Annotated in this window: 58 protein-coding genes and 1 tRNA gene (2 of these 59 running past the window's edge); 23 read left to right on the top strand and 36 right to left on the bottom strand. The window is 72.1% G+C overall.

Annotated elements, in window-relative coordinates:
- A protein-coding gene (locus tag HBH26_RS04055) for a phytoene/squalene synthase family protein (protein WP_168133315.1) crosses the window boundary here: on the top strand, positions 1–184 show its final stretch. It extends 749 nt beyond the left edge of the window; 184 of the gene's 933 nt are visible here — the last part of the coding sequence; its start codon lies off the left edge, out of view; it ends in the stop codon at positions 182–184.
- A 3-nt stretch (positions 185–187) separates the two neighbouring features.
- Here the strand turns inward: HBH26_RS04055 and HBH26_RS04060 are convergent, their stop codons facing one another.
- Positions 188–976, bottom strand: a complete 789-nt coding sequence (locus HBH26_RS04060) for a hypothetical protein (protein WP_168133316.1) — start codon at positions 974–976, stop codon at positions 188–190.
- A 171-nt stretch (positions 977–1,147) separates the two neighbouring features.
- Between HBH26_RS04060 and HBH26_RS04065 the strand changes: the two genes are divergently transcribed.
- Both HBH26_RS04065 and HBH26_RS04070 read left to right on the top strand, forming a co-directional pair.
- Positions 1,148–1,618 (top strand): RidA family protein, encoded by a 471-nt coding sequence (locus tag HBH26_RS04065; protein WP_168133317.1) that lies wholly within the window; start codon positions 1,148–1,150, stop codon positions 1,616–1,618.
- Between the two features lie 99 nt (positions 1,619–1,717).
- Complete coding sequence (locus HBH26_RS04070; RefSeq protein ID WP_168133318.1) at positions 1,718–3,325, top strand: cisplatin damage response ATP-dependent DNA ligase; 1,608 nt, start codon at positions 1,718–1,720, stop codon at positions 3,323–3,325.
- 9 nt (positions 3,326–3,334) lie between these two features.
- Here the strand turns inward: HBH26_RS04070 and HBH26_RS04075 are convergent, their stop codons facing one another.
- Complete coding sequence (locus HBH26_RS04075) at positions 3,335–4,639, bottom strand: S41 family peptidase (protein WP_168133319.1); 1,305 nt, start codon at positions 4,637–4,639, stop codon at positions 3,335–3,337.
- Positions 4,640–4,747: 108 nt separating this feature from the next.
- On the opposite strand from HBH26_RS04075, the gene HBH26_RS04080 reads away from it, so the two are divergent.
- Together HBH26_RS04080 and HBH26_RS04085 are read left to right on the top strand one after the other, a co-directional pair.
- A complete protein-coding gene (locus HBH26_RS04080; protein ID WP_168133320.1) occupies positions 4,748–5,215 on the top strand; it encodes an Lrp/AsnC family transcriptional regulator in 468 nt (155 codons plus the stop codon).
- Positions 5,212–6,057 (top strand): EamA family transporter, encoded by an 846-nt coding sequence (locus HBH26_RS04085; protein WP_338057230.1) that lies wholly within the window; start codon positions 5,212–5,214, stop codon positions 6,055–6,057. Before HBH26_RS04080 ends, HBH26_RS04085 begins: the two co-directional genes overlap by 4 nt.
- A gap of 8 nt (positions 6,058–6,065) precedes the next feature.
- Here the strand turns inward: HBH26_RS04085 and HBH26_RS04090 are convergent, their stop codons facing one another.
- The 7 genes from HBH26_RS04090 to argH form a co-directional block, all read right to left on the bottom strand.
- The gene (locus HBH26_RS04090; RefSeq protein ID WP_168133321.1) at positions 6,066–6,455 is read right to left on the bottom strand and encodes a hypothetical protein; all 390 of its coding nucleotides are present in this window, start codon (positions 6,453–6,455) and stop codon (positions 6,066–6,068) included.
- Positions 6,452–6,886: a protein tyrosine phosphatase family protein gene (locus tag HBH26_RS04095; protein ID WP_168133501.1), complete on the bottom strand. Its 435-nt coding sequence runs from the start codon at positions 6,884–6,886 to the stop codon at positions 6,452–6,454. Before HBH26_RS04095 ends, HBH26_RS04090 begins: the two co-directional genes overlap by 4 nt.
- A gap of 56 nt (positions 6,887–6,942) precedes the next feature.
- The gene (locus tag HBH26_RS04100; RefSeq protein WP_168133322.1) at positions 6,943–7,896 is read right to left on the bottom strand and encodes a CorA family divalent cation transporter; all 954 of its coding nucleotides are present in this window, start codon (positions 7,894–7,896) and stop codon (positions 6,943–6,945) included.
- Positions 7,893–8,702 carry a precorrin-2 dehydrogenase/sirohydrochlorin ferrochelatase family protein gene (locus tag HBH26_RS04105; protein ID WP_168133323.1) on the bottom strand — a complete coding sequence of 270 codons (810 nt, stop codon included), beginning with the start codon at positions 8,700–8,702 and terminating at the stop codon, positions 7,893–7,895. Before HBH26_RS04105 ends, HBH26_RS04100 begins: the two co-directional genes overlap by 4 nt.
- A gap of 100 nt (positions 8,703–8,802) precedes the next feature.
- Positions 8,803–10,062, bottom strand: a complete 1,260-nt coding sequence (gene lysA, locus HBH26_RS04110) for a diaminopimelate decarboxylase (protein ID WP_168133324.1) — start codon at positions 10,060–10,062, stop codon at positions 8,803–8,805.
- Positions 10,063–10,070: 8 nt separating this feature from the next.
- The gene (locus HBH26_RS04115) at positions 10,071–10,301 is read right to left on the bottom strand and encodes a hypothetical protein (RefSeq protein ID WP_168133325.1); all 231 of its coding nucleotides are present in this window, start codon (positions 10,299–10,301) and stop codon (positions 10,071–10,073) included.
- Complete coding sequence (gene argH / locus HBH26_RS04120; protein WP_168133326.1) at positions 10,298–11,665, bottom strand: argininosuccinate lyase; 1,368 nt, start codon at positions 11,663–11,665, stop codon at positions 10,298–10,300. The genes HBH26_RS04115 and argH overlap by 4 nt, the downstream gene beginning before the upstream one ends.
- Before the next feature lie 94 nt (positions 11,666–11,759).
- Between argH and HBH26_RS04125 the strand changes: the two genes are divergently transcribed.
- The 3 genes from HBH26_RS04125 to HBH26_RS04135 all read left to right on the top strand — a co-directional run bounded on the left by HBH26_RS04125 (position 11,760) and on the right by HBH26_RS04135 (position 13,732).
- Complete coding sequence (locus HBH26_RS04125) at positions 11,760–12,272, top strand: TlpA family protein disulfide reductase (RefSeq protein ID WP_338057231.1); 513 nt, start codon at positions 11,760–11,762, stop codon at positions 12,270–12,272.
- Positions 12,273–12,329: 57 nt separating this feature from the next.
- Entirely contained in the window at positions 12,330–13,178 is an 849-nt protein-coding gene (locus HBH26_RS04130) for a S1/P1 nuclease (protein ID WP_168133327.1), read from the top strand.
- Positions 13,179–13,300: 122 nt separating this feature from the next.
- Complete coding sequence (locus HBH26_RS04135; protein ID WP_338057232.1) at positions 13,301–13,732, top strand: MarR family winged helix-turn-helix transcriptional regulator; 432 nt, start codon at positions 13,301–13,303, stop codon at positions 13,730–13,732.
- 74 nt (positions 13,733–13,806) lie between these two features.
- Here HBH26_RS04135 and HBH26_RS20375 read toward each other — a convergent pair whose 3' ends face one another.
- A complete protein-coding gene (locus HBH26_RS20375) occupies positions 13,807–14,466 on the bottom strand; it encodes a PEPxxWA-CTERM sorting domain-containing protein (RefSeq protein ID WP_209308309.1) in 660 nt (219 codons plus the stop codon).
- 212 nt (positions 14,467–14,678) lie between these two features.
- Positions 14,679–14,752: transfer RNA gene (locus HBH26_RS04145), tRNA-Gln, on the bottom strand.
- A 149-nt stretch (positions 14,753–14,901) separates the two neighbouring features.
- On the opposite strand from HBH26_RS04145, the gene HBH26_RS04150 reads away from it, so the two are divergent.
- The 3 genes from HBH26_RS04150 (at position 14,902) to HBH26_RS04160 (ending at position 18,371) form a co-directional block, all read left to right on the top strand.
- On the top strand, positions 14,902–15,957 hold the full coding sequence (locus HBH26_RS04150; protein ID WP_168133329.1) for a Ppx/GppA phosphatase family protein: 1,056 nt from the start codon (positions 14,902–14,904) through the stop codon (positions 15,955–15,957).
- The gene (locus HBH26_RS04155) at positions 15,957–16,670 is read left to right on the top strand and encodes an RlmE family RNA methyltransferase (RefSeq protein ID WP_168133504.1); all 714 of its coding nucleotides are present in this window, start codon (positions 15,957–15,959) and stop codon (positions 16,668–16,670) included. The genes HBH26_RS04150 and HBH26_RS04155 overlap by 1 nt, the downstream gene beginning before the upstream one ends.
- 177 nt (positions 16,671–16,847) lie before the next feature.
- A complete protein-coding gene (locus HBH26_RS04160; RefSeq protein WP_168133330.1) occupies positions 16,848–18,371 on the top strand; it encodes a peptide chain release factor 3 in 1,524 nt (507 codons plus the stop codon).
- A gap of 142 nt (positions 18,372–18,513) precedes the next feature.
- Here the strand turns inward: HBH26_RS04160 and HBH26_RS04165 are convergent, their stop codons facing one another.
- Genes HBH26_RS04165 through HBH26_RS04180 form a run of 4 tightly spaced genes read right to left on the bottom strand, consistent with a single transcriptional unit; the run spans position 18,514 to position 20,364 of the window.
- Complete coding sequence (locus tag HBH26_RS04165; RefSeq protein WP_338057233.1) at positions 18,514–18,789, bottom strand: GNAT family N-acetyltransferase; 276 nt, start codon at positions 18,787–18,789, stop codon at positions 18,514–18,516.
- Positions 18,780–19,244 carry a hypothetical protein gene (locus tag HBH26_RS04170; RefSeq protein ID WP_168133331.1) on the bottom strand — a complete coding sequence of 155 codons (465 nt, stop codon included), beginning with the start codon at positions 19,242–19,244 and terminating at the stop codon, positions 18,780–18,782. The genes HBH26_RS04165 and HBH26_RS04170 overlap by 10 nt, the downstream gene beginning before the upstream one ends.
- Positions 19,241–19,822, bottom strand: a complete 582-nt coding sequence (locus HBH26_RS04175; RefSeq protein ID WP_168133332.1) for an OmpA family protein — start codon at positions 19,820–19,822, stop codon at positions 19,241–19,243. Before HBH26_RS04175 ends, HBH26_RS04170 begins: the two co-directional genes overlap by 4 nt.
- Positions 19,819–20,364, bottom strand: coding sequence for a hypothetical protein (locus HBH26_RS04180; RefSeq protein WP_168133333.1), 546 nt, complete (start codon positions 20,362–20,364; stop codon positions 19,819–19,821). The genes HBH26_RS04175 and HBH26_RS04180 overlap by 4 nt, the downstream gene beginning before the upstream one ends.
- A 90-nt stretch (positions 20,365–20,454) precedes the next feature.
- Here HBH26_RS04180 and recQ point away from each other — a divergent pair, with 90 nt between their 5' ends.
- On the top strand, positions 20,455–22,218 hold the full coding sequence (recQ, locus tag HBH26_RS04185; protein WP_168133334.1) for a DNA helicase RecQ: 1,764 nt from the start codon (positions 20,455–20,457) through the stop codon (positions 22,216–22,218).
- Between the two features lie 70 nt (positions 22,219–22,288).
- The gene (locus HBH26_RS04190) at positions 22,289–25,102 is read left to right on the top strand and encodes a TonB-dependent receptor (protein WP_168133335.1); all 2,814 of its coding nucleotides are present in this window, start codon (positions 22,289–22,291) and stop codon (positions 25,100–25,102) included.
- A gap of 60 nt (positions 25,103–25,162) precedes the next feature.
- Here the strand turns inward: HBH26_RS04190 and HBH26_RS04195 are convergent, their stop codons facing one another.
- Complete coding sequence (locus tag HBH26_RS04195) at positions 25,163–26,602, bottom strand: ABC transporter permease/substrate-binding protein (RefSeq protein WP_168133506.1); 1,440 nt, start codon at positions 26,600–26,602, stop codon at positions 25,163–25,165.
- Between the two features lie 53 nt (positions 26,603–26,655).
- The gene (locus HBH26_RS04200; protein ID WP_168133336.1) at positions 26,656–27,423 is read right to left on the bottom strand and encodes an ATP-binding cassette domain-containing protein; all 768 of its coding nucleotides are present in this window, start codon (positions 27,421–27,423) and stop codon (positions 26,656–26,658) included.
- A 52-nt stretch (positions 27,424–27,475) separates the two neighbouring features.
- On the opposite strand from HBH26_RS04200, the gene HBH26_RS04205 reads away from it, so the two are divergent.
- Positions 27,476–28,261, top strand: a complete 786-nt coding sequence (locus tag HBH26_RS04205) for an SDR family oxidoreductase (protein ID WP_168133337.1) — start codon at positions 27,476–27,478, stop codon at positions 28,259–28,261.
- Positions 28,262–28,276: 15 nt separating this feature from the next.
- Here HBH26_RS04205 and HBH26_RS04210 read toward each other — a convergent pair whose 3' ends face one another.
- A complete protein-coding gene (locus HBH26_RS04210) occupies positions 28,277–28,570 on the bottom strand; it encodes a 4a-hydroxytetrahydrobiopterin dehydratase (RefSeq protein ID WP_168133338.1) in 294 nt (97 codons plus the stop codon).
- A 46-nt stretch (positions 28,571–28,616) separates the two neighbouring features.
- Here HBH26_RS04210 and HBH26_RS04215 point away from each other — a divergent pair, with 46 nt between their 5' ends.
- From HBH26_RS04215 to HBH26_RS04225, 3 genes are all read left to right on the top strand, one after another.
- Positions 28,617–29,027, top strand: coding sequence for a metallopeptidase family protein (locus HBH26_RS04215; RefSeq protein WP_420824974.1), 411 nt, complete (start codon positions 28,617–28,619; stop codon positions 29,025–29,027).
- Positions 29,024–29,578 carry a heme ABC exporter ATP-binding protein CcmA gene (gene ccmA, locus HBH26_RS04220; RefSeq protein WP_168133081.1) on the top strand — a complete coding sequence of 185 codons (555 nt, stop codon included), beginning with the start codon at positions 29,024–29,026 and terminating at the stop codon, positions 29,576–29,578. Before HBH26_RS04215 ends, ccmA begins: the two co-directional genes overlap by 4 nt.
- 121 nt (positions 29,579–29,699) lie before the next feature.
- Positions 29,700–30,335 (top strand): heme exporter protein CcmB, encoded by a 636-nt coding sequence (locus HBH26_RS04225; RefSeq protein WP_168133340.1) that lies wholly within the window; start codon positions 29,700–29,702, stop codon positions 30,333–30,335.
- A gap of 103 nt (positions 30,336–30,438) precedes the next feature.
- On the opposite strand, the gene HBH26_RS04230 is transcribed toward HBH26_RS04225, so the two are convergent.
- The 10 genes from HBH26_RS04230 to HBH26_RS04270 all read right to left on the bottom strand — a co-directional run bounded on the left by HBH26_RS04230 (position 30,439) and on the right by HBH26_RS04270 (position 37,944).
- The gene (locus HBH26_RS04230; RefSeq protein WP_168133341.1) at positions 30,439–31,308 is read right to left on the bottom strand and encodes a class I SAM-dependent methyltransferase; all 870 of its coding nucleotides are present in this window, start codon (positions 31,306–31,308) and stop codon (positions 30,439–30,441) included.
- 4 nt (positions 31,309–31,312) lie between these two features.
- Entirely contained in the window at positions 31,313–32,710 is a 1,398-nt protein-coding gene (gene thrC / locus HBH26_RS04235; RefSeq protein WP_168133342.1) for a threonine synthase, read from the bottom strand.
- A gap of 74 nt (positions 32,711–32,784) precedes the next feature.
- The gene (locus HBH26_RS04240) at positions 32,785–33,360 is read right to left on the bottom strand and encodes an SURF1 family cytochrome oxidase biogenesis protein (protein WP_338057234.1); all 576 of its coding nucleotides are present in this window, start codon (positions 33,358–33,360) and stop codon (positions 32,785–32,787) included.
- Entirely contained in the window at positions 33,357–33,734 is a 378-nt protein-coding gene (locus HBH26_RS04245; protein ID WP_168133343.1) for a DUF983 domain-containing protein, read from the bottom strand. Before HBH26_RS04245 ends, HBH26_RS04240 begins: the two co-directional genes overlap by 4 nt.
- A gap of 13 nt (positions 33,735–33,747) precedes the next feature.
- The gene (locus HBH26_RS04250; protein WP_168133344.1) at positions 33,748–34,659 is read right to left on the bottom strand and encodes a cytochrome c oxidase subunit 3; all 912 of its coding nucleotides are present in this window, start codon (positions 34,657–34,659) and stop codon (positions 33,748–33,750) included.
- Positions 34,660–34,691: 32 nt separating this feature from the next.
- Complete coding sequence (locus HBH26_RS04255) at positions 34,692–35,225, bottom strand: cytochrome c oxidase assembly protein (RefSeq protein ID WP_338057235.1); 534 nt, start codon at positions 35,223–35,225, stop codon at positions 34,692–34,694.
- Positions 35,222–35,356 (bottom strand): hypothetical protein, encoded by a 135-nt coding sequence (locus HBH26_RS21005; RefSeq protein ID WP_275402934.1) that lies wholly within the window; start codon positions 35,354–35,356, stop codon positions 35,222–35,224. The genes HBH26_RS04255 and HBH26_RS21005 overlap by 4 nt, the downstream gene beginning before the upstream one ends.
- Positions 35,353–36,246: a heme o synthase gene (locus HBH26_RS04260; RefSeq protein ID WP_168133345.1), complete on the bottom strand. Its 894-nt coding sequence runs from the start codon at positions 36,244–36,246 to the stop codon at positions 35,353–35,355. The genes HBH26_RS21005 and HBH26_RS04260 overlap by 4 nt, the downstream gene beginning before the upstream one ends.
- A 158-nt stretch (positions 36,247–36,404) precedes the next feature.
- Positions 36,405–37,379, bottom strand: coding sequence for an alpha/beta fold hydrolase (locus tag HBH26_RS04265; protein WP_168133346.1), 975 nt, complete (start codon positions 37,377–37,379; stop codon positions 36,405–36,407).
- 46 nt (positions 37,380–37,425) lie between these two features.
- Positions 37,426–37,944, bottom strand: a complete 519-nt coding sequence (locus HBH26_RS04270) for a L,D-transpeptidase family protein (RefSeq protein WP_168133347.1) — start codon at positions 37,942–37,944, stop codon at positions 37,426–37,428.
- Between the two features lie 217 nt (positions 37,945–38,161).
- Between HBH26_RS04270 and paoA the strand changes: the two genes are divergently transcribed.
- Genes paoA through paoC form a run of 3 tightly spaced genes read left to right on the top strand, consistent with a single transcriptional unit; the run spans position 38,162 to position 41,957 of the window.
- A complete protein-coding gene (gene paoA / locus HBH26_RS04275) occupies positions 38,162–38,797 on the top strand; it encodes an aldehyde dehydrogenase iron-sulfur subunit PaoA (RefSeq protein ID WP_168133509.1) in 636 nt (211 codons plus the stop codon).
- A complete protein-coding gene (locus tag HBH26_RS04280) occupies positions 38,794–39,747 on the top strand; it encodes an FAD binding domain-containing protein (protein ID WP_168133348.1) in 954 nt (317 codons plus the stop codon). The genes paoA and HBH26_RS04280 overlap by 4 nt, the downstream gene beginning before the upstream one ends.
- Entirely contained in the window at positions 39,744–41,957 is a 2,214-nt protein-coding gene (gene paoC / locus HBH26_RS04285; protein ID WP_168133349.1) for an aldehyde oxidoreductase molybdenum-binding subunit PaoC, read from the top strand. Before HBH26_RS04280 ends, paoC begins: the two co-directional genes overlap by 4 nt.
- A 133-nt stretch (positions 41,958–42,090) precedes the next feature.
- On the opposite strand, the gene HBH26_RS04290 is transcribed toward paoC, so the two are convergent.
- The gene (locus HBH26_RS04290) at positions 42,091–43,710 is read right to left on the bottom strand and encodes an acyl-CoA dehydrogenase family protein (RefSeq protein ID WP_168133350.1); all 1,620 of its coding nucleotides are present in this window, start codon (positions 43,708–43,710) and stop codon (positions 42,091–42,093) included.
- A gap of 37 nt (positions 43,711–43,747) precedes the next feature.
- Here HBH26_RS04290 and HBH26_RS04295 point away from each other — a divergent pair, with 37 nt between their 5' ends.
- Entirely contained in the window at positions 43,748–44,674 is a 927-nt protein-coding gene (locus HBH26_RS04295) for an L-threonylcarbamoyladenylate synthase (RefSeq protein ID WP_168133351.1), read from the top strand.
- A gap of 37 nt (positions 44,675–44,711) precedes the next feature.
- Here the strand turns inward: HBH26_RS04295 and HBH26_RS04300 are convergent, their stop codons facing one another.
- A complete protein-coding gene (locus HBH26_RS04300) occupies positions 44,712–46,826 on the bottom strand; it encodes a RelA/SpoT family protein (protein ID WP_168133352.1) in 2,115 nt (704 codons plus the stop codon).
- Between the two features lie 141 nt (positions 46,827–46,967).
- Positions 46,968–47,303, bottom strand: coding sequence for a CC_3452 family protein (locus HBH26_RS04305; protein ID WP_168133353.1), 336 nt, complete (start codon positions 47,301–47,303; stop codon positions 46,968–46,970).
- A gap of 220 nt (positions 47,304–47,523) precedes the next feature.
- On the opposite strand from HBH26_RS04305, the gene HBH26_RS04310 reads away from it, so the two are divergent.
- Both HBH26_RS04310 and HBH26_RS04315 read left to right on the top strand, forming a co-directional pair.
- On the top strand, positions 47,524–47,961 hold the full coding sequence (locus HBH26_RS04310; protein WP_168133510.1) for a winged helix-turn-helix transcriptional regulator: 438 nt from the start codon (positions 47,524–47,526) through the stop codon (positions 47,959–47,961).
- Positions 47,962–48,018: 57 nt separating this feature from the next.
- On the top strand, positions 48,019–49,083 hold the full coding sequence (locus HBH26_RS04315; protein WP_168133354.1) for a mechanosensitive ion channel family protein: 1,065 nt from the start codon (positions 48,019–48,021) through the stop codon (positions 49,081–49,083).
- A 99-nt stretch (positions 49,084–49,182) separates the two neighbouring features.
- Here HBH26_RS04315 and HBH26_RS04320 read toward each other — a convergent pair whose 3' ends face one another.
- From HBH26_RS04320 to xrtV, 5 genes are all read right to left on the bottom strand, one after another.
- Complete coding sequence (locus HBH26_RS04320) at positions 49,183–50,574, bottom strand: alpha,alpha-trehalose-phosphate synthase (UDP-forming) (RefSeq protein WP_168133355.1); 1,392 nt, start codon at positions 50,572–50,574, stop codon at positions 49,183–49,185.
- The gene (locus tag HBH26_RS04325; protein ID WP_168133356.1) at positions 50,571–52,349 is read right to left on the bottom strand and encodes a glycoside hydrolase family 15 protein; all 1,779 of its coding nucleotides are present in this window, start codon (positions 52,347–52,349) and stop codon (positions 50,571–50,573) included. Before HBH26_RS04325 ends, HBH26_RS04320 begins: the two co-directional genes overlap by 4 nt.
- Positions 52,346–53,119, bottom strand: coding sequence for a trehalose-phosphatase (gene otsB / locus HBH26_RS04330; protein ID WP_168133357.1), 774 nt, complete (start codon positions 53,117–53,119; stop codon positions 52,346–52,348). The genes HBH26_RS04325 and otsB overlap by 4 nt, the downstream gene beginning before the upstream one ends.
- A gap of 82 nt (positions 53,120–53,201) precedes the next feature.
- A complete protein-coding gene (epsI, locus tag HBH26_RS04335; RefSeq protein ID WP_168133358.1) occupies positions 53,202–53,909 on the bottom strand; it encodes an exosortase-associated protein EpsI, V-type in 708 nt (235 codons plus the stop codon).
- Positions 53,906–54,035, bottom strand: partial view of an exosortase V gene (xrtV, locus tag HBH26_RS04340; protein WP_168133359.1) — the 3' end only. It continues 797 nt past the right edge of the window; the window shows 130 of its 927 coding nt (coding positions 798–927); its start codon lies off the right edge, out of view; the stop codon is at positions 53,906–53,908. Before xrtV ends, epsI begins: the two co-directional genes overlap by 4 nt.

Genomic DNA, 54,035 nt, shown 5'->3' on the forward strand with positions numbered 1-54,035 from the left:
CATCTACGGCGACATCGCGCGCCAGGTGGCGGCGCGGGGCGCCCACGCCTGGGACCACCGCGTCACCACGTCGAAGGCGGCGAAGCTCGCCTGGATCGCGCGCGCGGCGACGCAGGCGGCGCGGCGCGGCGCCATCGCCGAGACGCCGCGCGATCCCGCCTTGTGGACGCGACCGCGCGGCTGAGGCTCAGCGCACGCTGGCGACCTGCACCGCCGCGGGCGTTGCCGGAACGGTGACGGGCGCGAGCGTCACGCCCGGCACGTCGCCGGCGCGGATCGCCTCCAGCGCGGCGGCGGTCAGCACCACCGTCACCGCCTGCGTCGGCTCCGCCGGCGCGACCGGTACCGCCGCCGCGGTCGCGAGAACCGGAGCGGCATGGCGCGCCTGCCATCCCGCCAGCTGGTCGCGATACCGGTCCCATGCCGCGAAGAAGGCGAGGAACGGCGCCTCCAGCCGCGGCAGCGCGGTGATGGCATAGTCGCCGAGCGCGGCGGGCTCCAGCATCGCGGTTTCCGCCAGCACCGCCTTGGCCGTGGTGCAGAAGCCGGCGTGGCCGGTGGGCTGCGCGAAGAAATTGTAGAGCCGCGTCATCGCGTCGTCCTGCCGCGCCTGTGCCGCGGTGCCGTGGCGCTGGCGATAGACGATCGCCATCCCGCCCTGCGCCGTCGCCAGCGCGTCGCGCCCGCGCGCCAGCAATGCGTTGTACGACGCGACCGTGGCGGACTCGTCCGCATCGCGGCAGCCCAGCGCGGCGACGTTCAGCGCCACGCGCAGGTGCCACAGCGCCTCGGGCGCGGACAGGTCGCGGTTGGGCGTGGCATAGCGGCCCGCGGCGTCGCGCGCGGGCGTGGCGAAGGTGGCGGCGGCACCCTCCGGTGCCAGCGGCATCGCGTCGCCGTCCGCGGAAAGGGCCTCCTGCGCCGCGGCAGGCGTGGCGAGGAGGGCGACGGGCAGCAGGAAACGCGCGTAGGACATGGACACCCCCTGGCCGGCGCGTGGGGGAACCCCGCCCCTTGGCGCCGCGATCGATTGCAGGTGCCAGCATCGCGCCGTCCGCTGACCCCGCGCTTTCGCGACGTGACGAAGCGCGCGTTAAGCACGACGCCCGCGCTTGACCGCGCGCGCCGGGCTGCGCAGGACGGGCGCATGACCGACCGTATCGATCGCGCGCTCGCCGACCTAGGCCTCGCCCTGCCGCAGGCCGCCGCCCCCGTCGCCTCCTACGTCCCCGTGGTGGAAGCGGGCGGGCTGCTCCACATCTCCGGCCAGCTGCCGTTCCGGGACGGGAAGGTCGTCACCGGCCGGCTCGGCGACGGCTTCTCGATCGACGAGGGGCAGGATGCGGCGCAGCGCTGCGCGCTGATGCTGGTGGCGCAGATCAAGGCGCACCTCGGCAACCTTCAGCGCGTGTCGCGCGTCGTGAAGTTGGGCGTGTTCGTCAATTCCGCCGCCGACTTCACCGACCAGCCCAAGGTGGCGAACGGCGCGTCGGACCTGATGGTCGCACTGTTCGGCGATGCGGGGAAGCACGCCCGCGCCGCAGTGGGCGTCGCCGCGCTGCCGCTGGGCGCGGCGGTGGAGGTGGACGCCATCGTCGAGGTCGCGCCGGCGCTGTAGTCATTCCCGCCCGTTCGCTCGGCTCGAACGGGTGCCGGAGCGTGTGGCGGATCAACACGGCGCGGCACCCACCGCGCCCCTCGCGCGTTGGCCCGTGCCATGCACGCCTTCGCCGCGCTTCTCGACTCGCTCATCTACACCCGGTCGCGCAATGCGAAGCTGAAGCTGATCGGCGACTACCTGCGCGCCACGCCCGATCCCGATCGCGGCTGGGCGATGGCGGCGCTGACCGGCGACCTTGACCTGCCCGCGATCAAGCCCGCGCTGATCCGCGCGCTGATCGAGGAGCGGGTCGACCCCGTCCTGTTCCGGATGAGCCGCGACTATGTCGGCGACACGGCGGAGACGGTGTCGCTGCTGTGGCCCGAACCGGACCCGCCCGTCGCGCAGCCGCCGCTGACCGTGGCGGAGGCGATCGACCGGCTGATGCACCTTTCCCGATCCGACGCGCCCGCCGCGCTGGCCGCGATGCTGGACCGGCTGGACGCGGAGGAGCGGTTCGCGCTGCTCAAGATGGCGACGGGCGCGCTTCGCGTCGGCGTCAGCGCGCGGCTGGCCAAGCAGGCGCTGGCCGACGCCTTCGCGCTGGACGTGGAGGCGGTGGAGGAGGTGTGGCACGGGCTGGAGCCGCCCTATCCCACGCTGTTCGCCTGGGCGGAGGGGATGGGAGCGCAGCCTACCGCGGCCGACGTGCCGGTGTTCCGCCCGTTCATGCTCGCGCACCCGCTGGAGGAGCTGCGCGTCGACCTCGCCGACTATGCCGCGGAGTGGAAGTGGGACGGCATCCGCGTCCAGATCGTCCACGTGGTCAATGCGCAGGGAGTGGGCGAGACGCGGCTCTACAGCCGTACCGGCGACGACGTCACCCGCGCTTTCCCCGACGTCGCCTCGGCCTTCGCGACGCCCGGCGTCCTCGACGGCGAGCTGATGGTCCGCGGCGACTTCCAGGGCGGCGCGCTGGAAGAGGGGGGCGGGGCGGCCAGCTTCAACGCCTTGCAGCAGCGGCTCGGCCGCAAGGTCGTTTCGGCGAAGATGCTGGCCGAGGCGCCCGCCTTCGTCCGCCTCTACGACATCCTGTTCGACGGCACGGAGGATCTTCGCGCTTTGCCGTGGACGGAGCGGCGGCGGCGGCTGGAGGCGCTCGTGCCGCGGCTCGATCCCTCGCGCTTCGACCTGTCGCAGCTGGTCGAGGCGGCGGACTTCACCGCGCTGGAGGGCGTCCGCGCCGGCGCCCGCGACGCCGCGATCGAGGGGATGATGCTGAAGCGGCGCGACAGCCCCTATGTCGCCGGTCGCCGCACCGGCCTGTGGTACAAGTGGAAGCGCGACCCGCTGACCGCGGATTGCGTCATGATGTACGCGCAGCGCGGCAACGGTCGCCGGTCGAGCTGGTACAGCGACTATACCTTCGGCTGCTGGACCGAAGAGGGCGAGCTGCTGCCGGTCGGCAAGGCGTACCAGGGCATCACCGACCAGGAGATCGCGCAGCTCGATCGCTTCGTGCGGCAGCACACGCTCGCCCGCTTCGGCCCGGTGCGCGAGGTGGAGAAGACGCTGGTGCTGGAGATCGCGTTCGATTCGATCCACGAATCGAAGCGGCACAAGTCCGGCCTCGCGATGCGCTTCCCGCGGATCGTGCGCATCCGCACCGACAAGCCCGCGGCGGAGGCGGACACGCTGGCGGGGTTGCGGAAGCTGGTGACCTGATGCGCGCGGTCAGTCGGTGCGCGCGGCGCGGCTGACCGATCCGTCGCGCTGCATCACCTCCGCCGCCGTCACCCGGCCGCCTTCGGCGACGAAGCGCACCTGCACGGCCGGGTCGCCGTCATAGGCGAAGGTGTCCGCCGCGACCGGGACCAGCCGGCTGGCGGGCCGCCCGGTGCGCCGGATCGTCAGCGCGTCGCCCGCGGCCGTCACCGTGCGCTCGCCGTATCGCCCGGCATAGGCCGCGATCGCGCGTGCGGGCGCGACCGGGGTGGCGAGCGCGCGGTAATAGGCCAGCAGGCGCGCCGCCTCCGCCTTCTCTTCCGCCGGGGCTGCGGCGGCGACGGCGGCCATCGCCTCCGCCTTCGCGCGCGGCAGGGCGGCGGCGGCGCCGGTCGCGATCGTCGGCGCGACGCCGACGCGCTCCCAATCCCTGCCCGTCTTCAGGCTGACCGCGCGGCCGGTCGACACGCTCAGCACGTAGCCGCCGGGCAGCGGCACGAGATCGTTGCGGAACCCCGCGCCCGCGGTCGTCTCGCCCACCAGCGTGCCGAAGCCATAGGCCTTCACGTGGGTCGCGAACTCCTCCGCGGCGGACGCGCTGGCGCCGCCGGTCAGCACGAACAGCGGCTTGCCCGCCAGGCTGAACGGCGCCGCGGGGGATCGCGTCGCCTCGCCCGCGCGCCCACGCATCTCGAAGCGCATCAGCGGCGTGCCGGCGGGCAGGAAGTAGCTCGCCATCGCCGCCACCGCGCCGGGGGAACCGCCGCCGTTGCGGCTGATATCGATGATGTAGGCGTCGCCGCCCTTCAGGAACTGCATCGCGGTGCGCAGTCCCGCCTCCGCCTCCGGCGTGCCCCAGGCGAAACCGTCGTAGGCAAGGTAGCGGATGTTGCCCGGCAGCACCTCCATCGCGCGGGCGCCGCCGTTCATCCGCGTGAACATCCGTGCCAGCGCCGGCGGGATCGCCTCGTCCTCGGCGCCGTCTCCTGCCCCGTCGCTCAGGCCGCGCTCGCCCAGCATCGCCGCGCCGCGCGGGTCGTAGCTCACGCCCAGATGCTTGTCCTGCGTCACCGCGGCCATGTCCGCATTCACCCGCGCCGCCAGCGCCTCGCCCGTCAGCCCGGCGTAGCGGCGCTGCTTCAGCCCCGCCGCCAGTGCCGCGTCCAGCTTCGCCGCCACGTCCGGAAGGACGTAGCGCGCGACGATCGCCGCCCGCGCCGCGGTGACCGTGGCGGTGCCGTCCGCCGGCTGCGCCTGCGCCGCGCCCGCCGTCATCGCCAGCACCGCCGCACCCCACGCCCCCATCGCGCGCATCGTTGTTCTCCTTCCCGCATCATGGCCCGCTTATCGCTTGGCCGACCCGCCGATTGGAGGCAAAGATCGCGCCGGCGGCGCCTCCTGCGGGCGCGGGGCAGGGGACGGATGCCGGAAAAGCGCGAACTCGACGGCCACGACCGCGCGCTGCTGCGGCTGTTGCAGGTCGATGCCGCGCGCACCGCCGACGACCTGGCGCAGGAGGTGCCGCTGTCGCCCAGTGCGATCACGCGCCGCGTGCGCCGCCTGCACGAGGACGGCACGATCGTCGCCGACGTCGCCATCGTGTCCGACCGGGTGGCGCCGTTCCTGTCCGCGCTGGTCGACGTGCAGCTCGACCGCCACGCGCTGGCAGAGGTGGACGCCGTGCTCCGCCGGCTTTGCGCCGCGCCGGAGGTGCAGGCGCTGATGGAGGTGACCGGTCCGTCCGACCTGGCGCTGCTGGTCGTCGTCGCCGACATGCACGCCTTCAACGCCTTCGCCGACGCCATGCTGGGCAGCGATCCCGTCGTGCGCCGCTACGAGACGCGCTTCGTGAAGAAGCGGCGCAAGTTCACCACCGCGCTGCCGCTGTGAGCGCCCCGGCCGGCGACTGGACGCTCGCCGCCGCGCTGATGGTCGCGTCGGGTTCGTTCCACGCCGTCGTCAACGCCATCGTGAAGGCGGGCCGCAGCAAGATGGCGGCGCGCGCCGCGACCGACGGGACCAGCGCGATCCTTCTGCTGCCCGCGACGCTGCTGGTGCCCGCGCCCGCGGGCGCATGGCCCTATCTGGCGGCCAGCGCGGCGATCCACGGCGTCTACCTCGTCGCGCTGGTCCGCGCCTACGAGCGCGCGGACTTCTCCGCCGCCTATCCGGTCCTGCGCGGGGTCGCGCCGCTCATCACCGCGCTGGTGACGCTCGGATGGCTGGGCGAGCACGCGACGCCGGTGCAGGTGGCGGGGATCGCGCTGCTCGGCGGCGGGATCGTCGGCCTCGCGATCGGCCGCCACCTCGATCCCGCGGCGCTCGGCTGGGCGCTGCTCAGCGGCACGTGCACCGCCTGCTACACCGTGGTCGACGCGATGGGCGTGCGTGCGGCGCCGTCCGCCGCCAGCTACATCGTCTATGACTTCGCGCTGATGGGAACGCTGGTGGTGGCGCTGTTCGCGCTTCTCTCCCGCGGGCAGGTCTTCGCCGACATGCGCGCGCAGTGGCGGCCGAGCGCGATCGCCGGCGCGCTGTCGATCGTCACCTACGGGGCCGCGCTCTACGCCTTCTCGCTCGGCCCCACCGCGCCGCTGGCGGCGCTGCGCGAGACGGGGATGGTGACGGCGCTGCTGATCGGCTTCCTGTTCCTGGGCGAGCGGGTGACGCCACGCCGGGCCGCCGCCGTCTGCGCGATCCTTGGCGGGGCGGCGCTGATCCTGTGGCGCTAGACCCTGGTTCAGCCCTCGACCGCCGGGTTGCCGAGTCGGCGGACGTCCAGCGCGTGGATGCCCTTCAGCATCACCTCGCCCAGCCGCCGCGTCCCCGTTTCCACCACCACGCCGTCGTACGTCTGGCGCAGCGCGGCCCAGGGAACGGCGCCCGCACGGCCCCCGGCGGTCACGACGACGACGCGGCCGTCGTCGCCCAGCACCAGTCCCGCGCGCCCGTCGTCGCCCACCACCGCGTCACGCGCGGCGAGGCCGGGGATCGCGGCTTCCGCCGCCTGCGCCGCTTCCTCGGGCGTGCGCAGCATCCGCGCCGCGCCGCGCAGCCGCACGATCGCGACCAGCGCGGCGGCCAGCGCCGCCGTCACCGCACACAGCGCCGCGATCAGCCCGGCCGTCACGCGCCCGGCTTCACCGCGTCCATCAGCGGACGCAGGTTGGTGAGGTCGTATCCCGCCGCCGCCGCGTGGGCGGTCAGCGCGTCGGCGTCCGCGCCCGCCTTCGCCGCGGCCAGCGCGTAGAGGTTGCACGAGCGGGTACCCGAGCGGCAAAAGGCCAGCACGGGCCCTCCGGCGTCGCGCAGCGCCTGCGCCATCGCGTCCACCTGCGGGTGGGAGAAGCCGGCCTGCGTCACCGGAATCGCGACGTAGGACAGGCCCGCGGCCTCCGCCGCGGCGCGGATGTCCTCGCCCGCGGGCTGGCCCGCCTCTTCCGCATCGGGACGGTTGTTGACGATGGCGACGAAGCCCGCTTCGCGGATCGCGGGCAGGTCCCTCGCCGCGATCTGCGGCGCGACGGAGACGTTGTCGTCGATGCGGCGGATATCGGCCATGCTGTCCTCCTGGAGCCGCGCCTCCTCTACCGCGCGCCGCAGGCTTGTCCACTCGGTCAGCCGCGCCACCAGTGCCGGCGCGCGAAGAACAGCACCGTCCCCGCCGCGATGACCGCGCACAGGACGACGATGGCATCGAACGCCCAGGGCTCCTTGGCGAACCACAGCCCCTCCACGTTCATGCCGTAGAGTCCGGTGATGAAGGTGAGCGGCAGGAACACCATCGCCGCGATCGCGATCAGCAGGCTGCGCTGGTCCAGCTGCTCGGCACGCAGGTCGGACAGCTCCTCGTGCATCAGCCCGGCGCGCTCGCGGATCGCCTCCACCTCCTCCGCCATGCGCGCGGCGCGATCGGCGGCGGCGGCCAGGTGCGCGCGGTCGTCGTCGGCCAGCCAGTCGCCCGGCAGCGCGGCCAGCCGCTCCAGCGCGGCGCGCTGCGGGCTGAGGAAGCGGCGGTAGTTGATCGCCTCCGCGCGCACCCGCGTGACGCCGCGGCGCAGCGCGAAAATGCGCTCCACGTCCAGCTTCTGCTCGCAATCGTCCAGCCAGTCGCCGAGGTCCGCGACGACGGGATCGAGATCCTCGGTGATCGCGGCGGCGAAGGCCGCGATCAGGTCGCCGGGGTCGCGCACGGCGCCGCGCTCCACGTCCTGCGTCACGGTCTTCAGCGCGACCAGCTGCTTGCGCGTGACCGACACCACCTTGCCCCGCGTCGCCCAGATGCGGATCGAGACCAGCATGTCGGAGCTGTCCAGCTCCTCCTCGGTCCGGCCGCGCAGGTTGACGAAGGCGCCGTCCGCCATCCGCTCGCAGCGCGGGCGCGTCTCTGCCGCCGTCAGCGCGTCGATGACGATGGACGTGACCCTGGCCTCGTCGCGCAGCCACGCCTGCGCGTGCTCCGCCGTGGTGCTGAGGTGCACCCAGACGAAGTCCGCGCCGCACGACAGCGCCCCCTTCACCGGCACCTGCGTCGCGCCGCTGCCGTCGATGCGCCAGGCGAAGCCGCTCATGGGAACGCGACGTCCACGGTCAGGCCGTCGGCACCGGCGAGGGGCGGGGCGTCGGTCGCGCGGCGGGCGGCGTCGGCGCGGGCGCGATCGAGGATGGCGGCGGGCACGTCGGCACGATGCGTCACCAGGTCGGCGGACGCCAGCCATCGCGCCTCGCGCAAGGTGAGGTCGTCGGGATCGGCGGAGCGCAGCCGGACGTGGACGAGGCGGGTGTCCTGCGCCGCGCCGATCGCTGCCGGGTCGGGTGCGTCGTGCGAGGCGAGGGGATCGAGCGTGCCGCCCGGCGCCAGCGCCGCCGCGATCGCGCGCCGCCGCTCGCCTCCGTCGGGAAAGCGGGCGCGCAGTGCGGCGCGCGCGGCGTGCAGCGCCTCGGCCAGCCGGCCCAGCCCGGCGGGCAGCACAGCCTCCAGCCGCTGCCGCAGCGCCGCCGCCAGCCCGGCGGAGACGCCGCCCGTGCCGATCGCGACCAGCACCGGCGCGCGATCGACGATGGCGGGCAGGGTGAAGTCGCACAATTCGGGCCGGTCGACCGCGTTCACCAGCACGCCGCGCGCCTTCAAGCGCGCCACCGCATCGTCGTCGTCGACGACGATGGCCAGCCGCGCGTCTCTCCCTCTACCACCGGGAGAGGGGAGGGGCCCGTCCGGCGCAGCCGGATGGCAAGGGTGAGGGTGATCTTCTTCCACCACGACCGCTCCGGCCCGCTCCAGCAGTCGCCGCTTGGCCTCCGCGCTCTCGCCGCTGCCGACGAGAATGACCGGGCGGCCTTCCAAGCGGACGAAGATCGGAAGGCTGTGCAGCGTCATGGTTCGCGCGAAGCCGCGAAGCCGCGAAGGGAAGATAGGCTCGCGCGAACACCATGTTCCGCGCCTTCGCGGCTCCGCGTGAACGCCGAAGCGACGCGGCTCAGGCCAGCCATTCCGGCACCCGCTCCGCCGCCAGGATCGTCTCCGCGGAGATGCGGTCGGCCACCACGGCGTAGCGGTCGCCGTCCACCAGCACCTCGGGCACCAGCGCGCGGCTGTTGTACGTGGAGGCCATCGTCGCGCCATAGGCGCCCGCGGTGCGGAACACGGCCAGGTCGCCACCCTTCACCGCATCCACCTCCCGCGCCATGGCGAAGGTGTCGCCCGTCTCGCAGACCGGGCCGGCGATGTTGGCGGTCATCCGGTCGCCCGTCGGCACGACGGCGTCGAAATCGTGCCACGCATCGTACAGCGCGGGCCGCGCCAGGTCGTTCATCGCGGCGTCGACGATGATGTAGGGATGCACGACGCCCGGCTTCACCCAGATGACGCGGGTCAGCAGCACGCCGGCATTGCCCGCGATCACGCGACCCGGCTCGAACATCAGCGTCGCGTCCCAGCCGCGCGTCGCCCGCGCCACCATCGCGCCGTAATCGGCCGGCTCGGTCGGCACGTCGCCCGCCTTGTAGCGCACGCCCAGTCCGCCACCCAGGTCGACGTGGGTGATGCGGTGCCCGGCCGCGCGCAGATCGTCGACCAGTCGCTTGACGCGGGCATACGCCGCCTCCAGCGGCGCGATGTCGAACAGCTGGCTGCCGATGTGGATCGCCACGCCGCGCAGGTCGAGGCCGGGCAGCGCCGCCAGCCGCGCGAACATCGCCGGCGCCTGGTCGATCGGCACGCCGAACTTGTTCTCCCGCTTGCCGGTGGAGATCTTCGCGTGGGTGCCCGCGTCCACGTCGGGATTGACGCGCAGCACCGCGCGCGCGGTCACGCCCTTCTCGCGCGCCAGCCGGGCGAGGACGACGCCCTCCTCCTCCAGCTCCAGGTTGAACTGGCCGATCCCGGCGTCCAGCCCGCGCGCCAGCTCCGCCTCGGTCTTGCCCACGCCGGAGAAGACGATGCCGGCGGCCGGGATGCCCGCCGCCAGCGCTCGCGCCATCTCGCCGCCCGACACCACGTCGGCGCCATAGCCCTCCGCCGCCAGCAGCCGCAGCACGGCGAGGTTCGGATTGGCCTTGATGGCATAGGCCAGGTGCACGTCCCCGGCCGGCTCCAGCGCCTCGCGGAACACGCGGGCGTGACGGCGGAAGGCGCCTGCCGAATAGACGTAGACGGGCGTGCCCACCTCTTCGGCGATACGCGCCAGCGGCACGTCCTCGCACCACAGGGCGCCGTCGCGATAGTGGAAGTGATCCATGGAAACCGTCAGTTGGGGGGAAGGTCGAAGTCGTCGCTGCGCCGCTCTTCCGACCGCCGCAGCGTCGAATCGCCGCGGCCGGGGCGCGCCTGCACGCCGGGGGTCAGCAGCTCGCCGGTGGTGGCGGGCGCGGTGGCGCCCTGCGCCACGGGGATCGGCGGGCGGCCGGCGGGCGGTTCCAGCGGCTTGGTGGAGCCGCAGCCGGCGAGTGCCAGCGCGAGGAGGAGGACGCTCCTCACGCCCGCGCCTCGCGCGCGGCGCGGATCGCGGCGCGCACGTTGTCGGGGGCGGTACCGCCGAAGCTCCTGCGGCTCGCCACCGAGGCGTCGACGGAGAGCACGTCGTACACCCGCGCGTCGATGCGCGGGTCGATCGCGGTCAGCTCCACGATCGGCAGCGCGTCCAGCGCGACGCCCAGCGCCTCCGCCCGCGCCACCGCGCGGCCGGTGATGTGGTGCGCCTCTCGGAACGGCACGTTCGCCTCGCGCACCAGCCAGTCGGCGAGATCGGTGGCGGTGGCGAAGCCGCTCTCCGCCAGGGCGCGCATCCGGTCGGTGCGGAACGTCGCACTCTCCACCATCCCCGTCATCGCCGCGATCGACAGCGCCAGCAGGTCGTGCGCCTCGAACACCGGCGGCTTGTCGTCCTGCATGTCCTTGGAATAGGCGAGCGGCAGCCCCTTCATCGTCACCATCAGCGAGACGAGGCACCCGGTGATCCGCCCGGCGTGCCCGCGCACCAGCTCCGCCGCGTCCGGATTGCGCTTCTGCGGCATGATGCTGCTGCCGGTCGACCATTGATCGGACAGGCTGACGAAGCCGAACGGCTGCGACGCCCACAGCACGAACTCCTCCGCCAGCCGGCTGAGGTGCAGCGCGCATTGCGCCGCGGCCATCAGGTAATCGAGCGCGAAGTCGCGGTCGCTGACCGAATCGAGGCTGTTGCGCGTCGGCCCGTCGAAGCCCAGCGCCGCGGCGGTCGCCTCGCGATCGATCGGAAAGCCCGTGCCGGCGAGCGCCGCCGCGCCGAGCGGGCACAGGTTCGCGCGCGCGCGATTGTCGCGGAAGCGCGAGACGTCGCGCGCCACCATCTCGTGATAGGCCATCAGGTGATGTCCCAGCGTCACCGGCTGCGCCGATTGCAGGTGGGTGAAGCCCGGCATCACGCTGGCGGCATGTTCCTCCGCCCGCGCCAGCAGCGAGTCGTCCAGCGCGAGCAGCGCGGCCAGGACCTGGTCGGTCGCGTCGCGCGTCCACAGGCGGAAGTCGGTCGCGACTTGGTCGTTGCGGCTGCGCGCGGTGTGGAGCCGCCCCGCCGCCGGGCCGATCGCGTCGGCCAGCCGCGCCTCCGTCAGCATGTGGATGTCTTCCATGGCGAGATCGTCGGGCACGCCGTCCACCGCGTAGCCGGCGGCCACCCGCTCCAGCCCGGCGTCGATCGCCCTGACGTCGTCGGCCGCGACGATGCCCTGCGCGCCCAGCATCGCCACGTGCGCGCGGCTGCCCGCCACGTCCTGTTTCCACATCCGCTTGTCGAACGGGATGGAGGCGTTAATCTCGCGCATCACCGCGGCGGGGCCGGCAGCGAAGCGCCCCCCCCACATCTGGTTGGAGAGGTCCTTGCTTCCGTCACTGTCGGCACGATGGGCGATCGTCGGTCTCCTGGCCACCGCGGCTTGCGATAGGGCGTCGCCGCCAGTGGAGCAAGCCGAGGGCAACGCCGCCGCGGCGTCGCCGGACGAGGCCGCGCCGGCCGCTGCCGGCGTGCCGAAGGCGGACGCGGTGGATCGCGCGCACGCGGGCGAGAAGGCCCCCGACCTGGCGGTCACCGATGCGGCCGGCAAGGAGGTGCGGCTGCGTTCGCTCGCCGGCCGGCCGCTGCTGGTGAACCTGTGGGCGACGTGGTGCGCGCCGTGCGTGAAGGAGCTGCCGACGCTGGACGCCGCGGCGAAGGCGGGCGCGGCCCGCTTCCGCACCGTCGCGATCAGCCAGGACATGGATCCGGCGAAGGCGCGCGCCTTCCTGAAGGAGAAGCCGCTCGCCGCGGCGGAGCCGCTGTTCGATCCCAAGCTGTCGCTCGGCCTCTCCTACCAGGCGAACCTGCCGACGACGATCCTCTACGACGCGAGCGGTGCCGAGCTGTGGCGCGTCACCGGCGAGCTCGACTGGACCGGCGAGGCGGCACGCGCGCTGCTGGCCGAGGCGAAGTAGCGTTCGCCGCGACGGTTTGACAAGAAACTGCCACGATGGGCGGGCAAGTGCCCGCGAATGCGCCTCTTTCTGCTGACCATCGCGGCGGCCGCCGTGCTTTCTCCCAACCCCGCCCTCGCCTGGGGCAAGACCGGCCACCGCGTCGTGGCTGCCATCGCGCAGGAGCATCTCTCGTGGCGCGCCCGCGCGGGCGTACGTCGCATCTTCGGCGTCGAGACGCTGGCGGAAGCGGCGAACTGGCCCGACACGATGAAGTCGGATCCCTCGCCCTTCTGGCAGAAGACGTCGGGTCCGTGGCATTACGTCACCGTGCCGGAAGGCCGGACCTATGCCGAGGTGGGCGCGCCGGCCGAGGGCGACGCCGCCACCGCGCTCGCCCGCTACGCCGCGGTGATCCGCGACGGGGCGGCGTCCTGCGCTGACCGGCAGACCGCGCTGCGGTTCATCGTCCACCTGGTCGGCGACCTGCACCAGCCGCTCCATGCCGGCAACGCCACCGATCGCGGCGGCAACGACGTGAAGGTGACGTGGTTCGGCCGCGCCACTAACCTCCACTCGGTGTGGGATTCGGCACTGGTGGACGAGCAGCAATTGTCTTTTTCCGAAATGGCCGCGTCGCTGGACGCGCACGTCACCAGGACCCAGGCGCGCGACTGGCGGCAGGTCGATCCCGCGGTGTGGATCGCGGAGAGCACGCGACTGCGCGACCTGATCTACCCCGCCGATCCGGCGCTCTCCTATCGCTATGTCTATGACAACACGCCGCGAATGGAGCGGCGACTGCAGATGGGCGGGATCCGCCTCGCCGCCTATCTCGACGATCTGTTCGCCCGCGGCGGCAATCCGCGGCGCTGCGCGACCGCGCGGTCGTGGGTCGACGCGGAGGTGTGGGCGACGCGCCACTAGGGCGGCGAAACCGCCGCGCCCGCTTGCGCTTCGTTTCGGCGTCGGCTTTGCTGGGGCGGATGAACGAACCGGTCAGGCCCGCCCCCGCGCAATATCTTCGCGAAGATTCGATCCGCGGCGGGATGGACCTCCTGCTCTTCGCCCACAAATCGCACCTGCGGAAGGCGGACGACGAACTCGCCAAGCTGAAGCTCGGCCGCGCGCACCACCGCGTGCTCTACTTCGTGGCGCGCCGCCCGGGGCTGACCGTCGCCAACCTGCTCGACCTGCTGGGCATCACCAAGCAGTCGCTGAACCGGATACAGAAGGACCTGCTCGCCCGCGGGCTGATGGTGCAGGAGGTAGGCAAGCAGGACCGCCGCCAGCGCCTGCTGCGGCTCACCACGGAGGGGCAGGCGCTGGAGCAGCGGCTGTTCGACGACCTGCACGACAACATGCTGCGCGCCTATTCCGAGGCGGGGGAGGCCGCGGTGAACGGCTATTGGCTGCTGATGCAGGCGCTGATGTCGCCCGAGGCGAGAAAGCAGTTCGCGAGCTTCCACCGCAAGGCGTGAGGCGATACGAGAAACGCCGCCAGCGCTCGGGCTGGCGGCGTCTCGTGGCTGCCGACGAAGAGCGGCAGGCAGGCTCAGGCGAAGCGGACCTTGGCCGCAACCGCCTGGCGGCGGCGCATCGCTCCACCCACGGCGCCGAAGCCGAGGATCATCAGCGCCCAGGTCGCGGGCTCGGGCACGCCGGCGGCGATGTTGTCGAACTCGAACGAGTTCTGGCCGGACGAGAAGGTCACGCGGCTGATGAGCGGGCCGGTGCTCCGGTAGCTGACGAAGCCGTTGGTCTCGCCGACGATCTGGTTGCCGCTCGGGAACGACAGGTCGTTGATGATCTGGCCGCCGAAGTAATCCTGGAACGTGCCGTCGGTGAACTCGAGACGCAGCGCGTTGTAGGTGTCGAGCGAGCCGAGCACGAAGCCGAAGGAGCGCACGCCGCCGGCCGGATTGTACTCGAACCCGTAGAAGGTCGCCGCGCCGCCGCCAAGCACCGCGCCGAACTTGCCGGTGCTGCCGAACGCCGGCCGCGCCGCGACGTTGCTCACCGAGTCGGAGAAGACGCGGGCCTCGCCGGTGCCGTTGCTGATGGAGAGGCCGTCGGGATAGCTCTCGAAATCGTCGACGACGGTATAACCCGCCGCCACGCCGGCGGCCGGAGCGAAGGAGACCACGACGGCGGCGGAAGCCGGCAGCGCCGCGGTGGAAGCGAGTGCGGTCAGGCCAAGCGCAAGAAACTTCATCGGACATCCCCTGATTACACCGACTTAGGTGCCGGCTGGGGAAACCTTTCCGCCCGATGAACGCCAACCACAATGGTTCGATTCTTACACCCGAGGGCGCCTGTCCCGAGTTGGGCCACCGCCGCTCGCCGTCACCCCGCCGGCCGACCCATAACGGCAGCCGCACGCCGCGCCGGCGTGGGCGGTCGCTTCAGTTCGGCCGAGGTGGAAGGTGGATGCCCGACAAGGATTCGAACCTTGATTGACGGAGTCAGAGTCCGCTCTCTTACCATTAGAGGATCGGGCAACGAGGGGGCGCCTCTAGAAAAGTCGGCCCGTGCTGTCAACGCCCGCATCGACCGCCGGTTGCGGGGATAACGCCAAGCGTGTAGCGCTGAAGGCCAAGCACCGGGTCCGGCATCGCGCGGACCGCGGCAGAGACAGAAAGTGACGGCAATGGGGGAGTTTCCCGCCGGATTGCCGCACCGGCGGGGTGGGGATCGACGCCCGCCCGCCCGGACGGCATCCGTTCCGCCGCGCTCGCGCGGCACGCCGCGGCATTATGCCGCGCTCGACCTTGGCACCAACAACTGCCGGCTGCTGATCGCGCGGCCGCAGGGCGACGGGTTCGCCGTCGTCGATGCCTTCTCGCGCATCGTGCGGCTGGGCGAGGGGCTGGCCACCACCGGGCGCCTCTCCGACGCCGCGATCGAGCGGACCATCGCCGCGCTGCGCGTCTGCGCGGAGAAGCTGAAGCGCCGCAACGTCACGCTCGCGCGGTCGGTCGCGACGGAGGCGTGCCGCCGTGCCAGCAACGGCCAGGCGTTCATGGAACGGGTGCTGGCCGAAACCGGCATCCACCTCGACATCATCTCCGCGGAGGAGGAGGCGCGACTGGCGGTGCTGGGCTGCCACGTGCTGCTGGAGCCGGGCGACGGCCCCGCGCTGGTGTTCGACATCGGCGGCGGATCGACCGAGCTGGTGCTGATCGACACGGCCACGCCGGTACCCACGGTGCGCGACTGGCATTCGGCGCCGTGGGGCGTCGTGTCGCTGACCGAATCGGTCGGCGGCGTGGTCGGCGACGACGCGGCGCGCGCGGCCATCTATGGGCGGATGCGCGCGCTGGTGGCGGACAGCTTCGCGCCGTTCGCCGCGCGGCTTCCCCGCTTTCCGGCCAGGCCGGACACGCCGCCGCGGCTGCTCGGCACGTCGGGCACGGTGACGACGCTGGCCAGCGTGCACCTGGGGCTGGAGCGATACGACCGCGCGCAGGTGGACGGGCTGATCGCGCCGGCGGCGGCGATGCGGCGGATCAGCCAGGATCTCGCCGGCCTGTCGCTGCCCGACCGCGCGGCGCTGCCCTGCATCGGTCGCGAGCGGGCCGACCTGGTGGTGGCGGGCTGCGCGATTCTGGAAGGGATATTGGACCTGTGGCCCGCCGAGCGGCTGGGCGTCGCCGACCGCGGGATCAGAGAGGGCATCCTGCGCCGCCTGATGGAGACCGCGTGATGAAGCCGGGCGGCGGGAGCGGGGGCGGGCGCCCGGTGCAGGGGCGCCAGCGCGTGAAGACCGCGCGCAACCGCAGCGCGCAATCGACCCGCTGGCTGGAGCGGCAGCTGAACGACCCGTATGTCCGCCGCGCCAAGGCGGAGGGCTATCGCAGTCGCGCGGCGTACAAGCTGCTGGAACTGGACGAGCGTTTCGGCTTCCTCAAGGGAGCCAGGCGCGTCGTGGACCTCGGCATCGCGCCCGGCGGCTGGACGCAGGTGGTGCGCCGCCGCGTGCCCGGCGCCGCGGTGGTGGGGATCGACCTGCTGCCGGTGGACCCGATCGACGGCGCGACCATCTTCGAGATGGACTTCATGAGCGACGAGGCGCCCGCGCGACTGATGGAGGCGCTGGGCGGCGCGCCCGACCTGGTGCTGTCCGACATGGCGGCGAACACCGTCGGCCACCCGCAGACCGACGCGCTGCGCACGATGGGGCTGGTGGAGGCCGCGCATGCCTTCGCGATCGAGGTGCTGCGCCCCGGCGGCGCCTTCGTCGCGAAGGTCTTCGCCGGCGGCGCGGACGCCGCCTTCGTGGCCGAGATGAAGCGCAACTTCGCCACGGTGAAACATGCCAAGCCGCCCGCGAGCCGCAAGGGATCGGTCGAATGGTTCGTCGTGGCGCAGGGGTTCAAGGGGCGGCCGTCGGCGGGCGAGCCCGCGGCCGAAGGGTAGCTGGCGACCCTTTGCCCGCCGTCATCGCTCGGCCCAGGGCGGCTTCGCCTTTCCCTGTCCTACCTTCCTGCACCCTGCTAACCGCGCGTGGAACGCCGGCGCACCCGTTCGGCGGAAACCCGTTCTCGCCTCAACAGTCTCAACATTCGCGCGCCTGCGCCTGATTGTGGAACCAGCATGACCTCCCCCCGCCGCACCTTCGCGATCATCTCCCACCCCGACGCAGGCAAGACGACGCTGACGGAGAAGCTGCTGTACGTCGGCGGCGCGATCCATCTCGCCGGAGAAGTGAAGGCGCGCGGGGCGAACCGGCGCGCGCGGTCGGACTGGATGAAGATCGAGCAGCAGCGCGGCATCTCCGTCACGTCCAGCGTGATGACGTTCGAGCGCGACGGGATCACCTTCAACCTGCTCGACACGCCGGGCCACGAGGATTTCAGCGAGGACACCTATCGCACGCTCACCGCAGTCGATTCGGCGGTAATGGTGATTGACGCGGCCAAGGGCATCGAGCCGCAGACGCGCAAGCTGTTCGAGGTGTGCCGGCTGCGCTCCGTTCCGATCATCACCTTCGTCAACAAGGTGGATCGCGAGGGTCGCCCGCCGTTCGAGCTGCTGGACGAGATCGCCGACGTGCTGGCGCTGGACGTGTCGCCGATGAATTGGCCGATCGGCATGGGTGGCGAGTTCGAGGGGGTGATGGACCTCGCCACGCGCCGCATCAGCCGGCCGGAAGGCGACAGCCGCACGTTCCAGGGAACGGTCGACGAGGCGCCGCTGTCCGATCGCTTCGCCGAGGAGGTGGAGCTGGCGGAGGCGGGATACGCCCCTTTCGACGGCGACGCCTACCGCCACGGCGACCTGACGCCGGTCTATTTCGGCTCCGCGCTGAAGGATTTCGGACCGGCGGAGCTGATCTCGGCGCTCGCCGCGCACGCGCCCCCGCCGCGCCCGCAGCCGGCGGAGCCCGCGCCCGTCTCGCCCGACGACGGCGAGGTGACCGGCTTCGTCTTCAAGGTGCAGGCGAACATGGACCCGCAGCATCGCGACCGCATCGCCTTCATGCGGCTGTGTTCGGGCACGTTCAAGCGCGGGATGAAGCTGACGCCGACGGGCCACGGCAAGCCGATCGCGGTCCACTCGCCCATCCTCTTCTTCGCGCAGGACCGCGAGATCGCGGACGAGGCGTTCCCCGGCGACATCATCGGCATCCCCAACCACGGCACGCTGCGCGTCGGCGACACGCTGTCGGAGCGCGCCGACGTGCGCTTCACCGGCCTGCCCAATTTCGCGCCGGAGATCCTGCGCCGCGTCGCGCTGAAGGATCCGACGAAGACCAAGCAGCTGCGCAAGGCGCTGGACGACATGGCGGAGGAGGGCGTGACGCAGGTCTTCTATCCGGAGATCGGATCGAACTGGATCATCGGCGTCGTCGGCCAGCTGCAGCTCGACGTGCTGATCTCGCGGCTGGAGACGGAGTACAAGGTCGCCGCCGCGCTGGAGCCCGCGCCGTTCGACACCGCGCGCTGGGTGTCCGCGGCGAACCCGGCGGACCTGAAGGCGTTCACCGACCTGAACCGCGCCGCCATGGCCAAGGACCGCGACGGCAACCCGGTGTTCCTGGCGAAGAGCGCGTGGGAAGTGGGCTACGTCGCCGATCGCTACCCCGCCGTCACCTTCGCCGCGACGCGGGAAAGGTAGGCCGTACGACCGCCGACTTTCTAGGCAACATCCTCCGTTCGTGCTGAACGAAGTCGAAGCACAGCCATGGTCGCGCATGGCCTTCGACTACGCTCAGGCCGAACGGAGTAACGGTGGGTTCACCCTTCTTGCCCTCCCACGCTCACGCCAGCAGGTCGCGCGTTTCCGGATGCTTGTCCATATAGGCGCGCACGAACGGGCATTGCGGCACCACCTTCAGCCCGCGGTCGCGCACCAGGTCCAGCGCGCCGCGGATCAGGCGGCTGCCGACCCCGCGCCCCTCGATCGCGCCGGGGACGATGGTGTGCGTGAACACGATCGTGTCGCCTTCCAGCTGATAGGCGGCGACGGCCTGGTGGCCCTCCACCGTCAGCTCGAACTCCGCCTCGGCGCGATTGTCGATGACCTTCACAAACACCCTTCCACGTATCGGATCGCCGCCTCGCCCACGCGGATGGAGGCGATGCGGCCGTTCTCGCCGACCTCGTAGTGGATGCCGCGGCGCTTGTCCCTCCACCAGGTCAAGTCCGCGGCGGGCGGATCGGCGTAGGTGTGCGCGGCGCGGCGCAGCCCGCGCGGGTAGGCGCGGCGAACGCGCGCCGCGGGATCGCCCACCGCCACGCCCGCCGCGGTGGCCAGCCCCGGCCGCGTCGCCGCGATCCGCGTCAGCCGGCCGTCCTCGATCATCACGATCAGCCCGGCGGGCGCGCGGCGCGGGTGGAACTCCTCGCATCGCGCCGGCTCCGGGCCGGTGACACCGCCGCCGTGCGGGGCGCCGAGCGCGCGAACCACCGCGCGGCGCGTCATGCCGATGCGCAGCGTGCCCCAGCCGTCCGGGGTCAGCACGGCCGCCGCGAGCGCGAAGAGGATCATCGCGGTATGTCGATCGTGACGCGCCGGTTGCGCGCGCGACCGGCAGGATCGTCGCTGCCGTCGGCGGCTTCGTTGGGCGCCACGGGATCATTCTCGCCGAGCCCCACCGCCTGATAGTCGCGCCCGCCGAGCCCCGGCTGCGCGCGCAGCCACGCCGCCACCGCCTCGGCGCGCCGCTTCGACAGGTCCAGGTTGTAGACGTCCTCGCCCTTCGCGTCGGTGTAGCCGTTGATCGTCACCGTCCCCGCGCCCCCGCCGCGCACCGCATCGGCGGCGCGGCGAAGGTTCTCCTCCGCCGCGGGAGTCAGGGTCGCCTTGTCGAAGTCGAACAGCGTGTCCGCCGCCAGCGCCACGCGCGTGCCGAAGTCGGTCTTCTCCACGGCGAAGCCGCTGATCGTGCCCGTCAGCGCGCTGGTCTGTCCCGTCAGCCCGCTGACCGTGCCGATCCCGCGGGTGGCGGCGGGCGCCGGCGCGGACGTCGCCGATGCCGTGGGCGCGGGGGTGGGCGGCGAGCTGCCGCCGCCGCCGCAGCCGGCCAGCATTGCCGCGCCCGCCGCCGTGACGAACGCGATCCTCATCGCGTCACGGGAACGGCGTCGAAGGGGGCGACGCCGGGGACGGTGATCGACACCGTCTTCGACGTGGCGGGCGGCGCCGGGAACTTGAACCAGATGACCGAGGGCTTGCTGAAGCTGTCGGGCCCGACCGACTTGCCGCTCGTTTCCAGCGGCGCGGCGATCCACTTGCCGCTGTTGTCCTTCAACACGCTGATCCGCTGCGAGGTGGCGTCGTCGATCACGCTCACCTCGTCCAGCGGCAGGTGGACGCAGCAGCTGCCGCCGGAGAAGGTCATCGACACGGTCAGGATGTCGCCCGTCACCGCCACCTTGTTCAGCGCCACGGTGTTGCCCTCCGGCCCCGGCTGGGTTTGTATCGCCGGCGCGACGGCGGTGACGGCGGGGGAGGGCGTCGGCGCGGGCACCGCCTCCCGTGCGACGCCGGTGTCGCCGGGCGCGTCGGTGGCGGTGTCGGCGGCCGGCTGGCTGGCATTCTCCTGCCGCACCGAGCAGGCGGCGAGCGTCGCGGCGGCCATTGCGGCGATCAATATCCGGTAGGGCATCGGTTCCTCTCCCGTAACGATGCCGGTCAATGTTCCGCGCCATGGCGGGGTTCCCCGCGGCGGTCCCCGGCCCTAGATGCCGTCGCGACGATGGCTCTCGACCCGCTTCCCACCCTCCACCGCATCTTCGGCTTTCCCGACTTCCGCGGCGTCCAGCGGCAGGTGGTGGACCGCGTGCTGGCGGGCGAGCGGACGCTGGCGGTCATGCCGACGGGGGCGGGCAAGTCGCTGACGTACCAGCTGCCCTCCGCCATGCTGGACGGGACCTGCGTCGTCGTCAGCCCGCTGATCGCGCTGATGCACGACCAGCTGCGCGCGGCGGAGGCGGTGGGCCTTCGCGCCGCGACGCTGACCAGCGTGGACGAGAACCGGGCGGAGACGCGCGGGCGCTTCCTCGACGGTCAGCTCGACCTCCTCTACATCGCGCCCGAGCGCGCGTCTGGCGGCGATTTCCGCGACCTGCTGCAGCGCGGGCGCGTGGCGATGTTCGCGATCGACGAGGCGCATTGCGTCAGCGAATGGGGGCACGATTTCCGGCCCGACTATCGCCTGCTGCGCCCGCTGCTGGACCTGTTTCCCGACGTGCCGCGCCTAGCACTGACCGCCACCGCCGACGCGCACACGCGCGACGACATCCTCGACCAGCTCGGCATCCCGCGCGAGGGGATGATCGTCGCCGGGTTCGACCGGCCCAACATCCGCTACACGATCGGCGCGCGCGACAACACGACCCGCCAGCTGGTGGACCTGATCCGCGCCACGCCCGGCCCCGGCATCGTCTACGCGCAGACCCGCGCCGCCACGGAGAAGCTGGCCGCCGCGCTGGCGGTGACGGGGCGGCCGACGCGCGCCTATCACGCGGGGCTCGACCCGGCGGTGCGCGCGAGGAACCAGGCCGATTTCGTCCGGTCGGAGGACATGGTGATCGCCGCCACGGTCGCCTTCGGCATGGGCATCGACAAGCCCGACGTCCGGTTCGTGGCGCACGCCGGCCTGCCCAAGTCGATCGAGGCCTATTATCAGGAGACCGGCCGCGCCGGGCGCGACGGCGACCCGGCGGTCGCGCACCTGTTCTGGGGCGCCGAGGATTTCGCCCGCGCGCGCCAGCGCATCGGCGAGGTGGAAGCGGCGCGCCAGCCGGGCGAGCGCGCCCGGCTGCAATCGCTGGCCGCGCTGGTCGAGACCGCGGGGTGCCGCCGTGCGATCCTGCTGCGCCACTTCGGCGAGCATCCGCCCGAGCGATGCGGCAATTGCGACAATTGCCTGAACCCGCCCAAGGCGATGGACGCGACGCAGGTGGCGCGCAAATACCTGTCCGCCGTCTTCCGCACCGGGCAGATGTTCGGCGCGACCTATGTCGAGCAGGTGCTCACGGGGAAATCGTCAGAACGCTCGCTGATGAACGGGCACGAGGCGCTGTCCGTGTGGAACATCGTCGGCGAGGAGGAACTGGCGCTTCTGAAGCCGGTCGGCCGCGCGCTGCTGCTGCGCGACGCGCTGCGCACGAACGCGCACGGCGGGCTGGAGTTCGGCCCCGGTGCCCGCGCCATCCTGAAGGGCGAGGCGGAGGTCGCGCTGCTGGAGCCGCCGCCGCGCGCACGCCGTTCGCGGTCGAAGGCCGGGGAGGCGAACCCCGTCGACGACCCGCTGTTCGAGGCGCTGCGCGCCGCGCGCCGCGACCTGGCCAAGGAGGCGGGGGTGCCGCCCTACGTGATCTTCCACGATTCGGTCCTGCGCGAGATCGCGGCACGGCGCCCCGCCACGCTGTCGGACCTCGGCCATGTCGCGGGCGTGGGCCAGCGCAAGCTCGACGCCTATGGCGAGGCGTTCCTGAAGGTGGTGCGGGACAATTAGTCCGACCGGCACCGGCATAATCCTGCGACATTTGGACCCTAGCGCCGCGCTTCGACAGGGAGAATGACGAATGCGCGCGTTGGGTTTGCTGCTTCTGACCGGCACGGCGGCGTCGCCCGCGCTCGCGCAACAGGCCGAGCCGGCGGCGGCGCAGGCGCCCGCCGCCGCCGCCGGGGCGCAGCAGGAGCCGGAACCCGACGAGGCGGAAGGCGGCGGCAGCGGCGGTGCGGCGGAGAACGCGGCGGCGGAGGACGAGGCCGCGGAGCTGGTCGTCACCGGCGCGCGGCTGCCCGGCAGCGTGCCGGGCGACATCACGCCCGAGCAGCAATTGTCCCCCGCGGACATCCGCAGCTACGGCGTCAACTCGGTCTCCGAGCTGCTGACCGAGCTGGCGCCGCAGACCCGCTCCGGCCGCGGCGCGGGCGGGCCGCCGGTCGTGCTGGTGAACGGCCGCCGCATCTCCGGCTTCCAGGAGATCCGCGATCTGCCGACCGAGGCGATCCAGCGCGTCGACATCCTGCCCGAGGAAGTGGCGCTGAAGTTCGGCTACCGTGCCGACCAGCGCGTCGTGAACTTCGTGCTGCGCCGCCGCTTCCGCGCCGCCACGGTGGAACTCGACCACCGCGTCGCCACCGACGGCGGGCGGCAGCAGCCCGAGGCCGAGGTCGACCTGCTGCGTATCCAGGGCGCGAGCCGTACCAACCTGCACGTCGAATACACGCAGGCGGGGCGGCTGACCGAGGCGGAGCGGGGCGTGCGCCAGCAGGCGACCGACTTCTCCGTGCCCGGCAACGTGGTCGGCGCCGACGGGGCGGAGGTGGCGCCGGGACTGGGCAGCGTCGTCGGCGTGCCTGCCGCGGCGGCGACGCGCCCGCCGGTGCTGGCGGATTTCACGCCGGGCGCGTCGGTGACGGACCAGTCGCGCTTTCGCACGTTGCTGCCCGAGACGAGGACCTTCGCCGCCAACGGCACCTACGCGACCAGCGTCTTCGGCAACGTCGCCTTCAGCGTCAACGCGACCGTCGACCACAACCGGACCGAGGCGGACCGCGGCCTCGCCACCACGTCGCTCGCGCTGCCCACGGGCAACCCCTACTCGCCCTTCGCCGGGCCGGTGACGGTGGCGCGCGCGTTCGACGGCCCCGGCGCGCTGGTGCAGCGCGGCGAGAGCACCGACCTGCACCTGGGCAGCACGCTGAACGGCGATGCCGGACGCTGGCGCTGGACGGTGACGGGCACCGCCGACCGGTCGAGCAGCGACACGGTGACGCAGACCGGGCTGGACGCCACCCCCTTCCAGGCGCGGCTCGTCGCAGGCGACGCGGCCGCCAATCCGTTCGGCCCGCTGGACCTCGCGCGGCTGCCCGACAATATCGGCCGCTCGCGCAGTACCAACCTGTCGCTCAACTCGCTGGCCAGCGGCCCGCTGTTCGCGCTGCCGGCGGGCGATGCCAACGCGTCGATCCGCATCGGCGCGTCGACCAGCGACTTCTCCAGCTTCTCCTCGCGCGCCAGCGGGGAGCAATCGGCGTCGATCGCGCGCGACATCGCCGGCACGCGCATCAACCTGGACCTGCCGATCGCGCGCCGCAACGTCGCGCTGTCCGCGATCGGCAATTTCTCGCTGAACGGCAACATCGAGATCGAGCGGCTGTCCGACTTCGGCACGCTGGTGACGCTGGGCTATGGCGCCAACTGGTCGCCGCTGGTCGGCGTGCGCTTCCTCGCGTCCGTCACCGACGAGGAGAATGCGCCGGGCGCGTCGCAGCTCGGCAATCCCGTGGTGCTGACGCCGGGGGTGCGCGTGTTCGACTATGTCACCGGCACGACCGCGACGGTGACCACGGTGAGCGGCGGCAACCCGGGGCTGGAGGCGGAGGAGCGCCATGTCACCAAGCTGGGGCTGGACCTGAAGCCCTGGTCGTCGCGCGAGATCAACCTGATCGCCAATTACGTCACCAGCCGCACCGACGGCGCGATCGCGGGCTTCCCCACCGCCAGCGCGGCGATCGAGACCGCCTTTCCCGACCGCTTCGAGCGCGTGAACGGCACGCTCGTGCGGCTCGATTCGCGGCCGATCAACTATGCGCGGACGGAGCGGTCGGAGCTGCGCTACGGCATCAACCTGTCCTTTCCGTTGAAGTCGGCGATCCAGAAGCAGCTGGAGGCGTTTCGCGCCGGCACCGGGCCCAACCCCTTCGCCGGCCTGCGCCCCCCGGGCGGACGCCAGCGGCCGGCGACGCAGCCCGACGGCAGCGCCGCCCCCGGCGCGCCGCCGCCCCCCGGCGATGTGCCGCCCCCGTCGTCGGGCGAGGAGCCGCGCCGGTCCGGCGGGCCGGGTGGTAGCGGGCCGGGGGGCGGACGCGGCTTCGGCGGCGGTGGCCGAGGCGGCGGCGGGGGCCGCGTGCAGTTCGCGCTCTACCACACCTGGCACCTCAGCGATCGCGTGCTGATCGCCGACGGCGGGCCGCTGCTCGACCTGCTCGACGGCGACGCGGTGGGCAGCAACGGCGGCCAGCCGCGGCACGAGCTGGAGGGGCAGGCGGGCTATGCCAACAACGGCCTGGGCGCGCGGCTGTCGGTGAATTTCCGCAGTGCGACGCGGGTGAACGGCGGCACGGTGGACGCGCCGGAGACGCTGAGCTTCGGCAGCCTCGCCACCGCGGACCTGCGGCTGTTCGCCGACCTTGGCCAGCGGCTCGACTGGGTGCGCGCACATCCCTGGCTGCGCGGCACGCGCGTGTCGGTGGGGGTCACGAACCTGTTCAACCAGCGCCAGCGCGTCACCGACCGGACCGGCGAGGTGCCGATCGGCTTCCAGCCCGCCTACCTCGATGCGTTGGGCCGCACGGTGCGCGTGTCGGTGCGCAAGATCTTCTTCTGACGGAGGATTTCACGCGCAGCCGCGAAGAAGCCTTCTTCTCCACGTGAAAGCGATTTGCCCTCAAAGCCCGGTGCGAGTCGCCAGCCAGCGCGCGGCGGCCTCGGGCGACACCTTGCCCGCATCGCGGTCGACCATGTAATTGGCCTCGCGCATCGCCTCCACGGAGATGCGGCCGGCCAGCGGGCGCAGCGCTGCCACCAGCCGCGGGTCCGTCGCGGCGGTGGGCGAGAGCAGCAGGATCGCGTCGTAGCCCGGCATGGCGCGCTTCGGATCGGTCAGCACCGTCAGCCGCTCCGCCGCGATGCGCCCGTCGGAGGAGAAGGCGCTGATGACGTCGGCGCGCCCGCTCTCCAGCGCGCGGTACATGAACGTGGGGCTGTAGGGCGTCGCGCCGGCGAAGCGCAGGCCGTAGGCGCGGCGCACCGCCGCCCATTCCGGGCGGTCGAGGAATTCCAGATCCGCGCCCAGCCGCAGACGCGGTGCCGCGCGGGCCAGGTCGTCCAGCGTGCGCACCGCACCGCCGGGCCGCATCGCGAAGGCATAGGCATTCTCGAAGCCGAGCGCGCCCAGCAGCGTCACGCCGCGAGTCCGCTTCGCCCAATCGGCGATGGCGCGCACCTGCTCGGCGCGCGGCGGGACGTCGGTACGCTTCATCTCGCCCGACCAGATCGTGCCCGCATAGTCGACATAGGCGTCGATCTCGCCCCCCGCCACGGCACCGAACGCCACGGCGGAGCCGAGCCCGTCGCGATAGTCGACCCGGTAACCCGCCCGCACCAGCCGGTCGCCGATCAGCCGCGCCAGGATATATTGCTCGGAGAAGTTCTTGGCGCCGATCACCACGCGCCTCTCGGACGAGGACCACAGGGGTGCGCTGGCCGCCAGCGTGGCGAGCGCGAGCAGCCCCAGCGCCGCGCCCGTCCACGTTGGCCGCCGCCGTGCCGCGCCCGCTTCCGCCACGGCGAGCAGCGCGTCGACGCCCAGCGCCAGCCCCGCCGCGCCCAGGCAACCGGCCAGCACCAGCGCCCACGCCTGCGTCTGCAACCCGGCGAAGATCAGGTCGCCCAGGCTCGGCTGCCCGACCGTGGTCGACAGCGTGGCGGCGCCGATCGTCCACACCGCGGCGGTGCGCACGCCGGCCATCGCCACCGGCAGCACCAGCGGCGCCTCCACCCACCGCAGCTTCTGCCCCGCGGTCATGCCGATCCCGTCCGCCGCCTCGCGCACCGCGGGGTCCAGCCCCGTCAGCCCGGTCGCCACGTTGCGGACGATCGGCAGCAGCGCGTAGAGCGTCAGCGCCAGCAGCGCGGGCAGGAAGCCCAGCGCGGGCACCCCGCCGATCCAGAGGAGGATCGGATAGAACAGCGCCAGCAGCGCGAGGCTGGGCACCGTCTGCACCAGGCTGGCGATGCCGAGCACCACGCGACCCACCGCCGGCCGCCGCGCCGCGACGACGCCGAGCGGCAGCGCGAGCGCGACGGCGAGCGCCAGCGCCGCCATCGCCAGCAGCAGGTGCTGCGCGGCGAGCGCGGGGACGCGGGCCAGCGCCTCGCTCACGCGCCCGCCATCGCCGCCAGCCGCTCCGCCTGCGCGCGCGGCACGGCCACCAGCGCCTGCGCGGCCGCGCCGCCCGCCCCGGCGAGCAGCGCCGCGGGCGTTTCGTCGGCGATCGCGCGCCCGGACTGCATCACCAGTACGCGGGTGGCGTGGAGCAGCGCCTCCGCCATGTCGTGCGTCACCATCACGGTGGTGAGGCCGAGCCGGTCGTGGAGCGAACGCACCGCGCTCGCCAGCGTCTCGCGCGTGACGGGATCGAGCGCGCCGAACGGCTCGTCCATCAGCAGCAGCCCCGGCTCGCTCGCCAGCGCGCGGGCCACGCCGACCCGCTGGCGCTGCCCGCCCGACAGCTCGGCCGGCATCCGCGTCGCGAGGGCGCGCGGCAGCTCGACCAGGTCCAGCATCGCCGCCACCCGGTCGCCGGCCGGCACGCCGGCGAGCCGCAGCGGCATCGCGACATTCTCCGCCACGGTCAGGTGGGGAAACAGGCCGACGTTCTGGAAGACGTAGCCGATGCGCCGCCGCAGTCGCCACGCCGGCCCTTCCGCCACATCGGCGCCGTCCAGCAGCACGCGACCCGCGTCGGGCACGACCAGGCGGTTGGCGGTCTTCAGCAGCGTCGACTTGCCGGATCCCGACGCGCCGACCAGCGCCACGAACTCGCCCGGCGCGATCCGCACCGCCACGTCGTCCACCGCCGCTGCGCCGCCATAGCGCTTTGTCACGCCCTCGAAGGCGAGCGCGGGTCCGGTACGGGCTGGCATCGCGCGCGAGGATGGGGGATGAGGCCGCATCGGTAAAGGGGAGACGGCGGGCATGAAGGCGATCCTGGTGACGGGCGGCGGTTCGGGCATCGGCCGCGCGGTGGCGCAGCGTTTCGCGCGCGAGGGCTGGCGCGTCGGCCTCGCCGACATCGACGCCAAGGGACTGGCGGAGAGCGCGGCGCTGCTGCCGGCGGAGCGGGTGTCGACGCACCAGATGGACGTGCGCGACGCGACGGAATGGGAGCACGTGCTGGCGGAGTTCGCCGCGCTGTCGGGCGGGCGGCTGGACGTGCTGTTCAACAACGCCGGGATCGCCGCGGGCGGGCCGTTCGGCGACATCCCGCTCGACGCGCTCGACCGCGTCATCGACATCAACTTCCGCGGCGTCGCCTACGGCGCGCGGCTGTCGCACCCCTATCTGAAGGCGACGCCCGGCGCCTGCCTGCTCAACACCGCATCGGCCAGCGCGATCTACGGCTCCGCGGGGCTCTCCGCCTATTCCGCCACCAAGTTCGCGGTGCGCGGCCTGACCGAGGCGCTGGACGCGGAATGGGCGGCGGACGGCATCCGCGTGCGCAGCCTGATGCCCGGCTTCATCGACACCGCCTTGCTGGCCGTGCCGATGGCGGGCAGCAACCGCACCGCGCGCGAGGCGGTGGTGGGATCGGGCCTCGAGTTCACGCCGGTCGAGACGGTCGCCGACCTCGCCTGGGCGGCCGTGCACGGCGACCGGGTCCACACCCTGGTCGGCCCCACCGCGCGCCGCCTCGCCTTCGCCGCGCGCTGGATGCCGGGACGGTTGCGCCGGATGATGCGGCGCCGCGCGCTGGAGGGGTGAGGCCGCGGCGGCGGATCACCCGCCCAGGATGCCGTCGATCGCGCCCGCCAGTTGCACGTCGCGCTCCGACAGGCCGCCGGCGTCGTGCGTGGTCAGAAGGATGTCCACCCGGTTGTAGACGTTCGACCATTCGGGATGGTGGTCCATCCGCTCCGCCAGGATCGCGACCTGCGCCATGAAGCCGAACGCCTCGGCGAAGTCGGTGAAGACGATCGTGCGCGTGATCGCGTCGCGCGCCTCGTCGAAGTCCCATTCCGGCAGGCCGTCCAGCGCATCGGCGCGCTCCGCCTCGCTCAACTGCTCGACCATGCCCGTTCCTTGCGATGTTGGGGAGACGAGGGGTATGGCCGCGGGCGTGAACGCGCAAGATGCCCTGGGCGAGGCCCCCTCCGCCGCCGCGATCGAGGCGCACGCCCGCGCGACGATCGCGCGCCTGCCCGACGCCTTTCGCGTGCATCTGGGCGACGTCGTCCTGCTGGTGGAGGAGGAGGCGGACGAGGAGACGCTCGCCGCGCTCGACATCGACCACCCGCTCGACCTGACCGGCGTCTACGTCGGACGACCGGTGGGCGAGAAGTCCGCGTTCGACACCGGTGCGCTGCCCGACCGCATCCACCTCTATCGCCAGGCGATCCTGGCGGAATGGTGCGAGACGGGCGTGCGGCTGGACGATCTGGTCGCGCACGTCACCATTCACGAGATCGGACATCACTTCGGCCTCAGCGACGCGGACATGCACGCGCTGGAAGAGGCGGTGGCGGATTGACGCTGCGCGTCAGCGACCTCGCCGTCGTCCGCGGCGGGCGCGTGCTGGCGGAGCGGCTGTCCTTCGCGCTCGCGCCGGGCGAGGCGCTGCTGGTGACGGGGCCGAACGGCGCGGGCAAGTCGAGCCTGCTGCGCGTGCTCGCCGGGCTGGGGCGGAAGGACGGGGCGGTGGAGCGGCCGGCACGCGTCGCGCTGATGGCGGAGGCGGCGGCACTGGACGTGGAGCGGACGCTGGCCGATGCGCTGTCCTTCTACGCGCGACTGGACGGCGGCGACGTGGGTGCGGCGCTGGTGGACGTGGGCCTCGCCGACCTCGCGGACGTGCCGGTGCGATGGCTCTCCACCGGGCAGCGTCGCCGCGCCGCGCTGGCGCGCGTGCTGGCATCGAACGCGGAACTGTGGCTGCTCGACGAGCCCGCGACGGGGATGGATGCCGCCGCCGTGGCGATGCTGGAGGCGCTGGTCGCGCGCCACCGCGCGAAGGGGGGCATGGCGGTGATCGCGACGCACCAGCCGCTGGCGGTGCCGGGCGCGGCGGAGTTGCGGTTGTGAGAGGCGCGCGTGCTATCCCGCTCCTCGCCGGCGCCGTCACCCCGGAGCGGTGCCGGGGGCCAGGGTGCTGCGTCCCGGCGCCGCGACGAGGCCGGCCGGACGATACGGGAGGAGGCACCGCGTGACGGCGCTGATCCTGCGCGACCTGCGGCGGTTCTACACCGGCGGCGGGGCGGCACTGACGGTGGCGTTCTTCCTGCTCGTCGCGATCCTCTTCCCCTTCGCGATCGGGCCGGACGCGCGGCTGCTGGCGCGGGTGGGCGGCGGCGTGCTGTTCGCCGCGGCGCTGCTCGCCGCGCTGATGCCCGTCGAGCGGCTGGTGCAGCCGGACCTCGACGCGGGGGTGATCGATCAGCTGGCGGTGCGTGGCCTGTCGCCGACCGTGGCGGCAGCGGCGAAGGTGGTCGCGCACTGGCTCGGCTTCGCGCCGCCGCTGATGCTGGCGAGCGTGGTCGCCGCGGCGCTGCTCGGCCTGCCCGCCGACCGCCTGCTGATGGTGGAGGCGGGACTGCTGCTCGCCACCCCCGGCCTCGCCGCGCTGGCCGTCGCCACCGCGGCGCTGGTGGCGGGGCTGCGCGGGGCGGGGGCGGTGGCGGGGCTCGTCATGCTGCCGCTGGCGGTGCCGCTGCTGATCTTCGGCGCGGGGGCGATCGACGGCGGCGCGGGGGGGCTGAAGCTGCTGGCGGCGGTCAGCCTCCTGCTGGTGGCCGGCGCGCCGTTCGTCGCCGGGGCGGCGATGCGGGTGGGGATGGAATAGGAACACGCCCGTGCGCCTGAGCGAAGGCGAAGGGCAAGCGCCTGGCCGGGGCTTCGACTTCGCTCAGCCCGAACGGAGGTCGGCGCTAAGTGAGGGTGTACACCTACCGGCTCCACCGCGCGAAGATGGCGGTCGGCAGCGCAAGCCCGCGCGCTTCCTCGCGCACCGCCAGCTCGCCCGCCTCCACCGTGCCGGGCAGGTCGGCGAACGCCTGGCGCAGCATCTCGCCGATCGCCAGCGCGGACATGCGCACCGCGTAGACGGTGAGGAACAGGAAGCGCGACTCGGCGTCGAGCAGCCGCCGGCAGTCGGCGATCAGCGCCGGCAGATGCTCCTCCAGCCGCCACACCTCGCCGGTCGGCCCGCGGCCATACTTGGGCGGGTCGAGCAGGATGCCGTCGTAGCGCCTTCCGCGCCGCACCTCCCGCCCGGCGAACTTGGCGGCATCCTCGACGAGCCAGCGCACCGGCGCCTCGGCAAGTCCGGAGAGCCGCGCGTTGGCGCGCGCCCCCTCGACCGACTTCTTCGAGGCGTCGACGTGCACCATCCGCGCGCCGTGGCTGGCCAGCGCCAGCGTGCCGACGCCGGTGTAGCCGAACAGGTTCAGGCACTCGGGCGCCGTCGCATCCGACAGCTGCCCCTGCATCCACGCCCACACCGGCGCCATGTCGGGAAAGAAGCCCAGGTGCCGGAATGGCGTGGTCTGCGCGATGAAGCGCACGTCCTGCCAGCCGAGCTCCCACCCGTCGCGCGGCACGGAGCGCGCGAACTTCCACTGGCCGCCGCCCTCCTCGTCGCTGCCGGGCACGAACTCCGCATCCGCCTGCCAGTCGTCGGAGGCGGGCGACCACAGCGCCTGCCCCTCCGGCCGGACGAAGCGATGGCGACCATAGCGCTCCAGCTTGCGCCCGTGACCCGAATCGAGCAGCGCGTAGTCGCGCCACGGCTCGCCGATCAGCGTCGTCAGCTGCACCGCGTCAGTCCCGCGCCGCCGCGCGCGCGGCGATATAGCCGCTGACCGCGTCGAACGTGCCGTCGAGCGTCACGTAGCGCTCCTCACGCTCGAACAGGTCGCCGACGCGCGTGGGCAGCGGCGGGCGCGATCCGGTGGCGCGCTCCACCGCGTCGCGGAACTTGGCGGGGTGCGCGGTGGCGAGCGTCACCATCGGTACGCCGACCTGCGCCTGCCGCCGCGCCGCCGCCAGCGCGATGGCGGTGTGCGGGTCGATCGTCTCGCCCGCATCGTCGCACGCGCGGCGCATCGCCCGCGCCATGTCGTCCACGTCGACGCGCTCGGGCGCGAACAGCGCGGCGGAGCCGTCGCGCTGCGCGTTGGAAAGGCGCATCGCGCGCGACGCCTCGAACCCCTGCATCTGCGCCGCCAGCGCCGCGCCGTCGCGGTCGCCCAGATCGAAGAGCAGGCGCTCGAAATTGCTGGAGACCTGGATGTCCATCGATGGGGTCGGCGTCGCCACCACCTGCCGGCTGGAATAATCCCCATCCGCGAGCGCGCGGGCGAGGATGTCGTTGACGTTGGTGGCGACCACCAGCTTCGCCACCGGCAGCCCCATGCGGGACCCGACGTAGCCGGCGAAGACGTCGCCGAAATTGCCCGTCGGCACGCTGAATGCGACCGGGCGCCCGGGCGCGCCCAGCCGCACCGCGGCGTAGAAGTAATAGACCACCTGCGCCATCAGCCGTGCCCAGTTGATCGAATTGACCGCGCTCAGCCGGAACCGCCGGGAGAAGGCGCGGTCGTTGAACATCGCCTTCACCAGCGCCTGCGCGGTGTCGAAGTCGCCAGTGATCGCGATGTTGTGGACATTGGGCGCGCCCACCGTGGTCATCTGCCGCCGCTGCACGTCGCTGACGCGGCCCTCGGGATGCAGCATGAAGATGTCGACGCCGCTGCGCCCCGCCACCGCGTCGATCGCGGCGGAGCCGGTGTCGCCGCTGGTCGCGCCCACGATGGTCAGATGCTCGGTCGAGCCGGTCAGGAACCGTTCGAAGAGGAGGCCGAGCAGCTGAAGCGCCACGTCCTTGAACGCCAGCGTGGGGCCGTGGAACAGCTCCAGCAGCCAATGGTCGTGATCCAGCTGCACCAGCGGTGTCACCGCGGCGTGGGCGAAGCGGCCGTAGGCGGCGGCGCACAGCTCGCGCAGCTCGTCCTCGCTCAGCACACCGGCGGTGAAGGGCGCCATCACGCGCGCGGCGGTGTCGACGTAGGAGAGGCCGGCGAGGCCCGCGATCTGCTCGTGCGTGAAGCGCGGCCACGCCTCCGGCACGTAGAGGCCGCCGTCCGAAGCGAGGCCGGCGAGCGTCACGTCGCGGAAGTCGAGCGCAGGGGCGGTGCCGCGGGTGCTGATGTAGCGCATCGCCCCGCGCTATCGCCGCGGCGGCGCGACGGCAATGCCGCTTGGCCTTGCGCGTGCCCTGCCGGAGCTTTCGCCTAACGTCGTCGCCGCGCCGCCAGCACGTAGATGATCGCCGCGATGCCGGCGAACAGGAACCATTGCACCGCGTAGGCGAGGTGGTTGTTGGGCACGAGCCCGATATCCGGCCGCGTGTTCGGCGCCAGCCCGGCGACCGGCCGGTCGGCGACCAGCAGCATCGCCTGGGGCGCGGGCGCGGCGACGAGGCGCGCGATCAGCGGCGTCGCGTCGGGCGCATGGCTGACCCAGCCGGTGACCCGTCCGCCCTCCCACGCCACCATGCCGAGCGGATCGCGCGTGGTGCCCAGCTGGACGCGGATGCCGTCGGCGCAGGTGGCGATCAGCCGGAACCCCGCCTTGCCCGCCCCGGCGCGAGCCACGGCCACCGGGGGGCGGCAATCGGCGTAGGTGCGGCGGAACAGCAGCCGGTCGTCGGGTGCGCGCGGGAAGGCCACCGCCGGACGCGCCGGATTGGCGGCAAGCTGCGCGAGATACGCCTCCTTCGCCGGCAGCCGGTCGAGCAGCTGCCACAGCCCGAGCGCGACCATGGCCGCCACCGCGACGGCCACAATGATCGTCGGAAGCGACCTCACGATTCCACCCGCCCCTCGCGCGCGGCGTTGCGATACTCCAGCGCCAGCAGCCACCCCTTCGCGACGCGAAGCGCGGCTATCACGCCGGCCAGCGCCAGCGGCGGCCACAGCAGCGCATGGACCCACCACGCCGGCTCCGCCGACAGTTCCAGCGTGATCGCCAGCACGGTGACGATCGCGCCGATGCCGAGCGTCAGGAACGCCGCCGGCCCGTCGCCCACGTTGAAGTCGGCGAAGCGCAGGCCGCACGCGGGGCAGCGATCCGCGAAGGCGATGGCGGAACGGAAAAGGGTGCGCGCCCCGCAGCGGGGACACGCACCCTTCAATCCGCTGTCCACCGGGCGCGGCGCCGGCGCGGGCGCCCGGTCGGTCATCGTGCCGGCCGTCTCAGCCGCCGTGGACGGGCGCGCCCCAGCCGCCCCACACATAGACGGTGACGAACAGGAACAGCCACACCACGTCGACGAAATGCCAGTACCAGGCCGCCGCCTCGAACCCGAAATGCTGCCGCGGCGTGAAGTCGCCCTTGTAGGCGCGGATCAGGCAGACGATCAGGAAGATCGTGCCGACCAGCACGTGAAAGCCGTGGAAGCCGGTCGCCATGAAGAAGGCGGCGCCGTAGTTGATGCCCTTGAACGGGAAGGGCGCGTGCATGTACTCATACGCCTGGATCGACGTGAACAGCACGCCCAGCGCCACCGTCAGCCACAGCCCCTTCAGCACGCCGTCGCGGTCGCCGACGCCCAGAAGGCCCCAGAACCCGCGCTTCTCGCCGCCGCGCTGGTCGTGGATCAGCGCGTGGTGCGCCCAGGTGACCGTGGTGCCGCTGGTGAGCAGGATCAGCGTGTTGAGCAGCGGCAGTTCGAAGGCGTTGATGACCTCCAGCCCCTTGGGCGGCCACTGCGCCGCGATCGCCGCGCCGCCTTCCACCGCGCGCTCCACCTGGCCGTCGACGAACGACATGGCGGTGGGGAACAGCGCGAAGTCGAAGAACGCCCAGAACCAGCCGACGAAGAACATGACCTCGGAGGCGATGAACAGGATCATGCCGTAGCGGAAGTGCAGCTGGACCACCGGCGTGTGGTCGCCCGCGTGCGCCTCGCGGATCACCTGGTGCCACCACCCCCACATGGTGAACAGCACCGCGGCCAGGCCGATCAGGAACACCCAGCCGCCGTGCGCGGCCTCGTGCATGTACATGATGCCGCCGACCGCCATCACCAGCGCCGCCATCGATCCGATCAGCGGCCAGGGGCTGGGTGGCAGGATGTGGTAGTCGTGGTTCTTGGCGCCGGCCATGTGGCTTCCCCGTTGGTGCTTTGCGGACCCGCTTAGCTTGTCGTTTTCGATGAATCCACCGGGTAAAACGTGTAGCTGAGGGTGATGGTCTCCACGTCCTTCGTGTCGGGATCCGTCAGGATCTTCGGATCGACGTAGTAGATGACGGGCATGCGCTGCGTCTCGCCCGGCTTCAGCGTCTGCTGCGTGAAGCAGAAGCACTGGATCTTCGTGAAATACTTGCCGGCGACCGCGGGGGTGACGTTGTACGTCGCCGTACCCGTCACCGGCGTCGCCCCGCGGTTGGTGGCGGAGAAGAAGGCCATGTCGCGCGCGCCGATGTCGACCGTCTCGCTCTCCGCCTCCGGCACGAAGCGCCACGGCAGCCGGGGGCTGGTGTTCGCGTCGAAGGCGATGCGGATCGACCGGTGCACGCCGCCCGGCGCCGTCGTGCCGCGGCCGGTGGTGCCGTTGAGGCCGGTGACCTCGCAGAACATGCGGTACAGCGGCACGCTGGCGAAGGCGAGGCCGGTCATGAAGCAGATGCCGAGCACCGCGAGCAGCGCGGTCCGCGTCGCCCGGTTCACGCGCCCATCCCCTGCCGGATCTTCGCGATGGTGATGAAGAAGATCAGCACCACGAACGCCGCCAGCAGCAGTGCCAGCACGGTGGCGCGCGCGCGCTGGCGCTTGCGGATCAGGTCGTCGTCGGGATTCATGCCCACCACCGGTCGGCGACCAGCGCGCCGAAGATCACGAAGAGATAGAGGATGGAATAGGAGAAGAGCTGCTTTTCCCGCGCCATGGTCGGCGTCGTCCGCCCCGCCGCGACCAGCGCTGCCAGGATGGCGAAGACCGCGGTCGTGGCCAGCGCCGTCACGCCGTAGATCGCCCCGGTCAGGCCGAGCGGCCAGGGCGCGACCGCGACGATCGCCATCGGCACGGTGTAGAGGCCGATCTGCCGCCGCGTCGCCTTCTCGCCCGCCACCACGGGCAGCATCGGCACGCCGGCATTGGCGTAATCGGTCTTCACGAACAGCGCGAGCGCCCAGAAATGCGGCGGCGTCCACAGGAAGACCAGGCTGAACAGCAGCACCGGCAGCAGCGCCACCTCCCCCGTCGCCGCGGCCCATCCGATCAGCGGCGGGAAGGCGCCGGCCGCACCGCCGATGACGATGTTCTGCGGCGTCCGCCGCTTCAACCACACGGTGTAGACGAGGACGTAGAACAGGATCGAGACGGTGAGGATCGCCGCCGCGGCGAGGTTCACCGCCAGCCCCATCAGGATGACGGAGAAGGCGGAGAGGCCGACGCCGAAGTGCAGCGCCGATTGCCGGTCCATCCGCCCCGCGGGTAGCGGCCGTCCGGCGGTGCGCTTCATCACCGCGTCGATATCCGCCTCGTACCATTGGTTCAGCGCCCCGGCCGCGCCCGCGCCCAGCGCGATGCACAGGATGGCGGTGAAGCCCAGCACGGGCGCGATCTGCACCGGCGCCGCCAGCATCCCGCACAGCCCGGTGAAGACGACGAGGGTCATCACCCGCGGCTTCGTGAGCGCGAGGAAATCCCGCCAGTCGGCAGGGGGCAGCAGGGGCGTGGCGGTGGTCATCGGCTGCGCGCGCCATACGCGGTTGGGGGGAAGGGGGGAAGGGGCGGTGCGAGCTGCGGACGTCGCCGCCGTCACCCCGGGCTTGTCCCGGGGTCCAGAGCCAGGGCCGTTACCGTTCGTGGCCCTGGATGCCGGGACGAGCCCGGCATGACGAGGGTCTAACGGGCCGCCCGCACCCGCCCCAGCCAGTCGAGCAGCAGGCGGTTCACCTCGGCCGGCCGCTCCTGCTGCGTCCAGTGGCCGCAGCCGTCCAGCATGTGCCCTTCCAGCCGCGGCACCATCGGCGCCATCGCCGCCACCGGATCGGCCACCGCACCGAACAGGGTGGAGGCGGGATCCTTCGTACCGCCGACGAACAGCGCCGGTTGCTCGATGCGGCGGTCGGCGAAGCGCCGCGCCCATTCGAAGTCGCGCTCGTGATTGCGATAGCGGTTCAGGGGGCCGGCAAGGCCCGACGCCTCGAACTCCGCCACGTAATAGTCGAGGTCCGCCTCCGTCAGCCACGCCGGGAAGGGATCGGGATCGGCCAGCCCGTCCAGCAGCCGCGAATCGACCGGCTTCTCCGGCCACGACCCCGCGGGCGCGTCGCCGCTGATCGAATAGATGAAGCGGCGCAGGAAGCCGCGCACGTCGGCCTGCAGTTCGCCCTCCGCCTTGCCGGGCTGCTGGAAATATTCCTGGTAGAAGAAGCGGCCCTTGGCGGTGAAGGCCTGGCGGAACACTTCGGTGAAGGGCCGCTTGGGCACGCCGAGGAACGGTACGGACAGCGCGGCCACCGCCGCGAAGCGGTCGGGCCGTGCCAGCGCGCTGTTCCAGACGATCGGCGCGCCCCAGTCATGGCCGAGAAGGATCGCCGGTGCGCCGGGTTGCAGCGCATCCGCCACGCCGACCAGGTCGCCGACCAGCGCCTCCATGTCGTAGGCGGCCACGTCCTGCGGCTTGTCCGACCCGCCATAGCCGCGCACGTCGATCGCGCAGGCGGTGAAGCCGGCGGCGGCCACCGGGCCGATCTGGTGCCGCCAGGAATACCAGCTCTCCGGAAAGCCGTGGACCATCACGACCAGCGGCCCGGCCCCCTCCACCACGGCCCGCAGCCGCACCGCGCCGGCATCGATCGTCCGGAATTCGGTCATCGCGCTCTCCTCTCGCCCGCGCATCCTAGGCGCGGCGGCGAAAGGATCAATCATAGGCGGCGGGCAGCCAGTTTCGGGTCACGATCACCTCGTCCCCCTTGCGCACGTTGGCGTAGAGGATGCGCGCGAAGGCGGTGGGCACGCCGATGCAGCCGTGCGTCACCCAATCCTCCTCCACCGGGCTGCCGTGGATGGCGACTCCGCCCCAGGTCAGCCGCAGCATGTAGGGCATCGGCGCATTGTCGTAGGTGCTGGAATAATGGTCGGCGTGCTTCTGCAGGATGGGGAAGCGGCCGATCGGCGTCGGCTGTTCGGGCGGACCGACGACGACGTAGCTGCGGCCAATCTCCACCCCCGCACGATAGACGTACAGGCGGCGCTTCGTCACGTCGACGACCACCCGCGCGGCGCCCGCGGGCACGTCGTCGTCCTCCCAGACATAGTCGCCGGGGCCGAGGGGGCGACCGACGTCGAGGATGGTGTGCACCGCGGGCACCCCGCCCGCCCGGGCATGGGCAGTCGCCGGCAGGAGCAGCAGGAGAAGGGCGAGCGCGAGTCGGGCCATGCCCGCGATGTTGCGCGGCGGCGGGTCTCGCGCCAGTCCCGTGTCGGGACGTGCCGGTGCGGGACGCCCCGCCCGCCGCGCCCGCCCCGCAACGCGACGCAACGCGACGCAACGCAACGTTGCACCAAGGTTCGGCACCTGCTCGACTATCGTGCGTTAGGAGGATTACGCTTTCCCGCCGGTGACATGCCGGTAGGGCGCTGGGAGCATGATCGACATGGAAGACGACGCCGGCCTCGCGATCTCGCGCCGGGGCATGATGGCGGGGAGCGCGGCGTCGATGGCGCTCGCCGGCACCGCGACCGCGATATCGGCGGAGGCGCAGCCCGCCGCGCCCGCACCGACGATGCCCGTATCGCTGACGGTGAACGGCCGGCGCCGCGACCTGTCGCTCGACACGCGCACCACGCTGCTCGACGCCCTGCGCGAGCATCTGAAGCTGACCGGCACGAAGAAGGGCTGCGACCACGGCCAGTGCGGCGCGTGCACCGTGCTGGTGAACGGGCAGCGGATCAATTCCTGCCTCAGCCTCGCCGTGCAGCACCAGGGCGACGAGGTGACGACGATCGAGGGGCTGGGCACGCCCGAGAAGCTGCATCCGATGCAGGCCGCCTTCGTCCGCCACGACGGGTATCAGTGCGGTTATTGCACGCCGGGGCAGATCTGCTCCGCCGTCGCCGTGATCGACGAGATCAAGGCCGGCGTACCCGGCCATGCGACGCAGGACATCACTCGCCGCGCGCCGCTGACGCGCGAGGAGATGCGCGAGCGGATGAGCGGCAACATCTGCCGCTGCGGCGCCTATTCGAACATCGCCGACGCGATGGCGGAAGTGGCGGGAGCGAAAGCATGAAGCCCTTCACCTACGAGCGCGCGAGGACCCCGGCACAGGCCGCCGCCGCGGTGGCGCGCACGCCCGGCGCGAAGTTCCTCGCCGGTGGCACCAACCTGCTCGACCTGATGAAGCTGGAGATCGAGGCGCCGGGCCACCTGGTCGACGTGCAGGACCTGAAGCTGGACCGGATCGAGAAGACGCGCGAGGGCGGCATCAGGATCGGTGCGCTGGTGACGAACACGGCGCTGGCCAGCGACGATCGCGTGCGGCGCGATTATGGCGTGCTGACCCGCGCGATCGTCGCAGGCGCGTCGGGCCAGCTGCGCAACAAAGCGACCACGGCGGGCAACCTGCTCCAGCGCACGCGCTGCCCCTATTTCTACGACCCCAACCAGGCGTGCAACAAGCGCAAACCGGGATCGGGCTGCGCCGCGATCGGCGGCTATTCGCGCCAGCTGGGCGTGATCGGCACCTCGGACGCCTGCATCGCCACCTATCCCGGCGACATGGCGGTGGCGCTGCGTGCGCTGGACGCCACGGTGGAGACGGTGAACAGCGCGGGGGCGGAGAGGCGCATCCCCATCGCCGACTTCCACCGTCTGTGGGGCGACACGCCGCACATCGAGACCGCCCTGGCGCCGGGCGAGCTCATCACCGCCGTCACGCTGCCAAAGCCGCTCGGCGGCACGCACCTCTATCACAAGGTGCGCGACCGCGCGTCCTACGCCTTCGCGCTCGTCTCCGTCGCGGCGGTCGTGCAGAAGGACGGCAGCGGGCGGCTGGCGATTGGCGGGATCGCGCCGAAGCCCTGGCGCGTCGAGGCGGCGGAGGCGGCGATGCCGCAGGGTGCGCAGGCGGTCGCCGGCCGGTTGCTCGCCGGCGCGCGGCCGACGCGCGACAATGCGTTCAAGGTGCCGCTGGTCGAACGCACGATCGCGGCGGTGATGGCGGAGGCCAAGGCGGCATGAAGTTCGACACGCCCGCGGGCACCAACCCGATCGACCGGCTGACCGTCGTCGGCAAGCCGACCGATCGCATCGACGGCCCGAAGAAGACGACCGGCACCGCGCCCTACGCCTACGAACGGCACGACGTGGCGGCGAACCCGGCCTATGGCTACGTCCTCGGCGCCGGCATCGCCAAGGGGCGGATCGCGTCGATGGACCTGGCCGCCGCCCGTGCCGCGCCCGGCGTCCTCGCCATCGTCACGCACGAGAATGCGGGCAAGCTGGGCAAGGGCGACATGAACACCGCCCGGTTGCTCGGCGGCCCGGCGATCGACCATTACCACCAGGCGATCGCGATCGTCGTCGCCGACACGTTCGAACAGGCGCGCCACGCCGCCGGGCTGATCCGCGTCGATTACGCGCGCGCGAAGGGCCGGTTCGACCTGGACGAGCAACTGAGGGCCGCGCCGCTGAAGGGCGACAGCAGCGGCGAGGGCAGCGCCGCCCCGCCGATCGAGCGCGTCGGCGACTTCGACCGCGCCTTCGCCGCCGCGCCGGTGACGCTGGACCAGCGCTATACCACGCCCGACCACAGCCATGCGATGATGGAGCCGCACGCCACGATCGCGGCGTGGGAGGGCGACAAGCTGACCGTCTGGACATCGAACCAGATGATCGCCTGGGCGGTTGGCGACCTGGCGAAGACGCTGCTGATCCCCAAGGAGAACATCCGCGTCGATTCGCCCTTTGTCGGCGGCGGCTTCGGCGGGAAGCTGTTCCTGCGCGCCGACGTGGTGATGGCGGCGCTGGCCGCGCGGGAGGCGAAGCGCGCGGTGAAGGTGGCGCTCCAGCGCCCGCTGATCGCGAACAACACCACCCACCGCCCGGCGACGGCGCAGCGCATCCGCCTGGGCTGCGCGAAGGACGGCACGATCACCGCCATCGCGCACGAGAGCGGGTCGGGGGACCTGCCCGGCGGCGGGCCGGAGACGGCGACGTCGCAGACCAAGCTGCTCTACGCCGGCGCCAACCGGCTGACCGCGATGCGCCTCGCCGTGCTCGACCTGCCGGAAGGCAATGCGATGCGCGCGCCGGGCGAGGCGCCGGGGATGATGGCGCTGGAGATGGCGATCGACGAGATGGCGGAGAAGCTGGGCATGGACCCGGTCGCCTTCCGCGTGAAGAACGACACGCAGGTCGACCCCGCCAAGCCCGAGCGCCGCTTCTCGCAGCGCCGGCTGGTCGAGTGCCTGGAACGCGGCGCGCGCGAGTTCGGCTGGGATCGCCGCAGCGCGACGCCGGCGCGGGTGCGCGACGGCCAGTGGCTGGTCGGCCTGGGCGTGGCCGCCGCGTTCCGCAACAACATCAACATGAAGTCGGCGGCGCGGGTGCGCGTGTCGGGCGGGCGCGTGACGGTGGAGACCGACATGACGGACATCGGCACCGGCAGCTACACGATCATCGCGCAGACCGCCGCGGAGATGCTGGGCGTGCCGCTGTCCGCGGTCGATGTGCGGCTGGGCGATTCGACCTTCCCCGTCTCCTCCGGATCGGGCGGGCAATGGGGCGCGAACAGCGCCACCGCTGGCGTCTACGCCGCCTGTGCGAAGCTGCGCGAGGCGGTGGCGGCGAAGCTGGGCTTCAACTCCGCCGACGTGACCTTCGCCGACGGACAGGTGAGCGCGGGCGGGCGGCAGGTGCCGCTGGCGCAGGCGGGCGACCTCTCCGCCGAGGATGCGATGGAATATGGCGACCTGGCGAAGAAGGAGCAGCAGTCCACCTTCGGCGCGCATTTCGTCGAGGCGCGGGTCCATGCGCTGACCGGCGAGATCCGCGTCGAGCGGATGCTGGCGGTGTGCGCCGCGGGACGCATCCTGAACCCCAAGTCCGCGCGCAGCCAGGTGATCGGCGCGATGACGATGGGCGTCGGTGCGGCGCTGATGGAGGAGCTGGCGGTCGACAAGCGCTTCGGCTTCTTCGTCAACCATGACCTCGCCAGCTACGAGGTGCCGGTCCACGCCGACATCCCGTACCAGCAGGTGATCTTCCTCGACGAAGTGGACCCGACCACGTCGCCGATGAAGGCCAAGGGCGTCGGGGAGCTGGGCATCTGCGGCGTCGGCGCGGCGGTGGCGAACGCGATCTACAACGCGACGGGCGTGCGGGTGCGCGACTATCCGATCACCTTGGAGAAGCATCTGGAGAAACTGCCGGCGACGGCGATGGCCTGACTGCGCGGCATGGCCGTCATGCCGGACTCGTCCCGGCATCCGCCGCGCCTCGCACCTCAAAGGTGTGGTGAGGCAATACGGTGGACCCCGGGACAAGCCCGGCGTGACGATGGTGCAGGACGGTCTCTGCCGCTCAGAAGTCCTCCGCCGACAGCGCGTAAAGCTGGCTTGCCGGGGCGGTCGCCGCCGCCTCCAGCCCCAGCGCCTCGGGCACGATCTGGTCGAGGTAGAAGGCCGTCACCGCGCGGCGATTGCCGTCGCCCGCGCGAGCCAGCCGCTCCAGCAGCCATCCCGACGCGGCGACGGAGAGCATCGTCAGGAAGGGATAGCTCGCCGCCAGCCGGTCGTCGGCGTCCGCGGTCTGCAGCCGCCGGCCCACGCGCTCGCATGCGTCGACCAGCGCGACCAGCGGCACCGCTTCCGCCTCGCGCCGCATGTCGTCGATCAGCGCGGCGAAGGCGGCCCCGTTCGACAACGACAGCTTGCGCCCGACGAGGTCGGCCGCTTGAATGCCGTTCGTCCCCTCGTAGATCGGCGTGATGCGCGCATCGCGGAAGAATTGCGCGGCGCCCGTCTCCTCGATGAAGCCCATCCCGCCGTGCACCTGAATGCCGAGCGAGGCGACCTCGTTGCCGAGGTCGGTCGCGTGCGCCTTCGCGAGCGGCGTCATGATCTCCAGCCGGTCGCGCGCCTCCGCGCGGCCGACCTGCGCGCAGGAATAATAGACCAGTGCGCGCGCCGCGGCGGTCTGCGCGCGCATCCGCATCAGCATCCGACGCACGTCGGGATGCGCGACGATGGCACTCGGCCCGCCCTCGCGCGCGCCCTGCACCCGCTCGCGCGCAAAGGCGGCCGCCTTCTGCGTCGCCGCTTCCGCCACCTGCACCCCCTGCAGTCCGACGTTGAGGCGGGCGTTGTTCATCATCGTGAACATCGCGCGCATGCCGCCGAACTCCGGACCGATCAGCTCGCCGACACACTCCCCCTCCTCGCCGAACGCCAGCACGCAGGTGGGCGAGGCGTGCAGGCCCATCTTGTGCTCGATCGACACGACGCGCACGTCGTTGGGCGTCCCGTCCAGCCGCACCTTGGGCACGAGAAACAGGGAGATGCCGCGCGTGCCGACGGGCGCGTCGGGCGTGCGCGCGAGGACGAGGTGGACGATGTTGTCCGTCAGGTCGTGGTCGCCGAAGCTGATGAAGATCTTCGTGCCGCGGATCGTGTACGTCCCGTCGCCGCGCGGCGTGGCGGTGGCGCGCAACGCGCCGACGTCGCTGCCCGCCTGCGGCTCGGTCAGGTTCATCGTGCCGGTCCATTCGCCGGTGGCGAGCCTGGGCAGGTAGGTCGCCTGCTGCTCGGGCGATCCGTGGTGCGACAGCGCCTCGATCGCGCCGACCGTCAGGATCGGCGCGAGCGCGAACCCCATGTTGGCGCTGCCCAGCGTCTCCAGCACCGCCGCCTGCACGACGAAGGGCAGGCCCTGCCCGCCATGCGCCTCCTCCACGCCGATCGTGCCCCAGCCGCCCTCGACATAGGCGCGGTACGCCTCGCGGTAGCCCGCCGGCATCCGCACGCCGTCGTCGGTCAGCCGCGGCCCCTGCGTGTCGCCGATCCGCGCGAGCGGCGCCCACTCGCCCTCGGCCAGCTGCGCCGCGCCTTCCAGCACGGCGTCCAGCATGTCGGGCTCGATGCCGAGTCCGGCAAGTTGATCGAGGACGAAGCGCTGCTCGGCGACGGGTGCGGCGTAGGTCATTTCTCTCTCCCGGTTGCGCCCGCTATAGACCGGCGCGATGGACGCTCAAGCACCCGTGATCCTGCCGTTCGGCGATGCGGCCCTGACGCGCGCGGCGGCGGCGATCCGCGACGGCGGCGTCGTCGCGGTGCCGACGGAGACGGTGTACGGCCTTGCCGCCGACGCGCGCTGCGCCGACGCGGTGGCGCGGGTCTACGCGGCCAAGGGGAGGCCGTCGTTCAACCCGCTGATTGTCCACGTTTCCGACCTCAAGGCTGCGGCGCGACTGGCGGTGCTGGACGACGATGCGCGGGCGCTGGCGGCGGCGTTCTGGCCGGGACCGCTGACGCTGGTGCTGCCGCTGCGCGACGGAGCGGGGCTGGCGGGGGCGGTGACGGCGGGCCTGCCGACGGTGGCGATCCGTGTGCCCGCGCACCGGGCGATGCGCGCGCTGATCGCCGCCAGCGCGGCGCCGATCGCGGCGCCGTCCGCCAACGCCAGCAACGCGATCAGCCCCACCCGCGCCGCCCATGTCGCGGCGAGCCTGGGCGCGGCGGTGCCGCTGATCCTCGATGACGGGGCGTGCCCGGCCGGGGTGGAATCGACCATCGTCGCCGGCCGCACGATCCTGCGGCCCGGGCCGGTCACGCGGGAGATGCTGGCTGCGGTGCTGCCGGTGGCGCCGGGGCGGACCGCGCACGTCAGCGCCCCGGGGCAGCTGGCGCACCATTACGCGCCCCGAAAGCCGCTGCGGCTCGACGCGGTCGCGCGGCAGGGCGACGAGTGGCTGATCGGTTACGGTGCGGTTGCGGGCGACGACACGCTGTCCGCCGCAGGCGACCCGGTGGAGGCGGCGGCGCGGCTGTTCGACGCGCTACACCGCGCCGACGCGAGCGGGCGCGCGGGTATCGCCGTGGCGCCGATACCGGAGGCGGGCATGGGCGCGGCGATCAACGACCGGCTGCGGCGCGCGGCGAGGCGGTAGCCGCGCTGGCTCGGCACGAACGGGCGTAACCGTGCAGTCACACCCGCTCCGCCGCGTTCACGACGCCGGTGGCGCGCAGCGCGGCGAGGAGGCGCATCAGCTGGTGCGCGTCGTGCACCTCCACGTCGATGATGTTGGTGTGGAATTGCGTGTCGCGCGTGTCCAGGCGCAGGTTGATGATGTTCGCCTTGTGCTGGCCGATGATCGTGGCCAGCGCGCCGAGCGCGCCGGGCTCGTTCTTCACCTCCACGGAGATGCGCGCCGTGGCGCCCTCGGTCTTGTCGCCCCACTGGACGTCGATCCAGTCGGTCTCCTCGTCCGATCGCTCGGCCAGGTCCGTCAGCGTGGCGCAGTCGATCGCATGGACTTCGATCGAGGCGTCGGGCCGGCGCAGCCCGACGATGCGGTCGCCGGGCACGGGGTGGCAGCAGGTACCAAGTTCGTAGGCGACGCCGGCGGTCAGCCCCTTGATCGAGATGGCGGAGCTCTGCGGCGGATGCGCGACGTCGGCGCCCGCGGAGCCGGGCATGAGTGCCTCCATCACCTGTCCGTCGGTCAGCGTGCGGCGAGCGATCGCCTGCATCAGCGCGGCTTCGTCGGGCAGCTTCAGCCGCTTCAACGCCGCGTCCAGTGCGCCCGGCGCCAGCACCGCGGGCAGGCGCGCCACGATGTCGTCGTACAGCTTGCGCCCCAGCGTCACCTGCTCGTCGCGCTCGACGTGGCGCAGGTGGCGACGGATCGCGGCCAGCGCCTTTCCGGTGATCGCGAAGTTCAGCCAATTGGCCTGCGGCACCTGCGCGTTCGATCGCAGCACCTGCACCTGGTCGCCGTTCTCCAGCACGGTGCGCAGCGGCACGACGCGGCCGTTCACCTTGGCGCCCACCGCCTGGTCGCCCAGGTCGGTGTGCACGGCGTAGGCGAAGTCGATCGGCGTCGCGCCCTTGGGCAGCTGGATCAGCTCGCCCTTGGGCGTGAAGGCGAAGATGCGGTCCTGGTACATCGCCATGCGCGTGTGCTCGAGCAGCTCCTCGGGCGTGGCGGCGGTCTCCAGGATCTCGACCAGATCGGCGATCCAGCTCGGCTTGTTGTCGGGCGCGACCGGCGGCTTGTGGTCGCCCGCCTGCTTGTAGGCCCAGTGCGCGGCGAGGCCGTATTCGGCCTGGGCGTGCATTTCGGGCGTGCGGATCTGTATCTCGATCCGGCGATTCTCGGCGTGGATCACGCTGGTGTGCAGCGAGCGATAGCCGTTGCGCTTGGGCGTGGAGATGTAATCCTTGAACCGTCCCGGCACCATCGGCCAGCGCCGGTGGATCAGACCCAGCGCGCGGTAGCAATCCTCCTCCGTCGGCACGATCGCGCGGAACGCCATGATGTCGGACAGCTGCTCGAAACTGATGTGGCGCTCCTGCATCTTGCGCCAGATCGAGAAGGGATGCTTCTCGCGCCCCGACACCTCGGCCTCGATGCCCTGGCGACCGAGCAGCAGCTTCAGGCCCGACGCGATCTTCGCGATCCGGTCTCCGCCGCCCTCCTGCAATTGCGCCAGACGGCGGGTGATCGATTCGTACGCCTCGGGTTCGAGCTGCTGGAAGGCGAGCGTCTGCATCTCCTTCATGAACTCGTACATGCCGATCCGCTCCGCCAGCGGAGCGTAGATGTCCATCGTCTCCTTCGCGATTCGCCGCCGCTTTTCCGGCTTCGGAATGTGGTGGAGCGTGCGCATGTTGTGGAGGCGATCGGCCAGCTTGACGAGCAGGACGCGGATGTCGCCGGACATGGCGAGCAGGAACTTGCGCAGGTTCTCCGCCGCGCGCTCGTTCTCCGTCTGCGCCTCGATCTTGCTGAGCTTGGTCACGCCGTCGACCAGCCGGGCGACGTTGCCGCCGAAGATGCGCTCGATCTCGTCGGAGGTGGCGACCGTGTCCTCCACCGTGTCGTGCAGGATCGCGGTGGCGATGGTCTCGTCGTCCAGCCGCAGTTCGGTCAGGATGCCGGCGACCTCGATCGGGTGGCTGAAATAGGGGTCGCCACTGGCGCGCTTCTGCGTGCCGTGCGCGTTGACGGAGAAGACGTAGGCGCGGTTCAGCATCGCCTCGTCCGCGTCGGGATCGTAGGCGAGGACGCGGTCGACCAACTGATATTGTCTCAGCACGGGATCAGCATGGCGTGTCGCAGCGCCGCATTGCAACGAAAATGGGCCGAGATCGGGAGTCGCGCACGCAAAAGTCCCCCGCCGCGGGAGTTGCGGCGGGGGACCGGAGCACGCGCGGCGTCGCCGCCACGCGAGAAGGGATCAGTTCTTCGCGACCGCAGTGGCGACGATGCCGGCCTTGCCGTTGCACTTGTCGAGCGCGGCGGCGTCATAGGGCTTGCCGCCGACGCTGAAGGCGGAGAGTCCGCCGACATCGCGGGCGACGAGCTGGCACAGCAGCTGGTCGCGCTCCGGCGCGCGGGCGGCGACGAACGAACCGTTGGCGAGGCGCCACGGCGTCGCGCGGGTCATCAGCCGCTCCTTGGCCGGGGCGGCGGCGGGGGTGGCGACGTAATAGGCACCGGTCTGCGCCTGCACGCCGGCAGCGGCGAGCAGCGCGGCGGAGGTGACGACGGCGGAGAAGACGGCACGAAGCATCACAAGAACCTCCCGGGAAAAGAGTTGCTGATCGCTACCTAGATGCTGCGCATGCGAGTTGCAAGCGGAAACTCGCACTTGCGAGTATCTTTTTGCAACCTATTATCGCGCTTGTGCCGCCACCCCGGGGCGGTAGGCTGCCGGTCTGCGATAGGAGACGCCCTTGGGCGAGGTGCGCGAGAACCTGAAGGAGTGCAGCCTGCCCGCGGCGCTGGAGTCGATGGGTGAGCGCTGGGCGTTCCTGATCCTGCGCGCCGCGTTCAACGGCTTCCATCACTTCGAGGAGTTCCAGCAGGAGCTGGGCATCGCGCGCAATATCCTGGCCAATCGCCTGGCGCGCTTCGTCGAGCACGGCATCATGGAGCGGGCGTCCGTGCCGGAGGATCGGCGCAAGATCGTCTACAATCTGACGGAAAAGGGCTTCGCGCTGCTGCCGACGATGGTCGCGCTGCGGCAATGGGGCGAGCGGTGGGAGACGGGCCAGCCCGCCTTCCCGATCCTGGTCGACGAGCGCGACCGTCGCCCGATCCGCCAGGTCGCGGTCGTCAGCCACGACGGCCGTACGCTGGGCAAGGGCGACCTCCACTGGGCGCTGCCAGGCGACGTCGATGCCGACGACAAGGCGCCCGCCGCGGGGCTGGCGCAGGCCGCCGAGTAGCAGCCGCCGCTTGTCGCGCGGGCGGGAACCCGCCGGGCCGCGTCCTGTTGCAGCGCGATGTCCTCGTCCGTTCCCGGTCTCTCCGTGCCGTTCTCCACCGCCGCGCATCACCTGATGGTCTTCGCCGCGGCGATCGTCGTCGCGCTGGTGCTCCACGTCGCGCTGGTCCGCGTCGGCCGCCATGCCGCGCGGCGCAGCGCCAGTCCCGCCGACGACGCGGTCGTCTCGCGCATGGCGCCGCCGCTGCGCTGGGTGCTGGTGGCGGTGGCGATCGCCTGGGCCGGGCGGTTCGTGGCGGTGGAGGCGGAACCGCCGGGCTGGTTCCGCCAGATCGCGGGCCTCGTCATCCCCGCGCTGATCGGATGGATGGCGCTGGCCGGATGGCGCGCGCTGGTCGATGTGGTGACGATCCGCGCCGACATCAGCGTGGAGGACAACCTGCGCGCCCGCCGCCGGCGCACCCGCGCGGGCATCCTCGGCCGGATCGGCAGCCTCTTCATCGTCTTCGTCACCGCCTGCCTGATGCTGCTGAGCGTGCCGGGCATCCGCGCGCTGGGCGTCACGCTGATGGCGTCGGCCGGCATCGTCGGCCTGGTCGTCGGCGCCGCGGCGCAGCCCGCGCTGAAGAACCTGATCGCCGGGATCCAGATGGCCTTCACCGAGCCGATCCGGCTGGACGACGTCGTCATCGTCGAGGGCGAGTGGGGGCGCATCGAGGAGATCCGGCTGACCTTCGTGGTGATCCGGCTGTGGGACGAGCGGCGGCTGGTCGTGCCGGTATCCAGGTTCCTCGAGCAGAGCTTCCAGAACTGGACGCGCGAGACCAGCCGGCTGATGGGCAGCGTGTTCTGGCACCTCGACCCCGCCACCGATATCGAGCGGATGCGCGAGACGCTGGAGCTGCTCGTCCGCGCCAACCCGCGCTGGGACGGCCGCTTCTTCAACCTGCAGGTCACCGACATGAAGGCGGACGCGATCGAGGTGCGGGCGCTGATGACCGCCAAGGACGCCAGCCTCGCCTTCGACCTGCGCGCCGACGTGCGCGAGCAGATGCTGGCGTGGCTGCGCGTGGAGATGCCCGAGGCGCTGCCGAAGCGGCGACTGGTGGTGGAAGCTGAATGATGCCGCCGCCCCTGTGCGGGCGGGGGCCGGTCACTGTCGCCCGTCGCCGAGCGATCGTCACCGCGCGCGGCCTATCGGCGTCGGACGTCTTCCCGCGGGTCACGCCACCGCAGCGACGTCCGCGTCCTCCAGCGCGTCGAGGAAGAGGTCGCACCACCAGTGCACGTCCTCCCGCCGGACGCAGTCGATCAGCGATTCCCAGCGGCGGATGCGTTCCTCACGCGGCATCGTCAGCGCGCGCAGGATCGCCTCCGACATCTCGTCGGCGCTGTACGGGTTCACCAGCACCGCGTCGGTCATCTGCGCCGCCGCGCCGGCGAAGCGGGAGAGGATGAGGACGCCGGGATCGCGCGGGTCCTGCGCGGCGACGAACTCCTTGGCGACCAGGTTCATGCCGTCGCGCAGCGGCGTCACCAGCCCCACGCGCGCCGCGCGGTAGACGCCGGCCAGCTCGGGCCGCGGATATCCCTTGTTGACGTAGCGCAGCGGCGTCCAGTCGATGTCGGCATATTCGCCGTTGATCCGGCCGGACAGCCCATCCAGCGCGGCGCGGATCTCCTGATAGGTGTCCACCTTCTCGCGGCTCGGCGGCGCGATCTGCAGCATGTAGACGAGACCGCGGCGGTCGGGATGCTGCGCCAGGAAGCGCTCGTAACCGGCGAACCGCTCCGGCAGGCCCTTCGAATAGTCCAGCCGGTCCACGCCGACGATCAGGCTGCGCCCGGTGGCCGACATGTACATGCGGTCGCGCGCGAAGGCGGCCGCCTGCGTCTGCGCCGCGGCCTCGAACTCCGCGGTCTCGATGCCGATCGGCGCGGGAATGGCGCGGATGGTGCGGTCGCCCACCGTCACCAGCCCGTCCTCGCCCACCGTGCCGTCCAGCTGCGTCGTCACGTAGTGGCGGAAGTTCTCCAGCCAGTCCGCGGTCTGGAACCCGACCACGTCGTAGGCGAACAGCGCCTCCACCAGCCGCCGGTGGCTGGGCAGCGAGACCAGCAGGTCGGTAGGCGGCCACGGGATGTGCAGGAAGAAGCCCAGGCGGTTCGCGACCCCGCGCCGTCGCAGCTCCCCACCGAGCGGAACGAGGTGGTAGTCGTGCACCCAGACGAGGTCCTCCTCCTCGATCAGGGGGGCGACCGTGTCGGCGAAGCGGTGGTTGACGCGCGCGTAGCCGCCCTCGAAGTCGCGCTCGAACTCGGTCAGATCGACGCGATAGTGGAACAGCGGCCACAGGGTGCGATTGGCAAAGCCGTTGTAATATTCGTCGATGTCCTGCGGCTCGAGGTCGATCACCGCGGTCGTGGTCGGCCCCTCGTGCTCGTAGGCGATCTCGCCGGTGAATTCGGGCACGGTGCTGCCGCTCCAGCCGAACCACACCCCGCCGCGCTCCTTCAGCGCGGCGAGCAGCGCGACGGCGAGGCCGCCCTGGTTGCCGCCGGGACCCTGGTTCAGCTGCTGCACCCGGTTGGAGATGACGACGAGCCGCTTCATCGCACCGCCGTCCACGGGCGGCTGAGCATGACCGCGCAGTTGATGAGGCCGACCAGCGAATAGGTCTGCGGGTAATTGCCCCACAGCTCGCCGGTCGCCGGGTCGATATCCTCGGACAGCAGCCCCGCGGGCGTGCGCCGCGCCACCATCTCCTCGAACAGCACGCGCGCGTCCTCCGCCCGACCGGTGGCGTGCAGCGCCTCGATCAACCAGAAGGTGCAGACGTTGAAGGCGGTGTGCGGCAGGCCGAAATCGTCTTCGGTCGCGTAGCGCAGCATGTGGCTGCCGCGCCGCAGCCCCTCCTCCACCGCGTAGAGCGTGGAGCGGAAGCGGCGGTCTTCCGGCGCGAGGAAGCGCAGGTCGAGCAACTGGATGATGCTCGCGTCCAGATCGTCGCCGCCGAACGTCGCGGACATCCGCTGCGTTTCCGGCCGCCACGCCGCGCCCTCGATCGCGCGGCGCATGGTGGCGGCGCGATCGTTCCAGAACGCCTCGCGCTCGGCGAGGCCCAGCGCCCTGGCGGCATTGCCCAGCCGGTCGCACGCCGCCCAGCACATGGCGGCGGAATAGGTGTGGACGTGCGCCTTCGTGCGCAGTTCCCACAGCCCGGCGTCGGGCTTGTCGTAGGACGCCCAGGCGCGCTCGCCGACCCGCTCCAGCGCGTGAAAATCCTCCACGGTTGCCATGCGCAGCAGGCGGTGGTCGAAGAAGGCCTGCACGTTGGAGAGGACGATCTGGCCGTAGGCATCATGCTGGACCTGTTCATAGGCCTGGTTGCCGACGCGCACCGGGCCCATGCCGCGATAGCCGGGCAGATCGGTCGCGGCGCGCTCCACCAGCGTGGCCTCGCGGCCGACACCGTAAAGCGGCTGGATATGGCCGCCCTTCGCCGCGTCGACGATGTTGCGCAGATAGCCGAGGTAGCCCTCCAGTACGTCCAGCGCGCCGAGCCGGTTGAGCGCCTGCACCGTATAATAGGCGTCCCTGATCCAGCAGTAGCGATAGTCCCAGTTGCGACCTGAATCCGCGTGTTCGGGCAGCGACGTGGTCAGTGCCGCGACGATGGCACCGGTCGGTTCGTGCTGGCACAATTTCAGCGTGATCGCGGCGCGGATCACGACGTCCTGCCATTCCAGCGGGATGTTGAGCCCGCGCACCCACAGCCGCCACTCCTCCGCCGTCCGCTCCAGCATCTGCGACACGGTATCCTGCAGCCGTCCGGCGAAGCTCTCGTCGGGACCTAGGAAGAAGTGGAGCGGGCGCTCGATGCGGAAATGGTCCTCCAGCCGCAGATGGTCGATCGGCGCGTCGGTGGTGAGCCGCAGCGTCTGCTCGCTCATCAGGAAGCGGATGTGGTTCGATCCCTGCGTGATGCTGGTGGGACGGCCCCAGTCGGTCGCGATCCGCGTGACGACGCGGATGCGCGGGCTGCCCGCGACGGGGCGGACGATTCGGACGAAGGCGGTGGGGCGGTAGGCGCGGCCGTCGCGCATGAAGCGCGGGCAGAAATCGGTGATCTCCACCGCATTGCCGTCCGCGTCCTGGTGGCGCGTCACCAGGATCGGCGTGTTGCGAAGATAGTGCTGCGTCGTGGACACCGCGCCGTCGAGCTCGATCGACCAGAAGCCGGTCTCGGCCTCCTCGCGGTCGAGCAATGCGCTGAACGCGGGATCGCCGTCGACGCGCGGCACGCATCCCCACACGAACCGCCCGGTCGCGTCGACCAGCGCGGAGACCTGGCAATTGCCGATCGGCCACAGGTCCATGCCGCTCATGCCGCACCGACCGTCGCGGCGTCGATCCAGCGGCGCACCGCGGCGGGATCGTCGAGGCGATAGCGCGCCGCGCTCGCGCGCGCGGGGCCGACCAGCACCCCCGCGCCGCCCGCGCGGGTGGCGGCGACGAAGCCGTCCTCGTCGGTCACGTCGTCGCCGAAGAACAGCGGACGCGTGCCCACCATCGCCTCTTCGCGCAGCAGTGCGCAGAGGGCGTCGCCCTTGTCGCCCGGCGCGCGCAGTTCCACCATCATCTTGCCGCGCTGGAGCACCAGGCCGTGGCGGTCGGCCAGGACCGCGGCGGCGGACGCGGCGATCGCCTCGCGCCCGGGCGCGTGGCGATAGTGCAGCGCGGTTCCCATCGATTTCTCTTCCAGCAGCAGTCCGTGCGCCTCGGCGACGTCACGCAGCGCGCGCGTCGCGGCGGCGAGGGCGGGAGGAGCGCTCCGCTGGCGCGCGTCCTGTCCGGCGAGGCGGATCTCCGCGCCGTGGCTGCCCGCGACGGCGACGCGACGGGCGAAGCGACCGAGCAGATGGTCGAGCTGGTCCAGCGACCGACCGCTCAGCACCGCCACCCGCCCCGGCGCGGCGGCGACCAGGCGGTCCAGCGCGGCCAGAAGGTCGGGCGACACGACCACCCCGTCGGGTGTGGCGGCGATGTCGATCAGCGTGCCGTCCAGGTCGAAGAAGACGCTGGTGCCGTCCAGCAGCGTGGGGGGCGCCCCCGCGGGGACGGCGTCGGCGTCGGGCAGCCGGTGCGAAGCGAGCATGACAGGGTTAACCGCCGCCACGCGTCCCCGTTCCCTCCTTTTTGTGCACCTGCGAAACGATGTTGCCCCGACGGGCCCGTCGTCAGACCCGCGCGAGGGCGTCGGCGCGCGTGCGGCCGATCAGCGCGGCGCGATCCCTCGCCGCGGTGCTCATGAGCATCTGCGACAGGAATTGCTGGAGGATCGGGAACGACGGCTCGCCGCCCCGCCGCAGCATGGAGGCGCGGACGAGCACGCCATCGCCGACATAGCCCGCCATCGCCGCGCGCAACCGTACCCAGCGCTGATCGCCGCCCGTCTGCGGCAGGTCGTCGCCCAGCCGCGTCCAATAGGCGACGTCCTCCATCCGCCCGCCGGCCTGTGCCGACAGCAGGACCGCCGGCACGGTGACGCCGGGCGCCACCGGCAGCGAGACGAGCCGGCGCTCCTTGATGGTGAAGCCGACCGCCGGGTAGCACACCTCCGGCCGGTGGAGCTGGAGCACGTCGCTCTGCGCCGCGCCATAGGCGGCCAGCAGCATGACCTCCTCGCTCCCGTCGCCGTCGGCATGGCGATAGGTGCGCGCCACGCGATCGCTGTAGAGGCGCGAGGCGAGGCTGCCCGGCGTCTCCGGCATGACGATGTCGCCGCCCTCACCGATCGACCAGCCCGCGAACGCCCCGGGAATGACCCGGGCCATCGTCTCGCCGTCACGCAGCAGCTTCAGCGCGCGGCGCGGGCGCAGATACTCCGCCGCGCCAAGCGCCGCGGCGCAGCCCGCACCCACCAGCAGGTCGCGTCGCGCGATCATGCCGCCGCGTGTCCGCGTCCGCCACGGCGCAGGACCGCCTGGAACGCCATGTCGGTGAGGAACATCAGCGCGATCGCCAGCGTGAAGAGGACCAGCCCCGTGGTGACGTGGAGGAAGCCCTGCGCC

The organism is Sphingomonas corticis (assembly GCF_012035195.1).
Lineage (GTDB): Bacteria > Pseudomonadota > Alphaproteobacteria > Sphingomonadales > Sphingomonadaceae > Sphingomonas > Sphingomonas corticis.

Bases quoted from the DNA above. Each gene is read 5' to 3' on its own strand.
- HBH26_RS04105 (WP_168133323.1), bottom strand. From the start codon at position 8,702: ATGACGCTGCACAGCCTTCCGATCTTCGTCCGCTTGGAAGGCCGCCCG.
- HBH26_RS04310 (WP_168133510.1), top strand. From the start codon at position 47,524: ATGGGTGAGCGCTGGGCGTTCCTGATCCTGCGCGCCGCGTTCAACGGC.
- HBH26_RS04180 (WP_168133333.1), bottom strand. From the start codon at position 20,364: ATGCCCTACCGGATATTGATCGCCGCAATGGCCGCCGCGACGCTCGCC.
- HBH26_RS04200 (WP_168133336.1), bottom strand. From the start codon at position 27,423: ATGCCAGCCCGTACCGGACCCGCGCTCGCCTTCGAGGGCGTGACAAAG.
- thrC (WP_168133342.1), bottom strand. From the start codon at position 32,710: ATGCGCTACATCAGCACCCGCGGCACCGCCCCTGCGCTCGACTTCCGC.
- HBH26_RS04270 (WP_168133347.1), bottom strand. From the start codon at position 37,944: ATGGCCCGACTCGCGCTCGCCCTTCTCCTGCTGCTCCTGCCGGCGACT.
- HBH26_RS04245 (WP_168133343.1), bottom strand. From the start codon at position 33,734: ATGACCGACCGGGCGCCCGCGCCGGCGCCGCGCCCGGTGGACAGCGGA.
- HBH26_RS04060 (WP_168133316.1), bottom strand. From the start codon at position 976: ATGTCCTACGCGCGTTTCCTGCTGCCCGTCGCCCTCCTCGCCACGCCT.
- HBH26_RS04135 (WP_338057232.1), top strand. From the start codon at position 13,301: ATGGACCTCCTGCTCTTCGCCCACAAATCGCACCTGCGGAAGGCGGAC.
- HBH26_RS04195 (WP_168133506.1), bottom strand. From the start codon at position 26,602: ATGGCGGCGCTGGCGCTCGCCGTCGCGCTCGCGCTGCCGCTCGGCGTC.
- HBH26_RS04075 (WP_168133319.1), bottom strand. From the start codon at position 4,639: ATGCGCGCGATGGGGGCGTGGGGTGCGGCGGTGCTGGCGATGACGGCG.
- HBH26_RS04305 (WP_168133353.1), bottom strand. From the start codon at position 47,303: ATGCTTCGTGCCGTCTTCTCCGCCGTCGTCACCTCCGCCGCGCTGCTC.
- HBH26_RS04325 (WP_168133356.1), bottom strand. From the start codon at position 52,349: ATGAGCGGCATGGACCTGTGGCCGATCGGCAATTGCCAGGTCTCCGCG.
- recQ (WP_168133334.1), top strand. From the start codon at position 20,455: ATGGCTCTCGACCCGCTTCCCACCCTCCACCGCATCTTCGGCTTTCCC.
- HBH26_RS04320 (WP_168133355.1), bottom strand. From the start codon at position 50,574: ATGAAGCGGCTCGTCGTCATCTCCAACCGGGTGCAGCAGCTGAACCAG.
- HBH26_RS04260 (WP_168133345.1), bottom strand. From the start codon at position 36,246: ATGACCACCGCCACGCCCCTGCTGCCCCCTGCCGACTGGCGGGATTTC.
- paoA (WP_168133509.1), top strand. From the start codon at position 38,162: ATGGAAGACGACGCCGGCCTCGCGATCTCGCGCCGGGGCATGATGGCG.
- epsI (WP_168133358.1), bottom strand. From the start codon at position 53,909: ATGATCGCGCGACGCGACCTGCTGGTGGGTGCGGGCTGCGCCGCGGCG.
- HBH26_RS04280 (WP_168133348.1), top strand. From the start codon at position 38,794: ATGAAGCCCTTCACCTACGAGCGCGCGAGGACCCCGGCACAGGCCGCC.
- HBH26_RS04080 (WP_168133320.1), top strand. From the start codon at position 4,748: ATGCCGGAAAAGCGCGAACTCGACGGCCACGACCGCGCGCTGCTGCGG.
- HBH26_RS04265 (WP_168133346.1), bottom strand. From the start codon at position 37,379: ATGACCGAATTCCGGACGATCGATGCCGGCGCGGTGCGGCTGCGGGCC.
- lysA (WP_168133324.1), bottom strand. From the start codon at position 10,062: ATGGATCACTTCCACTATCGCGACGGCGCCCTGTGGTGCGAGGACGTG.
- HBH26_RS04290 (WP_168133350.1), bottom strand. From the start codon at position 43,710: ATGACCTACGCCGCACCCGTCGCCGAGCAGCGCTTCGTCCTCGATCAA.
- argH (WP_168133326.1), bottom strand. From the start codon at position 11,665: ATGTGGGGGGGGCGCTTCGCTGCCGGCCCCGCCGCGGTGATGCGCGAG.
- HBH26_RS04175 (WP_168133332.1), bottom strand. From the start codon at position 19,822: ATGAGGATCGCGTTCGTCACGGCGGCGGGCGCGGCAATGCTGGCCGGC.
- HBH26_RS21005 (WP_275402934.1), bottom strand. From the start codon at position 35,356: ATGAATCCCGACGACGACCTGATCCGCAAGCGCCAGCGCGCGCGCGCC.
- otsB (WP_168133357.1), bottom strand. From the start codon at position 53,119: ATGCTCGCTTCGCACCGGCTGCCCGACGCCGACGCCGTCCCCGCGGGG.
- HBH26_RS20375 (WP_209308309.1), bottom strand. From the start codon at position 14,466: ATGAAGTTTCTTGCGCTTGGCCTGACCGCACTCGCTTCCACCGCGGCG.
- HBH26_RS04295 (WP_168133351.1), top strand. From the start codon at position 43,748: ATGGACGCTCAAGCACCCGTGATCCTGCCGTTCGGCGATGCGGCCCTG.
- HBH26_RS04130 (WP_168133327.1), top strand. From the start codon at position 12,330: ATGCGCCTCTTTCTGCTGACCATCGCGGCGGCCGCCGTGCTTTCTCCC.
- HBH26_RS04155 (WP_168133504.1), top strand. From the start codon at position 15,957: ATGAAGCCGGGCGGCGGGAGCGGGGGCGGGCGCCCGGTGCAGGGGCGC.
- HBH26_RS04210 (WP_168133338.1), bottom strand. From the start codon at position 28,570: ATGGTCGAGCAGTTGAGCGAGGCGGAGCGCGCCGATGCGCTGGACGGC.
- HBH26_RS04070 (WP_168133318.1), top strand. From the start codon at position 1,718: ATGCACGCCTTCGCCGCGCTTCTCGACTCGCTCATCTACACCCGGTCG.
- HBH26_RS04065 (WP_168133317.1), top strand. From the start codon at position 1,148: ATGACCGACCGTATCGATCGCGCGCTCGCCGACCTAGGCCTCGCCCTG.
- HBH26_RS04095 (WP_168133501.1), bottom strand. From the start codon at position 6,886: ATGGCCGATATCCGCCGCATCGACGACAACGTCTCCGTCGCGCCGCAG.
- HBH26_RS04170 (WP_168133331.1), bottom strand. From the start codon at position 19,244: ATGATCCTCTTCGCGCTCGCGGCGGCCGTGCTGACCCCGGACGGCTGG.
- HBH26_RS04250 (WP_168133344.1), bottom strand. From the start codon at position 34,659: ATGGCCGGCGCCAAGAACCACGACTACCACATCCTGCCACCCAGCCCC.
- paoC (WP_168133349.1), top strand. From the start codon at position 39,744: ATGAAGTTCGACACGCCCGCGGGCACCAACCCGATCGACCGGCTGACC.
- HBH26_RS04100 (WP_168133322.1), bottom strand. From the start codon at position 7,896: ATGAGCGGCTTCGCCTGGCGCATCGACGGCAGCGGCGCGACGCAGGTG.
- HBH26_RS04315 (WP_168133354.1), top strand. From the start codon at position 48,019: ATGTCCTCGTCCGTTCCCGGTCTCTCCGTGCCGTTCTCCACCGCCGCG.
- HBH26_RS04190 (WP_168133335.1), top strand. From the start codon at position 22,289: ATGCGCGCGTTGGGTTTGCTGCTTCTGACCGGCACGGCGGCGTCGCCC.
- HBH26_RS04160 (WP_168133330.1), top strand. From the start codon at position 16,848: ATGACCTCCCCCCGCCGCACCTTCGCGATCATCTCCCACCCCGACGCA.
- HBH26_RS04150 (WP_168133329.1), top strand. From the start codon at position 14,902: ATGGGGGAGTTTCCCGCCGGATTGCCGCACCGGCGGGGTGGGGATCGA.
- HBH26_RS04205 (WP_168133337.1), top strand. From the start codon at position 27,476: ATGAAGGCGATCCTGGTGACGGGCGGCGGTTCGGGCATCGGCCGCGCG.